Raw genomic sequence first — 57,671 nt, 5'->3', positions numbered from 1 at the left:
AATTCAATGTTAACTACGAAGTCATCAAGGAAATGTTAGAATATCAATCATCCGGATCCAGACCTCATATGGGGCCGGAGACCGAAGACGGGGATGATGAAGCCAGAGGCGGAATGTTTGGAGGCGGTAGTGGCTCTTCTTCCGGTAAAGAATCTAAAGGTGCTGAAAAATCCCGTACACCTGTCCTGGATAACTTTGGAAGGGATTTGACCAAAATGGCGGAAGTAGGCAAGCTCGACCCGATCGTCGGACGTGAGAAAGAGATCGAGCGCGTGGCCCAGATCCTGAGCCGCCGTAAAAAGAATAACCCGATCCTGATCGGTGAGCCAGGCGTTGGTAAAACAGCCATCGCGGAAGGTCTTGCATTGCGGATCGTTCAGAAAAAAGTATCCCGTGTGCTGTTCGGCAAGCGCGTTGTAACGCTCGACCTTGCTTCGCTCGTGGCCGGTACCAAATACCGCGGCCAGTTTGAAGAAAGAATGAAGGCGGTTATGAACGAGCTGGAAAAATCACCGGATGTGATCCTGTTTATCGATGAGCTGCACACGATCGTGGGCGCAGGTGGTGCATCAGGCTCGCTGGACGCTTCGAATATGTTCAAGCCGGCGTTGTCACGTGGGGAAATCCAATGTATCGGAGCTACCACGCTGGACGAGTACCGCCAGTACATCGAGAAAGACGGCGCATTGGCCCGTCGTTTCCAGATGGTAATGGTGGATGCGACTTCGATCGAAGAAACGATCCAGATCCTGACCAACATCAAGGACAAATACGAAGATCACCACCACGTGAATTATACGCCTGAGGCGATCAGCACAGCGGTGAAACTGTCGGAAAGATATATTACCGACCGCTTCCTGCCGGATAAGGCCATCGACGTACTCGATGAAGTAGGTGCTCGCGTGCATATCAGCAACATCACGGTTCCTGAGGATATTCTGATGCTCGAAGAACAAATCGAGAACATCAAACAGGAAAAAAACCGGGTGGTAAAAAGCCAGAAATACGAAGAGGCTGCCCAATTGAGAGATCGTGAGAAAAAACTGATCGATCAGTTGGAAAGAGCTAAACTGGCGTGGGAAGAGGAAACCAAGCAGAAACGCTACACCGTTACAGAACACAATGTAGCTGAGGTGGTTGCGATGATGACGGGTATCCCTGTCACGAACGTATCGATGGACGAAGGCAAGAAATTGCTGAACATGGCGGATGAGCTGAAAGCAAAAGTAATCGGTCAGGACCCGCCGATCGAGAAGCTGGTGAAAGCGATCCAGCGCACACGTGTGGGCTTGAAAGATCCTAAGAAACCAATCGGTTCATTCATTTTCCTTGGACCAACCGGTGTAGGTAAAACTGAGCTAGCGAAAGTATTGTCGACTTACCTGTTCGATAAGGACGACTCGCTGGTACGCATCGATATGAGCGAATACATGGAGAAATTCAGCGTATCGCGCTTGGTGGGAGCGCCTCCGGGATATGTAGGCTACGAAGAAGGTGGCCAGCTGACCGAGAAGATCCGCCGCAAACCGTACAGCGTTGTATTGCTCGACGAGATCGAAAAAGCGCATCCGGATGTATTTAATATCCTGTTGCAAGTGCTCGACGACGGTATTCTGACGGACGGTTTGGGAAGAAGAGTCGATTTCCGTAATACGATCATTATCATGACTTCTAACATCGGAGCACGTGATTTGAAAGATTTTGGAACAGGAATCGGTTTCTCGACCAAAGCAAGAGCGGAAAACCAGGACGACATTATGAAGGGTACTATTCAGAGCGCATTGCGTAAAGCATTCTCTCCGGAGTTCCTGAACCGTCTCGACGATGTGATCGTGTTCAACTCACTGCAACGTGAAGATTTGCACCGCATCATCGACATTTCACTGGGCAAATTGTTCAGCCGTGTGAAAGGTCTGGGTTACGAAATTGAATTGACCATCGCTGCGAAAGACTTCCTGTCCGACAAAGGTTACGATCCGCAATACGGAGCGCGTCCTTTGAACCGTGCGATCCAGAAATACCTGGAAGATCCCGTAGCGGAAGAAATACTGAAAGGCGACCTTCGCGAAGGCGATGTACTGGTGGCCGATCATGAAGAGAAGAGTGAACAACTCGTTATTAGTGTTCGCAAGAAGGAAGAAGAGCTCGCAAACTAGATTTGCAATGCTCGGAAAGCACAAGTAGCTTAAAAGGCAGGTCGGAAGACCTGCCTTTTTTATTTATATTTAGCCATCGAAAATTCGTATAACTAATGGGACCTAACTGGAAAAGCGCTGTGCTGAGCCTAACACTCAGTCTTGCAGCTACTAATACCTGCGTGTTTGCACAAAAATTGCCTTCGGGCCCTCAGGTCCTCACTTTTTTCTCAGACGCCGACGATACAGAGCAGCCGTACGGGCTTTATCTTCCCGCTAATTTCGACGAAAACAAAAAGTATCCGCTCGTGATTATGCTGCACGGCGCAGGCTCCAATCACCGCCTTGCATTACGCCGTGTTTTCGGCAAAAGCAATGCCGAAGGAGAAACGGACGTGGAAGCCACACGCTACTTTCCGAAATGGGAGAATGTCGACTACATCGTAGCCTCGCCGTATGCACGCGGGACGGCCGGTTACCAGGGTATCCCCGAGCAGGATGTGTACGACGTGCTGGCGGATGTGAAAAAGCGCTTTAAAATCGATGAAGACCGTACTTACCTCACTGGCCTATCAATGGGTGGCGGCGGAACGTTGTGGATCGGCCTTACGCGCCCGGACATATGGGCGGCCATTGCGCCCGTGTGCCCCGCGCCGCCTGCGGGTACGTTCGATCTTGCACCTAATGCGACTAACTTTCCGGTCCATTTCTTTCACGGCGACGCCGACCCCGTGGTACCGGTGGCCGGCACCCAGAAATGGGTGAGTCATTTGCAGGATTTGGGGGCAGAAGTGAGTTATAAGGAGTTCGTCGATGTGAAGCACGATAGTTGGGTGAATGCCTATGACAACGAATACATTTTCCAGTGGTTCGACGATTACAAGCGCAACCCGCATCCCGATCATGTTCGGTTTGTGAGCAAGCAGTACCAATACGATAAGGCATTCTGGGTGCAGATCAATAGGTTTGCCTATGGTAAACTAGCTGAGATCGATGCGAAGTTTACCAAAGAGAATGCGTTGGAGATCAAAACGCAAAACCTTGAAAAGTTTACGCTAAACCTGAAAGATCATCCGAAATTCAAGTTGGGCGCTGCATTAGCATTGAAAATCGACGGTGCGAATGTGAATGCGAAGACCGATAGCGTGGTAACCCTTTTCCGCGATTCTCCTAATGGCAAATGGGCTGTGGAAGGCGCGACGATTATGTCCATTTACACAGGCAAGAAAAAAGGTGCCGAAGGACCGATATATGCGGCATTTGCTTCGCGTCACGTGTATGTGTACGGGACGGCCGATAATCCTTCACCCGAAGAACTGAAAAAGCGCGTCGATATGGCAACGCAGGCGGCGAGCTGGTCGCAGTACCGGGGCGAGTTTCTGGGGCGGATCATGTTCTTCCCGCGGGTCCTGGCCGATAAGGAAGTGCGCCCGAGCGATATCGAAAGTTCTAACCTCATATTGTTTGGTACAAAGGAGACCAATGCATTGATCGCGAAACATGCAGATATGCTTCCCGTGCATTTGAAGAAAGGGGACACTACACACGGCTTATTCTATGTTCTGCCAATGGACGGACATTATGTGGCTGTCAGCTCAGGTTTGCCATGGTGGACCGGCGTGAAAGACGAGGGATTCCCATTCGTATCGGTGATGCATCGTAAGCTTCCTGAATTCAAAGACATTATTTTTTTCAAAGATTCGTCTGCCAACCTGCTGATCGATAATTATTTCACACAGGAGTGGAAACTGGACGACGATGCGAAGCGCAAGCTTTCGGCGTCCGGCGCCGTTGATATTACCCCGTAGTTTATTTTTTACTTTTTTGATCATTAACCCAATGGATTACAACGAAAAGATTTCCCGGAAATCGTTCCTCAAAGCCGGCGCATTCATGCTGGCTACTCCCATGCTCTCCAAATTGAGCCTGGACGTAACAGCCTCTTCGCCAATCGGATTACAATTGTACACGCTTCGCAATGAAATATCGAAAGACCTACTGGGCACGCTCAAAAAAGTGTCGGCGATCGGTTATAAGGAAGTGGAGCTCTACGGCTATTCTGACGGCAAATTTTTCGGTAAAACGCCTAAGGAGTTCAAGAAGATCCTCGGAGACCTTGGCTTGAACCCGGTAAGCGGCCATTACGGTGCTGGTGTGGAGAACAAAACAGCCAAAGGCACATTGAGTAATAGCTGGCAGAAAGCTGTCGACGACGCGGCGGAACTGGGACAGAAATACGTGAATTGTGCTTACCTGACCGAGTCGGAGCGCAAGACGATCGACCAGTATAAAAGCTACGTCGACCTGTTCAACAAATCCGGCGAAGTAGCCAAGAAAGCGGGCTTGCAGTTCGGATACCACAACCACGATTTCGAGTTCAAGAAAATCGGCGGCGAGCTGCCTTACGATTACATTGCAGGCAAAACCGATCCGAAGCTTGTGAAGCTCGAACTGGATTTGTACTGGGCTGTAAAGGCGGGCATTGATCCGGTTGCGTTGTTCAAGAAATATCCGGGCCGTTTCCCGCTGTGGCACGTGAAGGATATCGACAAGAAAGACGGTTCATTTGCAGAGGTAGGAACCGGTTCGATCGATTTCAAGAAGATCTTCGATAACCGTAAACTGGCCGGTATGACGCATTTCTTCGTGGAGCAGGACGTGGCGAAGGTACCGCCGGTGCAAGCCATCGAAACCAGCTTCAAGAACGTCGTGAAGATGAAAGTTTAGCATAAAAAAAGACCCGGCCGCATAGCAGCCGGGTCTTCCAAATTATGCAGATAAAAATTTCAGTTTACTAACTGTAATTTAAGTTCGTTCAAACGGCTGCGCAACGAAGCGTCGATCTGGCGGTCGCCCACTGTCAACACATATCCGCCGATCAGAGCATTGTCTACTTTCTCGGCAAGCTGAACCGTTTTTCCGGTTGCTTTGGCAACAATATCGGTAAATTGTTTACGAAGCTCGTCGGTCAGCGGGGTAGGGGTTACCACCGTCGCTTTTTCGATTCCCTTGTAAACATTATAAGCTTTAATGAATTCCACCGCGATTTCGTCGAGGATAGCCTCCCGGTTCTTCTTGGTGATAATATCGAATATCGCGAATGAAACGGGGCTTACGCGCTCTTTGAAAAGGCCTTTCAGAATCCCTGATTTCTTCTCGTGACGCACCACCGGGCTTTTCAATGCAAGCATCAGGCCGCGGTTCTCGTCCGCTGTTTCTTTGAACAGCAGCATATCCTGATAAACCGTGTCCAGAACGTTCTGTTCTTTGGCGAGCTCGATCAGCGATTTTGCATATCTGGATGCTACAATACTTACTGACATCGGAATTAGATTTTAAATGCTGATTAGTTAAGACGTGCAGATGAAGCAAGGTCAGCGATCAGTTTTTCCTGAGCTCCTTTGTCTTCCAATTCACGGTGCAATACTTTTTCAGCGATTTCCAATGAAAGCGTAGCAACTTCTTTCTTGATTTTGCTCACGGCTACCGCTTGTTCGTTGCGGATAGTCTCGCGTGCGCTTTCGATGATTTTCAGACCTTCCGCAGCGGCTTTGTCTTTCGACTCGGCAATCGTTCTGTCGGCAGCGTCTTTCGCGTCACGAAGGATCTGGTCGCGGATTGCATTCGCTTCTGCGATCAGTTTTTCGTTGTCCGACTTCAATTGTGCCATTTCAGCACGGGTTTTTTCTGCGAGGTCCAGCGCGCCCTGGATTTCATTTTCGCGGTCTTTCAGTCCTTTGAGGATAGGTTTCCATGCGAATTTCGACAGGATGAACACTACCAGCAAAAATACTACCAGCATCCAGAAAATAAGGCCTGGGTTTGGAGTAAGCAATGACATAGTTAAATGAGTTTTTGAGTGTAAGAACGATCTGAAATCTTCTCTCTTCTTATTAAAATTTCGTGGAAGCCTAATGCTCCCACGAGAATGTTTTTGCACCGCATCCGGGCCTAGCGCGCCGGGGCAGCGTTCCCCTTTCGGGAAGCTCTATTAAAGCTTGAAAGAGATAAGCAGACAGATTACCGCTGCGAAAAGCGCTACCGCTTCGATAAGAGCCGCGATGATCAACATTGCAGTTTGGATTGCACCAGCAGCTTCTGGTTGACGGGCGATACCTTCAACAGCGCTACCACCGATTTTACCAATACCAAGACCTGCACCGATAGCAGCAAGACCTGCGCCGATAGCAGCACCGAAAACTGCAAGACCTGCACCACCTTGTTCAGCAGCTTGAAGCAAAATTTGAGCGAACATAATTTGTTTGTTTAAAATATAAATTAATAAAAAAGAGATTCAGAATCAGTGGTGTCCGTGATCGTGGCTATGCTCTTCGATAGCGGTACCAATGTACATGGACGACAATAGTGTGAAGATGAATGCCTGGATGAATGCTACCATGATCTCGATGAAGTTCAGGAACAATGCGAACAGGGAGATTACCGGCGCGATCACGAAGCTTTGGAAAATAAAGATCAGACCGAACAAGCTCAGAAGGATAATGTGACCTGCTGTGATGTTAGCGAACAACCGCACCATCAGAGAGAATGGCTTCATAAATACACCTACAATCTCAACCGGGATCATGATCAGCAACAGCGGAGCAGGTACACCCGGAGGGCTCAAAAGGTGTTTGTAGTAGTTACCATTCGCGTTCAGGTGAACGATGATGAATGTAAGCACTGCCAATGTCATGGTTACGGCGATGTTACCGGTAAGGTTAGCCGAGCCCGGAAGCAGACCCATGATGTTGTTGATCAGAATGAAGAAGAACAACGTGAGCAGATAAGGAAGGTATTTTTCGTATTTCGGTCCTACGTTCGGTTTCACCACTTCGTCGCGGATAAAGAGGATAATCACCTCCATCGCCGATGCGAAGCCTTTTGGCGCTTTGCCTTTGCTGTTTTTGTACCAGCCTGCAACGCTTGTGAAAACGAGGATCAGGATCACGGCGCTGATGAGCATCGAAGCTACGTTTTTGGTGATCGAGAAGTCGTAGATTTTACGAGCCTCATCAACCGGTACGATTTGCTCCGATTCGCCGTGTACCAGGTGGTAACCGTTGTATTCGTGGTGCTCGTTGTGGAAGTTGGAAGAAAGAAAAACCTCCAAACCGCGGTCTTCCGAATAAAGAATTACAGGGAGCGGCAGAGAAACACCGTGGGAGAACTCCCATTCGTGAGAATCTGCAATGTGGTGCATGATCATCTCACCGATATTGAACTTCGCTTCGTGCTCTTCAAGCTTATGTTCAATTTTATGCTCTTCCTCATTCACAGCCTGAGCGACCTTGTCAGCCTCGTGCTGAGTTGGTTCGTCGGCGCGGGCCGGGAGGTTAAAAACGCATGTTGCCGCTATAAGGGCGATAGTAAAAAACCGTCTCAGATGGGTATACATAAATGCTTGAAATACTATGCTTTGTCAATCGCGGCGCAAGTTACGATACAAACCATATATTTCAAAGCATGTGTAAAATAAATAGAGTGCAAAAAAGTTGATAACGAATAGGAATGAATCAGTTAGCCCTCTGTATAAAAAAAGGCCAATGAAAATGATGCTCAGAATGATCCGCGCAACGATGCTTGAAATGTAAAATGTGACAAATTTCTCACGCTTGTTCCGCATTCCGAATTCCATCAGCCTATGAACGAGAAATGCGAGCCCGAAAAAGAATACGAGAATGTACCAGATATAAGGATGCAGGAAAGAATCGGCGTGGAATCTTTGAGCCAGGAAAAATACAATTCCCAGCAAAATGGTTGCGATCAGGGTACGTAGCATGCGCGTGCGTCGGCGAGGAGCAATTATTGTTTGGTAAAACTTCTTATTAAAAGGTAGAGCGATGCCGCAATGGACACCAGCGAGAGCACGAGTGTCCACACCGGGACCTTATTTTGCTGCCACTCGTCGAGCTTGTAGCCGCCCCAGGTGAACGCCAGGATAGTACCCAGCATCTGCGTCGCCATTCCCGAGTATTTCAGGAAGCGTGTCGACGTGCTTTTGTCCACGGGCTTTTTCGGATCTTCCATCATGGTAGAATATAAAGGTAAAATTGCTTCAAATTTTGCAAATGGCATTATCTTCGATACGGTTTTATTGAAAATACCGTTTTAGGTTTGCAACCTGACACAAAGACGAACACCCCATAAAGTCAATTTCGTGATCGACCGTTTTACCTCCCATATCCGACGCACATTACCGCTACTTGTCATGATTATCGTCGCGGCTGCCTGTTCGCAGTACAGCTCACGGCCGGGTGCAATCACTTTTCACAACGTAGCAGCGCGGTATAATGCCTATTTCATGGCCGAGCAGGATATGGCGGAAGCGGAGTTCGAAATGCAGAAAGCATATAAGGAAAACTATAACCAATTGCTCCCGATATTGCTTCCGATGGATTCGATCCTCGCTCAGCCGGTGAAGCCCAAGTTACAGGATGCGATCAAAAAGGCGTCGATCGTCGCCGAAAAGCACCAGAACAGTAAGTGGATCGATAATAGCTACATCCTTTTGGGTAAATCGAGGTTGTACCTCGGACAATGGGCCGATGGCCTGGAAGCTTTGCGTTACGTATATGCCAACGGGCGCGACGAGAGCGATAAAAACAACGCCCTGATCCTGCTCATGCGGGCGTATATCGAGCATAAGGACTATTCCAACGCATTGGGCGTGGCCGAATACCTCAGCCAGCAGCCGTTGAGCAAAGCTTCGCAACGTGATTTTTACCTCACCAAGGCTTATCTGCACCAGCAAAACGGAGAATACCTCACTTCCGTAGCGATTCTGGAAGAGACATTTCCGCTTTTAAAAAAATCAACTGAAACTGCACGTATCCATTTTGCAGCGGCCCAGATGTACGACCGCCTCGGGCAGTATGCATTAGCCAACAAGCATTATAGAAGTGTGAATAGGAACAAGCCCAACTACGACCTGGGCTTTTATTCCAATATGAATTCGCTGCAAAATGAGGTGGTATTGGATCCGAAACGTGATGTTACCAACGTAGGCTTTGATAAAATGCTCCGCGATCGTAAAAACGACGACCTGAAAGACCACGTGTATTTCACGATGGGCTTGCTGGCCGAACATAAAAAGCAAATCCCGGAAGCGGTGAAGTACTTGCAAATGGCGGCAGCGGCATCCAAAGGGAATATGCAGCAAAAGGCTTATACCTATCTGCAACTGGCGAGGATAGAATATGAAGCGCTTGAAAATTTTGAAATGTCCAAAGCCTATTACGACAGTGCATTGACCATTCTGCCGCAGGAAGCGCCTGAATACCGCCTCGTAGCCGACAGGAAACGTGCACTCGACAATTTTGTGACACAATACACCATTGTTTCGACTGAGGATAGCCTTCAAAGACTGGCCAAAATGAACCCGGCTCAACTGGATAATAAGATCGACCAGATCATCGAAGCGAAAGAAAAGAAGCGCATCGAAGAGGAGGAGAAGGCACGAAAAGCGCAAATCGCCGCACAGAACGCAAGTATGCAGCAAGGCGGAGGCAATCCGCTGGTCACAGGCGGAGAACGCCGCTTTGAGCTGTTCGACCCTGCATTGGTGAACAAGGGCAAAATAGACTTTAAAAGGGCCTGGGGGAACCGTCCGCTCGAAGACGACTGGCGCCGGAGCAGCCGCCCGTTGCGTACGCTCACAGGAAATAATGCTGCGGCCGGTGCCGACAGTGCTAATGTAGCGCAGGCATCGCAGGAAAACACCGGTTTGAAAAAAGGTACGCCTGAATGGGACCAGGTGCATGCATTACTGAAAAAGGACGTTCCGCTTTCGGATACGGCATTCGCGGTATCTCAGAAGAAGAAAGAAGATGCGCTGTATAACCTGGGCAAGATCTATCGGTTTGATCTTAAAGAATCCAACCGCGCGATCGCCGCATTTGAACGTGTGTTGTCCGAGTATCCCAAAACGCAATACAAGGACGAAATCTATTACCTGCTTTTCCTGAGTAATGAAGAGAATGCGGCTCAGAAGGAATCCTGGAAATCCAAGTTGTTAAGTGAATACCCAACGTCCACGTATGCCCGCCTGGTCAACAAAACGACCGACACGGGAGGCACATCCGGGAATGCGACGAAGGAGTACGAAGCCATGTACAAGCTCTACGCGGATGGCAACTACACCAAAGCGCTGGAAGATATCGAGAAAAACCTGCCGTCCTACAAAGGAAGTTCCTTGGAGGACAAATTCGCGTTGCTGCGCGTATTTCTGATCGGGAAAGTAAGAGGGAAGGAAGCCTATGGGCAGGCTATTACCGAGTTCATGCGGTTGTATCCCACCAGCATTTATCTGCCCCGTCTGAAAGAAATGCAGGAATTCAATTCCCTGTCCATGGGCAAGAGATAATAGGCTGAAATCGTATATTTGCCTTTCCAGTAACCTATCACCCCACATCTATGATTGAATTGCAACCCGGAAAGTATCGGCGCACCATTGTCCGCCTTTGGCGGTTCGTTGGCCTGGGACTGGGTCTGATCATATTCTACATCGTTGCCGTCAGTTTTAATTTTTTGTGGTTGTTCGGCGGTATGCCGGACCTCAAAACGCTCGAAAACCCGAAGAGCGAGCTCGCATCAGAACTCATCAGCGAAGACGGCAAGTCGCTCGGTAAATACTTCTTCGAAAACCGGACGCCGATTGATATCGCGCAGATTTCCCCTAACCTTATCGATGCGCTTGTAGCAACGGAGGATGCGCGTTTCGTAAATCACTCCGGCATTGACCCGCGCAGCTTGTTAAGGGTATTCAAAGGGGTCGTTTCGGGAAGTTCCAGCTCCGGGGGTGGTAGTACGCTCACGCAGCAGGTAGCCAAGAACCTTTTCAATACCCGCTCGGAAGAATATGAGGGGCTGCTCGGTAAAATACCGGTAGTCCGCATTGTGATAGCCAAAACAAAGGAGTGGGTGCTCGCTGTGGTATTGGAGCGGAAGTATACCAAGCAGGAGATCATGCAAATGTACCTCAACACGGTTTCGTTTGGTAATAACACCTATGGCATCAAAGTCGCTTCCAAAACTTATTTCGATAAGGAGCCATGGGACCTGAACGTGACCGAAGCCGCATTGCTGGTGGGGATGCTGCAAAACCCGACGTTGTTTAACCCACTGCGTTTTCCTACGAATGCGTTGAACCGGAGAAACACGGTTCTGGCGCAGATGTATAAATATGATTACATCCGTGAAGAGGATTTTGAGAAATTCAAAGACAAGTCGCTGGGACTGAATTTTACCGTTGACAGCCATAACACCGGCTTGGCGCCCTATTTCAGGGAGTCGATGCGCGGGTATCTCAAAAGTTGGGTGAAGCTCTATAATGAAGAGAACGATACCGACCTGGACTTGTATACAAGTGGGTTGCGCATTTACACGACCATCGATTCGCGCATGCAGCGTTATCAGGAGGCGGCATTGACCGAGCACATGAAAGCGCAGCAAAAGCTGTTCGACGAGCACTGGAAAGGCCGCAATCCATGGACTTTCGACAATGGCAAGGAAATTCCCGGCTTCATCACTACCGCCGCAAAGCGTTCTCCGCATTTCATTTCCCTCAAAAGGGACCTGGGCGAGGAGGAAGCGTGGAAGATCATGAAGAAACCTTACAAAATGAAGGTTTTTACCTGGAATGGCGAGAAGGAAGTGACGATGAGCCCCCTGGATTCCATTGCCTATTACAAGCGCTTCCTGCGTGCGGGTATGATGTCCATGGACCCGCGTAACGGGCACGTGAAGGCTTGGGTAGGAGGTATTAATTTCAAGTATTTCAAATATGACCACGTCAAGCAGGGGTCGCGGCAGCCGGGTTCTACTTTCAAGCCGTTCGTGTATGTTTCGGCATTGGATAAGAACTTCCTTACGCCTTGCGACCATGTGACCGATCAGCCGATTTACTTCGGACTTTCCGATGGCGTGCCAGGTGGATGGTCGCCGAAAAACTCTAATAACAAATATTCTTACCAGTCGCTGTCGCTGCGGCAGGCATTGGGAAAATCGGTGAATACGGTGAGCGCGTACCTGATGAAAATGGTACGCCCCAAAGCGGTGGTAGAATATGCGCATAAACTGGGTATCACTTCCAAATTGCAGGAGGTACCTTCGCTCTGCTTGGGTATCAGTGATGTTTCGGTGTATGAAATGGTGGGCGCCTATTGCGCATTCGCGAACGGCGGGCACAGGACGGAGCCGATGACGATCCTGCGCATTGAAGACCGCTATGGCAACGTGTTGCAAGAGTTTTTCCAGAAACAGAACCAGGAGATTAGTGCAAACATGGCTTATAATATGCTGTATTTGATGCGAGGTGCAGTCGAAGATCCGGGAGGAACCGCGGGCCGGTTGCGGCAGTACGGCGTCACCGAAGGGAATGAGATCGCGGCCAAAACCGGTACTACTTCGAACTACTCGGACGGTTGGTTTATGGGCATGACGCAAAACCTGGTGTCGGGTATCTGGGTGGGTGGCGAAGATCGCAGCATTCACTTCCGTACCATTGCTTACGGACAAGGCGGCCGCATCGCGATGCCGGCCTGGGGATTGTTTATGCAAAAGGTGTATGCTGATCCTACCCTGGTTCAGTACCGTAAAATACCATTTACCAAACCTGAAAACTACGTGCGCGAATGCGGCGGCGTAGCAACCGACAGTACCGATACTTACATTCCGCCGTCACGATCCGACGACGAAGGCGTTCTGTTCTGACCCACTTAATCTTTTGCCCGTGAATATCCTCGTTGCCCCTGACAAGTTTCGCGGTTCGCTGGAAGCTGCGGAAGTATGCGATGCCGTTACTAACGGCATTCAAAAGGCATATCCCAATGCAAAAGTAACGGCGATACCGCTGGCTGATGGCGGTGAAGGGACTTCGAAAATACTAACCCGGCAGGCGAAAGGCTCCGACGTGACGGTAACCGTGATGGATCCGTTGAACCGGCTGATCAAAGCCACCTACGGACTTTCAGAAGATCATCAGGTTGCATTTATCGAAATGGCTGCTGCTTCGGGTCTCGGACTTCTGAAAACGGAGGAGCGTAATCCGCTACGGACAAGCACATTTGGCACAGGCCAGCTTGTTGTAGATGCATTGGACCGAGGTGTAAAAAAAATTATCCTCGGCATTGGTGGGAGCGCAACTACCGATGGCGGCATCGGGATGGCCGAAGCGCTCGGGTATGCTTTCAAAGACTCCGAGGGGCATACATTGCTGCCCAACGGCGAATCGCTGTCGAAAATCGCGTCGATCGACACGCATAATGCTGATCCCCGGCTTGCGTTGGTGTCAGTAATAGTCGCTTGCGATGTGACGAACCCTTTGTTTGGGAAAGAAGGCGCTGCATTTGTTTACGGTCCGCAAAAAGGAGCCGATCCCGAAATGGTTGTGCAGCTCGATCATGGACTGGAAAACCTCGCACAGGTAGCCACGCGCGCATTCAGGCGGGACGTGAGCCAGGTGCCGGGCGCGGGCGCTGCGGGCGGTCTCGGTGCGGGTTGCATGTGGTTTTTGAACGCCGAACTGAAAGACGGTATCAGTATAGTAATGGAGCAATGCAACATCGCTTCGCTGGTGGCCCATGCGGATTTGGTAATCACGGGAGAGGGGAAAGTCGATGAGCAGACACTTGCCGGGAAAGTGGTAAAAGGGTTGGCTGGATTATGTAAAAGTCATCATGTGCCGCTCGCGGTCGTTTGCGGCACTTTGCAGATTACCCCGGAACAGGCCCGTGCAGTGGGTATCACCTACGCGGCGTCGGTCTTGAACCGGCCTATGGACCTGAATGCCGCCCAAAGTGAGGCATTCCAGCTCGTGAGCAACGCAACTTTTCAATTGATGCGGTTGTTTTTCTTCAACAGGGGCGCCGTTTAGTCCTAAATCTCAATCAATGTCTGAATTCAATTATAAAGAAGAACTCGCCAAAATTCCTCTCGATCCCGGTGTGTACCGGTATTTCGACGAAACCGGTGAGGTAATATATGTAGGAAAAGCAAAAAGCCTGCGAAACCGGGTTTCGAGCTATTTTTTGAAGAATAACCAACACGACCGTAAAACCAAACGGCTCGTGAGCCAGATCCGTCGGATCGAATTTACCATCGTTTTGAGCGAATGGGATGCATTGTTGCTGGAAAACCAGCTGATCAAGCAGTTGCAGCCTAAGTTCAACATCCTGCTGAAAGACGATAAAACCTACCCGTTCATTTGCGTTACCGACGAGCCATTTCCACGCGTGTTCCCGACTCGGAATATGGACCGTACCAAAGGTACTTTTTACGGTCCGTTCGCCAATTTGCGCTCAATGCACACGCTGCTCGACATGTTCAAAGCATTGTACCAGATCCGCTCATGCCAGCTGCCACTGACGAAGCCGAATATTGAAGCCAAAAAATTCAAAGTTTGTCTGGAATACCACATTGGTAACTGCAAAGGGCCTTGTGAGGGATTGCAGGCAGAAGACGAATACAATGCGGAGATCGAGCAGGTACATAACATATTAAAAGGTAACCTATCGTTGCCGCAGCAGTATTTCAAGGAAAAAATGCTGGAAGCAGCCGAGCAAATGGCGTTTGAAAAAGCGCATGCGTGGAAGACCAAGATCGAGCATTTGTCTAATTTCCAGAGTAAAGCAACCGTCATTAATCCCCGCATTGGCAATATCGATGTGCTCACAATCGTGTCCGACGAGGAAGCTGCCTACCTGAATTTTATGAAAATAAAAGAAGGCTACATGGTGGCGACGCAGACGCTGGAAGTGAAGAAAAAGCTTGACGAAAGCGATATGGAGATCCTCGCGATGATGATCGTGGAAATGCGGTCTACCTACGGTTCGGAGGCGAAAGAACTGGTTTCAAACCTGAAACCGGACCTGGATATGCGGCTTGAAGTGACGGTTCCCCAAATCGGCGACAAGAAGAAGCTGCTGGATATGTCGATGAAAAATGTGATGTATTTCAGAAGGGAGAGAACCGAGCGCCGCGAGGTGGAAGCATCTGCTACAACCTCTAAAAAGGACCGGGTATTGATCCGTTTGAAAGCCGATTTGCAGATCAAAACGCTGCCAAGACATATCGAATGCTTCGATAACTCCAACATCCAGGGTACCAATCCGGTGGCATCGATGGTGTGTTTCAAGGATGGTAAGGCATCGAAAAAGGATTACCGTCATTTCAATATCAAAACAGTAATAGGCCCGAACGACTTCGCTTCCATGAACGAGATTGTTTCCCGCCGGTACCTGCGCCTGATAGCCGAAGAGCAGCCATTGCCTGATCTGATCGTGATTGACGGCGGCAAGGGGCAGCTGGGTGCGGCTTGCGATGCCTTGAAAAGCCTGGGTATTTACGGGCAGGTACCTATTATCGGTATTGCCAAAAGGTTGGAAGAAATCTATTTCCCGGAAGATCCGCTTCCACTATACATTGATAAGCGATCCGAATCGCTGAAACTGATCCAGCAAATCCGCGACGAAGCGCACCGGTTCGCGATCACTTTCCACCGCGACAAACGCAGTAAGGCCAGCCTGGTGAGCGAGCTGGAAGGTGTTGTGGGCGTCGGAAAAGTAACTGCAACGAAGCTTTTGAAGCATTTCGGCTCCGTGCGCGCGATACGCGAGAGCTCTGTCGAAACGCTGACGGACCTCATCGGCCTCGATCGGGCAAAAAAGGTCAGGGCCTACTTCGACACCATGGCCGGGGATTAAAGCCCGATATTTTTACCCACAATATAGCCGGTCGTCCAGGCATTCTGGAAGTTGAAACCGCCGGTAATGCCGTCGACGTCCATCACTTCGCCAGCAAAGAAAAGGCCAGGCAGGGAGCGGCTTTGCAATGTTTCGGGATCGATATCGGCTAATGCAATGCCGCCGCAGGTCACAAACTCTTCTTTAAAAGTGGTTTTGCCTTTCACTTCATACTGGCTGTTGGTGAGGAGCTCAGTCATGCGGTTCAGTACCTTATGGCTGGCATCGCCCCAGCGCAGTGTGTCGGGGATTTCGGCCTTTTCGGTGAATGCTTTCCAAAGCCGCGAGGGTAAGCTGAACTTGGCGTGTGAGGCGATTTGCTGCTTGGCGGTATTTGTTTTTTCGGCCAATAGAAAGTCGCGGACTTCTTGCTCCTTCAAATCCGGCAGCCAGTTGATCCGGAATGTAAAATGATAATCCTTTTCGGCGAGGTCACGTGCGCCCCAGGCCGAAAGTTTTAGCACCGCTGGCCCACTGAACCCCCAATGCGTAATCAGCAGCGGCCCGCGCCACTCATGTTTGGTCCCCGCTATTTTGACCAATGCATCCTTCACGGCAACCCCGGCCAGCGGCAGCAGGTAATTATCGGGCGTATTGAATGTAAAAAGCGAAGGTAGAGGCGGTACGATCCCGTGCTGGTGCTCCTCCAACCAGTCGAAACTTTCCGCTCTTGGATAGCCTCCGGTTGCAATTAATAACCGATCGGTTAGAATGGGTTCTCCATTGATGATCTTCAAATGGAATGCATCCCCCGTTTTTGCAAAGGAATCTACATGCACGCTCGTCCTGATTTCAATATTCAGGTTCCGGGCCGTTTTAATGAGGCATTCAATAATGGTATGGGACGAATCCGAGATGGGAAACATGCGCCCGTCGGCTTCGGTTTTGAGTTTGACGCCCCGTTTCTCAAACCACGCCACGGTTGCATCTGCATCGAAATGCGGCAAGAGTTTGCGAAGTAGCTTTTCGCCTCGCGGATAATTTTTGATGAAATGGCGCAGTTCGTGAGGCCGGTGCGTGACATTGCACCTGCCGCCGCCCGAAATGCGGACCTTGTTGAGGACCGTTCTGCTCTTTTCAAGAATGGTAATGCGAGCGTCCGGAAACGTCTCTGCCGCGGTAATCGCCGCCATAAAACCCGAAGCGCCGCCGCCCACAATGGTAATCGTCATAATGCCTGATTTGTCCTACAAAAATGACATGCAAGTTTTAAAAACTGCAATTTCTTTTTCTATCTTTCAAAATAGCTTCAAAAATTTCAACTAAAACCATTTTAAACTATACATGCAAAAAGTACTTGTGATCGGATTGGGAAAAGTAGGCTCACTCGTCGCCACTTTGCTGAGCAAACGCTTCCAGGTTACCGGGGGTGACAAAGCGCTGCCGCCCGTGCAACTACCCTTTGAAATAGTGACCGGCGACGTTACTGACGGCGCATTCCTGGACAAGGCATTGGCAGGCTTCGACGCCGTGGTATCCTGCATGCCCTACAACCTCAACCTTCCCATCGCCCAACGAGCGCATAAGGCAGGTATCCATTATTTCGACCTCACGGAGGATGTGCCCACGACATCGGCGATCCGTGAAATGGCGAAAGATAGCCGGAGCGTACTTGCGCCGCAATGCGGTCTTGCACCCGGTTTCATTGGCATTGTAGGAATGGACCTGGCCAAGCGTTTTACCAAAATCCGGGATATAGAACTGCGGGTAGGCGCATTGCCACGCTACCCGAACGGGCAGATGGGTTACTCCTTCACATGGTCGCCCGCAGGGGTGGTGAACGAGTACCTGAACGACGCCGAAGTAATCCACAACGGTGTCCGTAAGATGGTACCCTCGCTCGAAGGCATTGAAATGATCAATATTGAAGGGCAGGAATTCGAGGCTTTCAGTACTTCCGGCGGGCTCGCTACCATGTGCGAAACCCTGGAAGGAAAAGTGGATACATTGAATTACAAAACCATTCGTTACCCTGGGCATTGCAACCTGATGCGGTTCGTGCTGTACGAGCTGTGCCTGAAAGACAAACGCGCCCTGGTTGAGGAAATCCTGACGGAGGCAAAGCCGCCCGTGCAGCAGGACGTGGTGTATGTGTATGCCGTAGTGGAAGGTTGGAAGGGCAGCCATCTCGAAAGAGAAGAATTTTATCAAGCCTATCACCCCATTCAGATAGACGGGCAGCATTGGCGGGCCATTTCGTGGACTACGGCAGCATCCATTGCTTCGGTAGTGGAAATGGTGGCCGATGGCGTGCTCCCGGGAACAGGGTTTATCCGGCAGGAAGACATTGCCCTGGACGCGTTTTTCAAGACAATGAATGGACAGTTTTTTAAGAATGTAGGCTGAGGAAGTATGAAAGGAATCGATGTAATTCTTGAAAAACTGGGCATTGCGGATGTCAATCACGGCGTAACTACCGGGCAAGCGAGCTGGGAAAGCGGCGGTGCGTTGCTGGAATCGTTTTCTCCGGTAGATGGCCGGAGAATAGGGGCGGTAAGGCAAGCCGCGCATGCAGATTATGGCCGTGTAGTGGAAACCGCTTCGCTTGCATTCAAAACCTGGCGGAGCATACCAGCACCCAAGCGCGGCGAAATTGTGAGGCAGATGGGTGTGAAACTCCGTGAATACAAGCAGGAACTGGGCACGCTCGTCAGCTATGAAACGGGTAAGAGTTTGCAGGAAGGGCTAGGAGAGGTCCAGGAGATGATCGATATCTGTGACTTCGCGACGGGGCTCTCCCGCCAGTTGTATGGCCTTACCATGCATAGCGAGCGCCCGCAGCACCGTATGTACGAGCAGTGGCATCCGTTGGGCGTCGTAGGCATTATTTCAGCATTCAATTTCCCGGTGGCCGTATGGTCGTGGAACTCGATGATCGCGTGGGTGTGCGGAAATGTGTGCGTGTGGAAGCCTTCGGAAAAGACACCTCTGACGGCTATTGCCTGCCAGCATATTATTCAGGATGTTTTAAAAGACAATCATGTGCCGGAGGGCGTTTCCTGTATTGTCTCCGGCGGGCGCGATGTGGGCGAGTGGCTTGCGCAGGATCCGCGGGTTGCGTTGGTATCTGCTACGGGCAGCATTCCGATGGGGCGCTCGGTAGGAGAGGCGGTCGCGCGCAGGTTAGGCAAAAGCCTGCTCGAACTGGGCGGCAACAATGCGATCATCGTAACGCCCACAGCCGATTTGAAAGTAGCTATCCCTGCCATTGTTTTCGGGGCAGTTGGCACAGCGGGCCAGCGGTGCACATCAACACGTCGCCTGATCGTGCACGACTCGATATTTGAGGAGGTAAAGAGCCGTTTGGCAAAGGCATATGGCCAATTGAAAATCGGGAATCCGCTGGATCCAGGTATTCATGTAGGGCCTTTGATCGATCAACAGGCCGTGAGGCAATACCAGAATGCCGCAGAACAGATCAAACAAGCCGGAGGCTCATTTGTGGTAGCGCCGGGCATCCCGGAAGGAGATCCGTATACTTCGGGCTGTTACGTTACGCCGTGCATTGCGGAGGTGGAAAACCATTGGGCGATCGTCCAGCACGAGACATTCGCGCCGATCCTGTACCTGATCCGTTATCATGATGCCGAGGAGGCCATCGCGTTGCAGAATGATGTGCCGCAAGGCCTTTCTTCTGCCATTTTTACGAACGATTTGCGTGATGCCGAACAGTTCCTGTCCTTCGGGGGCTCCGATTGCGGCATTGCCAACGTGAACATCGGCACCTCAGGCGCAGAGATAGGAGGAGCGTTTGGTGGTGAAAAAGAGACCGGTGGAGGGCGTGAATCGGGTTCGGATGCCTGGAAAGCATATATGCGACGTCAAACTAATACGATTAATTACGGCACCGCGTTGCCCCTCGCACAGGGAATAAAGTTTGAGATTGAGTGAACAAAATGCCTAACTTTGTACAATTCGGTTGCACATTATACTTTCAGATTTAATTTTCAAGAATGAAATACCAGCTTACATCAGAACAGATATCATCCAAAGTTGCAGGGGAAACAGTCATTCTTAACCACAACAAAGGTGCTTATTACGGTCTGGATGAAGTAGGTGTGCTGATCTGGGATACATTGGAAAAAGGACCGCAAACGATCGAAGCATTATGCGACGCGGTGGTCAGCGAGTATGACGTCGACGCCGACACTTGCAAACGTGATATCGACGGGTTGTTGAAGGATTTGATTTCTGAGAGACTGGTTGAAATAATCAAATAGATTTTGGGCAAAATCGGTAAGCTGATAGGGAAATGGCGGAGCTTGTCCGGGTCGGAGAAATGGATATTCCTGCGGGCCGCATGGTGCCTGCTGTGGATCAAGGCCGGGCTTCTTTTGCTTTCTTTTTCATTGTTCAGAAAGTGGTACCATTGGCTCAGCCGCCCGAGCCGTGTCCGCGAGACCGCTCGCGAAACCATGGAGCGGACTGTTTGGGCGGTAGATACGGCCGCCAATTTGCTGCCATTCGAGCTTTTGTGTCTGCCGCGCGCCCTGGCTACCAAATACCTGCTTCGCAATTCACCCGCATTGACCCTGGAAATAGGGATAGAGATCAACCCTGCTAAGCAATTTGAGGCGCATGCCTGGGTAGAGCAAAACGGCAATATCATCATCGGGCGCTGGCCTGATACTGTTTCCTACAAGCGGCTCTGGGTTTGGGAATGATTTAATTAGTACTTTACACACATGCACCATTACACAGCCTTCGGGCTCCATATCCATTCAGAAATTTCCCTGCCCGAACTGGCCGAAGGTAATCAGCACTCTACACCTGATGTTTATATCCGGCAGGGTGCCGTAGAGTTGCCTTCCATGCGCCCGACTACCATTTACAGACGGGGAATCAGGGCGTTTTTTGGCCGGAATGAGAATGCGATGTTTCTGGATTGGGCTGGTGTAGCGTCTTTCAAGGCTTCCGGCGGTAATGAGCTGATTGTTTCCCCTGTGGCTTCGGAGGCTAGTATTATCAGTCTTTTCACGGTCAGTGAAGCATTAGGCCTTATTTTGTTTCAACGAGAATATTTCCTGCTTCACGCCAGTGCAGTAGAGATAGGCGATGAGGCCTGGTGCTTTATGGGTATGCCCGGGGCCGGCAAGTCAAGTACGGCTGCGGCGTTTATCAAAGCGGGTTGCAGGTTGCTGAGCGACGATCTTACAGCGATTACATTTGATGAAGGCGGAAAACCGGCGATTATTCCGGCCTATCCACAGCTCAAAATTTGGGAAAAGACAGTCAATGGTTTACAATATGCCGAATCTGACCTCGAACCGGTCAGCGAGGGCGTCAGAAAATTTGCTTACCATCCTCGCGAGCAGTTCCCGACCAGGCCTGTTCCTTTAAAAAGGGTATTTTTTCTGCATAAGGCCAGGAATAAGCCGGCTGTTCAACAGATGAGCTTGGCCGAAATTCCCGGTGAAATGCTGCGCAACTTTCCCCTGGCAACAGAGCTGATGAGTGGTGATAATCTTAAAAGGCACTTTTTTCAAAGCATTCAATGTGCCAAATCGGCCGGGTTGCTTCGAAAAAGGAGACCCGAAGGTTTCGATAACCTGGAAAAATGGGTAGAAGCGAGTATCCGTGAACAACTAATTGCGGAATAGGATGCAACGGCCCAAAGTTTCCCGAGAACTGGCATATCTGATCGAGGCGGCGGTTTTGCCGTCGGGGCATCAGTCGTTCGAAATTGAGGACAAGCCATTTGATCCACAAAGATTTTCGGCGTTGGTTAGCTGGCATCAGATCAGACCGCTCGCCTTTGAATATGTGCAGGCGAAGTCATTGACGTTGCCCGATAATGTGCTCAAAATGCTGCGGGAATTTACGCTCGGACAAGCTGTCACAAACATGGCTTTCCTCGGGATTTGCGTCCGGTTGTACAACCGGCTGATCGACAATGAGGTGCGCGCTTTTCCCATGAAAGGTGCGTTGTGGGCCTGGATGCTTTATGACAAGCCCGTATTGCGGGAATTCGGAGACATCGATTATTTTATTGGTAAGGAAGACGTTTCCAAAAGCCTTAATATCCTGCTTGGTGAGGGTTTCGCTGCTGATAACTACCGCCATTACCTGTTGAAAGAGAAGGCGGTTGTGGAAGATTACCTGGATACCGATTATCAGCTCCCGCTCACACCTGTGCAGGAGCATGTATTGCAGTCATTGGAAATACAATGGAACTGCACCTACCCACGCTATTGCTACAATTTCACCTGGGACGAGCTTGCCGGAAACCTCGTCGAGTTTAATATGATGGGAAAACCCGTGCTGGTGCCGGGAATGGAGATCCAACTGATCATGATGGTGATTCACCACGGCGGTGTCGAGCAATGGGACAAGCTTAAATACATGGCAGATCTGTTGAGATTGCTGGACAAGTCGGCGGATTCAATGGATTGGACTTATATTAACAAAGTCGCCAGGGAGAAGGGCTTTCATAAGCTATTTGCAGAGTCACTGGGCGCGGCCGGTTACCTCTGCGGCAGAGATTATGCCAAATATGCAGGCGCTGGAAGCAGCTATCCTTCGGAAGGCTTTTTAAAGGATATACTGACTCATTGGGAGAATGAACGGCCATCGTTGAAGACTAAAACCTGGCGTATTTTTCTCTACAATATAAAATACCGCGACAAATGGTCGGATAAACTTTCCATTGTCGCGGCACATATTAAATATCTTACGTATTGGAAGCTGTTATGGCATAAGATCAGCTGGTACAGAAATGGCCCCTCAGGTGAGACTAACCGTGATCGTGCCGTCAATGCTGTGTCCGGGCGCCAGGATATTTAAGCCTTCGCCTGTATTGAATGCATCCACATTGGCTGTCAATGCTTCGATAGCAACGCAGTCGCGCGCCGGCGGCGTATACACGACGAGGTAGTTAAATTTCCCTTCACCGGCTTCCTGCTCAATCCGCAGAGTCACGTTTTGGTTTTTCGAGATCAGCTCCGTAACGGCATGTGAACCGCTGGCTTCTACAATAAAAGCATTGTCAAACTCTTTCCGATGCAGCAATGCAGGCATTGCCATGTCAAACGGCTCAGTACCGATCGGGATCAGGTTCTCATTAAAAGTGACCAGGCGTTTTGATGGAATATTGATTTTCCATGCTTCTACATCTTCATTCCCCAGCATCCAGTAAGGGTGCCAACCGAACATCGCAGGGCAAGGCGATTGCCCATTGTTTCTGGCTTCGTATTTCAGCTCGAAACGGCCATCCGCATGCAAAGTGTATCGAACCGAGAAATGTACCTGGAACGGGTAGCCTTCCGCGTTATCGATGGTGTAGGAAAGCTGAATCGATGCATTGTCCTCGTGAATGACCTGCTCGTCGAGGTGAAAGTGGTTTTTGCGTACCAATCCGTGGATGGCATTCACCCCGCCGTCTTCGTTCTTGCGCAGCTGGTATTCTTTACCCAAAAATTTGTATTTGCCATCCGGAATGCGGCTCGCGAACGGGAACAGGAGTTCGCTGGCACTTTTGGTGTCAGCTACAAGGGCCGCTGGGGTAGGAGGTGTTTTCAGAACGGAGAACAGCGTCAGGCCTTTGCGTAAGGAGAGCTGCCGAACGATTCCACCCAGCTCGGGAATGACTACACAGCGGTTTTCAGTGGTTGTTTCGTGTATCACATATTCGGTAAGGTCGCCGAACTGTTGTTTGAAAATTTCAAAGGGCATATGCTTTGAAGGTTTAGGGTCAAACGATTTAGTATATGTTGTAAAAATAATAGCCGGACAGGTTGAATTGTCCGGCTATCTGTGTTTTTATTCACTCAAAAGTGCCTATTCGTTGTCGGCGCTTTTTTCGGCTTCCGCCATTTCTTCTTCTTTACGGTCTTTTTCGAGCGTCTGTTTCACCACTTCTTCGTGGATCGCAGCTTCTTCGTTCGAACGACGGTTGATATAAGCCTGGTAGCTTGTTTCCTTTTCGTAAGGACGTTTGCCGATCAACTTTTCGAGGTCGGCCTGGAACAGGATTTCTTTTTCAAGAAGCTCTTTCGCCAGTACTTCCAATGCGTCGCGTTTTTCAATCAGCAAGTTCTTCACGAACTGGTATGCCTGATCCACCAGTTTTCTTACTTCTTCGTCAATCGCTTGCGACGTCGATTCGGAGTAAGGTTTGGTGAATGCGTAGTCGGTCTGTTTCGAATCGTAGAACGAAATGTTACCGATGCGCTCGTTCATACCGTACATGGTTACCATGCTATACGCCACTTTCGTTACGCGTTCAAGGTCACTCAATGCGCCGGTAGAGATCTTTCCGAACACTACATCTTCCGCAGCGCGGCCGCCCAATGTCATACACATTTCATCGAACAGCTGCTCGGTACGGTACAGATACTGCTCACGCGGGAGATATTGTGCGTAACCCAATGCCGCCACACCACGTGGTACGATCGACACTTTCACCAAAGGATCGGCGTGTTCGAGGAACCAACCTGCCACCGCGTGACCCGCCTCGTGGTAGGCCACGATTTGTTTCTCTTCCGGTGAAATCAGTTTGTTTTTCTTTTCCAAACCACCGATTACACGGTCCATTGCATCCTGGAAGTCCTGCATGGTTACTTCCTCGCGGTTGCGGCGGGCGGCGATCAACGCAGCTTCGTTACACACGTTCGCGATTTCAGCACCGGCAAAGCCAGGGGTTTGAGACGAAAGTTTCTGGATATTAACGTCGGTAGCCAGTTTCAATGGCTTCAAATGCACTTTGAAAATCGCTTCACGGCCGATTACGTCGGGTTTGTCAACAGAAATCTGGCGGTCGAAACGTCCAGGACGCAGCAATGCGGGGTCGAGGACATCCGGGCGGTTCGTTGCTGCTACGATGATGATACCGGAGTCGGTCGCGAAACCGTCCATTTCTACGAGCAGGGAGTTCAATGTATTCTCACGCTCGTCGTTGGAACCGGGCATTGCACCACGGCCGCGTGAACGACCTACTGCGTCGATCTCATCGATAAAGATGATACACGGCGCTTTTTCTTTCGCTTGTTTGAAAAGGTCACGCACACGCGCTGCACCCACACCCACGAACATTTCCACGAAATCGGAACCTGAAAGTGAGAAGAACGGCACGCCGGCTTCCCCTGCTACGGCTTTCGCAAGCAAGGTTTTACCCGTTCCCGGAGGGCCTACAAGCAATGCACCTTTCGGGATTTTAGCACCCAGTTTCTTGAATTTGTCAGGGCTTTGGAGGTATTCTACAATCTCCTTAATCTCTTCTTTTGCTTCATCAAGGCCCGCCACATCGTTAAATGTGATCTTAACCTTGTTCTCTGCATCGAAAAGCGTTGCACGAGAGCGGCCGATATTAAAAATCTGGCCACCTGGACCTACACCACCTGACATTCTGCCGAGGATGAAGTACATTACCAGGATCATAACAATGAAAAAGCCCCAGGTTCCTAGGAAGCTGGTCCAGTCGTTGCGGGTATCCACCACAAAAGGCACCTTGTCGTCGTCGGGAGTACCCTCCTGCATTTTATCGAAATCCTTTTTAAAGGTCTCAGCAGATGTTACCTGGAATTGGTAGTGGGAAGCACTTTCCCCGCCGAAATAGTTATTTTCCTTCGCAACAACCCGGTATTTGTCGAGTTTGAGCGCCTCGGGTTTGAGCGTTACTTCCACCGATTTGTCATTCACAATGGTAACGCGCTCCACTTCCTTGTCAGCCATCATTTTTTCGAAACGCTTCTGAGTGGTTTCGCGGATTGTCGATGTGCGGTTAAGGTACGTGATTCCGAGTATAGTAGCGATCAGAGCGGCTATTATCCAACCTTGATATCCCTTCTGAGGACTTTTAGGGTTGAGTGGCCCCCTTTTGTTATCGTTTTCAGACATTCGTTCGTTTTAATTAAGAGGAAATATATTAAACAACAATCCCGGCGGGGCTAATGTTCGCCCGGCGGGCCTTTATACCATGGAGTCTTCCAGGTATGTCACCTCTGCATCTCCCCAAAGTTCTTCCAGATCGTAATGTTTGCGGCGTTCTTTGTTGAAAATATGTGCGACCACGTCGACATAGTCAATCAAAATCCATTCTCCATTCGCCTTTCCTTCTTTTTGCCAGGGTTCTGTTTTGGATATTTTATAAACTTCATCTTCGACCGAGCTGGCCAAAGCATCTATTTGAGTGTCGGAGTTCCCCGAGCAAATCACGAAAAAGTCAGTGATTGAATTTTTTACTTTTCTGAGGTCTAATATGGCAATGTCCAAACCCTTCTTTTCTGTCATGCCCTTCACAACCAGTTCGGTGAGATCTTTTGAGGATAGTTCTTTATTTTTGCGTTCTTTCATGCGTTGTTATTTCCTTTTCTAAAACCCTAAAGTAAAACAAAAAAATTGTACAACTCTACACAGGACACGCTAATAATTGGTAAAAAAGTTATATACCTGCCAACTTGTCATTCCACCAACGACATAGCGGCTGAAATAGTACATGCGGGGCTGTTTGAGGAAGGAACGGTTGTCATTACCGATAATCAGGTGAAAGGAAGAGGCCAGCGCGGGACGGTCTGGAATGCCAATGCAGGCGAAAATCTTACATTTTCTGTCATACTCAAACCCACGTTCCTGCGCATTCAGGACCAATTTCTGGTCAGCCAGATCACAGCGCTCGGGATACGCGCATACCTGGGCAGCTACGTGCCTGACACGAAGGTGAAATGGCCGAATGACATTTATGTGAACAACCGTAAGGCGGTAGGTGTACTGATCGAGAATTCGCTGCAGGGAAATCGGTTTGCAACCTCAATTGTCGGTATTGGTGTGAACATCAATCAGTTGTCGTTTGCGAATGACCACGTGACTTCACTTGGTCGTGAAACCGGGCACGCTTACTCGCTAGCGGAAGAGTTTCACAAGGTGCTGAAATTCCTCGATGCCTGGTATGTCAGGCTGCGTTCAGGCTCACAGAACGAGCTGATCCGTGCCGAATATCTGAGTCATTTGTATGGCTATCAGCAAGATGTGAAATTTTTGTACAAAGGAAATATAACAAGCGGCTCGGTAACCAATGTGACCGAACTGGGGAAGTTGCGGGTCAAATTAGCTACCGAGCCGGAAGAACTGGAATTCGGTTTGAAGGAAATCGAATGGGTCAGGGATTGATCAACCCCATTTGCCGATTACAGCCATTACCACTGCACAAATGCCCAATCCGAGGGATTCACGGGCCAGCTCGATGTTGAGGCTCCGCATGGCAGTTTCACCGAAGAAAATACCCTCGAACTCCGGCGGCCATTGCAGGATTGCACCGATCAGGTAGCCAGCCGCAAGCACGTAAAATACCCATGAAGGCCAAAGCTCCCGGATGCTCATGAAGCAGCCGAGGGCGGCGAAGCTGTAAATGGCGATCCAAACGCCCGAATCGGGGTCGTTGAGCTGCAAATAGGCAAAGATCACGAAAAGGATCCCGAAAAATATCTTTAAAAGTCTCATGACAAAGTGGGTTAAGAAATACGATAATTAAAGACTGCTTTAAAAAGGCGTCACCGCTCACTTATTAACCGTCGGTGCTACCCTTTTAACATATCTTTTACTGACAAAATTGCGCTAATGCGTTCGCAGCATCGCTATATCCCAGGTTCAGAGCCTGTTTCAGGCTGGTGCATCCGAGATCTTTTTCGCCGTCGTTGTACTGTGCAAGGCCCAGGCCGTAAAAGGCCTTTCCGTATTGTCCGTCGAGTTTCACCGTTTGCCGGAAAGCCAATGTCGCTTTTTTGAAATCTTTTGTGCGGTAGTATGTATTACCGAGATTGTACCAGGCTTGCTTGTTGTTGTCATCGAGCTGGGTTGCTTTTTCGAAGTCTTTAATAGCCTCCGGTGTCTTGTCCATCAGCACGAGCAGCTGTCCGCGGTTCAGGAAAACGTCGGCAGTATCAGGAGCGAGTTCGGCGGATTTGTTGTAGTCGGCAAATGCTGAATCCAGCTTGTTTTCATCCGTATAGAGCAACGCGCGGTTGAAGTAAGGACGATAGGAGGCGGGTTGGAGCTTAATGGCCTGACCGAAGTCAAGCAATGCGTTGGGATATTCTTTCAGCTCATAATAAGCCACGCCGCGGAGGTTGAACGCGTCGGCACTGGAAGTGTTTTTTTCGATCGCTTTGTTGATGAATTCAATGGCTTCGCGCGTCTTGCCCTGTTGCATGAGCTCTTTGCCTTTTTGGAGAAATGCGTCGGAAGATTGAGAGCAGGAGTAGAGGAAAATCAGAAAAAATAAAAAAAATAATCGAGGCATACTGGTTCATTTCTAGTTGATTCGCACAAAAGTAAGCGGAAACGTTACACGAATGTTTTCTTTTTGTGAATAAAATGTCCTTATCTTTGCACCCGGCAAATCGGAACTACCAGCTCCTTCCGAATCCCCCAGGTCCTGACGGAAGCAAGGGTAGGTGGTCGATGCGGTGAGATTCTCGGTTTGCCTTTTTTTATTTCTTCGCCTCAGGTTTTTCCGTCTTTCTTTCTTTTTGCTTTTGTTCAGGGTTTTCTACTTTTGTGGAATATTCTAACCAATAAATTTTCAATATGAAATTTTTCATTGATACTGCGAACCTGAACGAAATTCGGGAAGCGCAGGCACTTGGTGTTTTGGACGGTGTGACCACCAACCCATCTTTGATGGCGAAAGAAGGAATTACAGGTAAGGATAATATAATGCGTCACTACAAGGCTATCTGCGATATCGTGGATGGTGATGTAAGTGCGGAAGTAATCTCGGTTGATTTCGAAGGAATGGTTCGCGAAGGCGAGGAACTTGTTGAAATCGACGAGAAAATCGTGGTGAAAATCCCGATGATCAAAGAAGGTATCAAAGCGCTGAAATATTTCTCTTCAAAAGGTATTCGTACCAACTGTACGCTGATTTTCTCGGCAGGACAGGCGCTGGTAGCGGCGAAAGCAGGTGCTACCTACGTTTCTCCTTTCGTAGGCCGCCTGGACGATATCTCCACTGACGGTATCGGCCTCATCGAGCAAATCCTGACTATTTACAGAAACTACGGTTTCGATACGCAAGTACTTGCAGCGTCAGTTCGTCACCCAATGCACATTATCCAATGCGCAGAGGTAGGTTCCGATGTTATGACAGGCCCATTGAGCGCTATCGAAGCATTGCTGAAACACCCATTGACTGATATCGGTCTTGAGAAATTCCTTTCTGACTACAAAAAAGGAAACGCTTAATTGACGTGTCACACTGAGCGGAGTCGAAGTGCTTGTGCGATGTTCAAATGCGTCGTACATTCATCCTTCGACTCCGCTCAGGATGACATTGACAATACCACACTATCCATTTTGAGCGTTCTCTGCTCAATCCAATCATTACTTTTAGCACAACCATGACCACCGATTCGACGGAGCCAATAATCAGACTGGAAAGGGCAGATATTTATCAGGGTGAGAGGCCTGTTTTGAACGACGTTCATTTTGAGATCAATAAGGGCGAGTTTGTTTACCTCATCGGTCGTACCGGTAGCGGTAAAAGTTCGCTTTTGAAAACACTATACGCCGATTTATGGCTGCATACCGGTTCTGCCAAGGTGGCCGGTTACGAGCTGCACAATATCAAAAGGGCCGATATTCCTTTCCTTCGCCGCCGGATAGGCATTGTTTTTCAGGATTTTCAATTGCTTTCCGACCGTTCCGTCGAGGACAACCTCGCGTTCGTGCTACGCGCGACGGGCTGGGAAGACAAAGGCAAAATCTCGAAACGCATTGCCGAAGTACTCATGCAGGTAGGCCTTGGAACCGCCCAGAAAAGAATGCCGCACCAGCTTTCGGGCGGTGAGCAGCAGCGCGTGGTAATTGCCCGCGCCATGCTCAACGAACCCCAAATCCTGATCGCCGATGAGCCAACCGGTAACCTCGACCCCGAGGTAGGCGACCAAATCATGCAGGTTTTCCGCACGATCAACAACGCCGGTACCGCGATATTAATGGCGACCCACAACCACGAATTCCTGAGACGCTTCCCAGCCCGCGTGATCAAATGTGAGAATGGCGGCATTACGGTAAGCGAATAGAGCTATTAAGCCAAACAAAAAGGGCGTCTGAATAACTCAGGCGCCCTTTTTGTATTTCTATGCTTATTATTTCGCTTTCATATCTATTACCGGGATAATCATCTCTTCGAGCGACACGCCGCCGTGCTGGAAAGTGTCGCGGTAGAGGTTCACATATTGGTTGTAATTGTTCGGATAAGCGAAGAAGTAATCCTCTTTTGTGAACACATAAGACGTCGAAACGTGTGGCTTTGGCAGGAAAATGCGTTCCGGTTTGCGGCATACCATCAAATGGTTGTCGTCGAAGCCCAAATTTTTACCGTGTTTGTAACGGAGGTTTGTATTCGTTTCGCGGTAGCCGATGATTTTCACCGGTTTCTGCACACGGATCATACCGTGGTCGGTGGTGAGGATCAGGCGGCCCTTTTTCTCGGCCACTTTACGAATGAAATCGAGCAGCGGTGAATGCTGGAACCACGAGCGGGTAATGGAGCGGTAAGCCGCCTCGTCCGGCGCGAGCTCCTTGATCATCTGCACATCCGTACGGGCGTGGGAAAGCATATCCACAAAGTTGTAGACAATCACATTCAGCTGGTTGGTCAGCAGGTTGTTGAACGTATCTACAAGCGCTTTCCCCTGGTTGGTATTCAATATCTTGTTATAAGAAAACTTGATATTCAAGTGGTTCATTTCCAGTTGCTTTTGAAGGAAGTCCTGCTCGTGGTTGTTCAAGCCTTCTTCACCTTCCGGGGTATTTTCATCGCTTACCCACCATTGCGGATGTTTGCGTTCCATTTCGCTCGGCATAAGCCCTGAGAAGATCGCATTACGCGCGTACCCCGTTGTGGTTGGCAGAATGGAGTAGTACGACGACTCTTCTTCGATATTGAAAAACTCCTGCAAAATGGGCTGGATCATTTTCCACTGGTCATAGCGGAAGTTGTCGATTAAAAGGAAAAACACAGGGTCACTCGATCCTTTCAAATGCGGGAATACCTTCTGTTTCATCAACTGGTGCGACAGGATCGGCTTATCGGAACGCGGATCGTTGAGCCACTCTTCATACTCATCTTCAATGAATTTGCAGAAATTGGCATTCGCCTCGCTTTTCTGCATACTGAAAACTTCGGCCATTCCCTGGTCGTCGGAGCTTTCGAGTTCCAGCTCCCAGTAAATGAGTTTTTTGTAAATATCCGCCCATTCCTCGTGGCCGATGCGGTCCTGGTATTGCATGGCGAGGCTGCGGAACTCCTGCTGATAGCTGAGCGTCGTCTTTTCTGTTACGAGGCGTTTGTTATCGAGTATCTTTTTAACCGAAAGTAGTATCTGATTGGGATTCAGTGGTTTGATGAGATAATCGTCAATTTTGGAGCCGATGGCATCCTCCATAATATGCTCCTCCTCACTTTTCGTAATCATCACCACCGGCAGGTTAGGCTGCTGTTGTTTGATCTGCGCAAGGGTTTCAAGGCCGGTCATACCCGGCATCATTTCGTCGAGGAAAACAATATCAAACCGATCGTTCTCAATCCGGTCCAGCGCATCCGCACCGCTGTTCACGGGGGTCACGTTGTAACCTTTATTGGTGAGGAACATGATATGCGGTTTGAGAAGATCTATTTCGTCATCGGCCCAAAGGATGTTATATTGCATAAGGCTCTTTTTTCAAGTGGTAATTAGTTTAAAACAATAAAAGGCTAACGCATCGGAAGAAGCTGGTCGTATACGTAAAACGGTTTTAACGTTTTTTAAGAAATATACGGCTAATCCTTATACGTTAACCTTCCTTGTAAAAAATGTATTCCACAAAGGCCGGTTATTGCAAAAATTTTCGGGTGACCCTGTCGAGGTCGTCGGGCGTATCCACGCCATGCGAATCATCGGAAGTTACTACCGCCTTGATCGCATAGCCGTTTTCGAGCCAGCGCAATTGTTCCAGCGCCTCGGCTTTTTCCAGAGAGGACACGGGAAGCTTCGTTATTTCGGCCAAAACGTCGGTGCGGTATGCGTAAATGCCGATGTGTTTGTAAAAAACATGCGATTTCAGAAAATCTTCCTGGCTCTGGGCATTACGCAGGTATGGGATCGTTTGCCGGCTGAAATACATGACTTCATTTCGCTTGTTCAGAACCGCCTTGGGTACATTCACGTTGAATAGAATGTCGTCGTTGTCGATCACTTTGACTAATGTCGCCAGCTCGGTTTCCCCATTCAGCACAGAGGCGAGGTGATCTATCGGCTCGGGGCTGATAAACGGCTCGTCGCCCTGAATGTTGATGACATAGTCGTATCGGCCGTCGGTTTTGCCCAATGCTTCGAAGCAGCGGTCGGTACCGCTCTGGTGATCTGGCGAGGTCATTACTGCGGTTCCACCGAATCCGCGGACGTGATTCAGTATTCTTTCATCGTCCGTCGCTACAATAACCTGATCGAGTTCAGTAGCTTTGGATGCCTGTTCGTAGACCCGCTGGATCATGCTTTTTCCGCCAATATCCACCAAAGCTTTGGCAGGGAAGCGGGTAGAAGCGTAGCGGGCCGGTATTATTCCTAGAATGCGCACGAGGTCGTTGTCAGTTAAATTGGAATTCAAAATAAAGGTAAAAAATTGCAAAATCTTTTTTCGTTCCGGTTTTCGGAAAACATCTGGCGGGTAATGCCCGATGCTGATGCGGACAGTTCGCTGTGGGCCATAGAGTTACGTAATCCGGAGAGCCGGGAAGTGTCGTTTGCCGTGATCGACTCCGAAAATTTGGCCGTGAAATGGCAGAGACAGGTGGAAGGTACCGATTGGTGGACATCTCTGACTGCTTTTTCGGATAATCGCATTTTTTTACACAATTACCGTTATCCGGAGGTTCCGGAACCGACAGACCTCCTTGCAATGAATGGGGATACAGGATTTCTGTCTTGGATTTTGCCTAACCATTTACTTGTGAAAAATGCAGGAGGTGGTTTGCTCGAAGTGGCTACCAAGCAAGGCGATTCATTCAAACATCTGCATTGTGATGCACTGACCGGTGAGCTGTTGCCGTTGAATATAGAAATTTCCGAATCCTACCACGAAATAATTTTAGCCGAGCCCGTTCGTTACATCGAAGGGAATATGTACTTCGGACAGCTTGCGCAATTTATTAGCAACGCAACGGGCGGTCACAACCCGACAGCCATTGATTATTTGGAGAAAAGACCCTATATAATCTTTTCTTATTATATTTACGAGCAGGATAAAACAGTGCAATACCTCCTCATAGTGACCGATAATAAGCAACAGGTTTTACACGAGAAACTATCGGAAGAGCGGGAAGGAACAGGCCGCTCGACAATGATGCTGAAAGCGTCCACACTGGTTTATCTGAAAAATAGCAACGAGTTTTCGAGTTTAACGCTTTCATAATAAATGAAATACATTTTTTGCCTGGCCCTTTTGGCGGGATTGATGACAGGTTTGACGAGTGCCCGGGCTAAGGGATTGAATGCTGTTGACTCTGTGGGGGTTGAAAAGGTAGGAGGGAAGATCTTCATTATACATAAGGTTAACCAGGGCCAGACGATGTTCGCCGTCGTAAGGCAGTACGGAACGACCATCCATGCTCTTCGCGAAGCAAACCCTGGGATGAGCGACCAAATCCAGTCGGGGCAGACCATCCGGGTTCCTTACACGCCTAAGGTCACTAAGAAAGACGCCAAAAAGGACGATAAAAAAGAAGAGAAAAAGGAATTGGTGAAAGCCGAGGTGAAGGAAACCAAACCCGTTGCAGATACTCCCTCAGTAGCTACCAGCACTTCCGCACCGTCGGCATCTTCGGCCGCCGCTCTTCCCGCAAATGGCATTCATAAAGTAGAGCCCGGCCAGACATTGTACCGCGTGGCTGTGAAATACGGCGTGCTGATGGCTGATTTGCGTAAATGGAACAATCTGACAGACGATAACCTCAAAGATGGCCAGGAACTGATCGTCAGCGAAAAAGGCGCTGAAAAAGCAGCTGCACCTGCCGCAACACCACCTCCGGCCAAGGTTGCTACGACAGTAGTAAAAGACTCGGTGAAAGCCAAAACGGCGGTTCCGGAGAAAGTGGTGAAGCCTGTGGAAGAGGTAGCTCCGCCGAAAGTGGTGAAAAGCAAGAAAAAGTCGGAGTCGGGCCTGGCGGAGGTGATTGAAACCGACGAAAGCACGAGCAAATTCCTGGGCTTGCACCGTACCGCGCCGATAGGCTCGCTGGTGGAGGTTCTGAATGAATACAATCAGGAGAAAATCATCGTACGCATTATTGGCCGCATTCCCGACACCAGCGTAAACGACGACATTGTGATCAAGCTGTCGTCACGCGCATTTGAAAAAGTTTCTCCTAATAGCAAACGATTCAGGGCCGTTGTGAGTTACCTGGAATAATTACGGAAGACATTTATGAAACACGCACCACAGTTTCGTTCCAAAAGAGAGGAAGAGCGGGAAGCGCTTAAACATACTACGGGATACAAGGTATGGAGTGTGATGTTCACGCTTTTGTATCCGTTTATCGCCATTTTTACATTCCTTTTTTCGGGGATTGTGATGATTTTCTCAGGTATCTCCCGTGTGCTGGCTTACCTGTTCGGAGGTAGCCATGCCCGACGTTAGCCAAACTGCCTACCCGCCATCCTTTGTGGCCGAGTTGCTCGATGCGAAGGTGGCGCAATATAATCAGCCGGATTTCATCCCTTTTGACCCGATCAGTATTCCGCACCGGTTTTCGGTGAAGCAGGATATTGAAATAATGGGCTTCTGGGCCGCGGTACTTGCCTGGGGGCAGCGCAAAACCATTATCAATAAATGCCTGGAACTGGCTGCGTTAATGGATAATGCGCCCTACGACTTTGTGCGTAACCATCACGATAGCGATCTGAAACCATTCCTGCATTTCAAACACCGTACTTTCAACGCTACTGATACGCTGTATTTCCTGCATTTCTTTCAGGAATACTACAAAGTCCACGACTCGCTGGAATTTGCATTCAGCAGCCATATGACGCCGGGCGATATTACCATCGAAAGTGCACTCACAGGCTTCCACGACTTCTTCACCAAATCAGAAAATTTCCCTGCACGGACGCGTAAGCACATTGCTACGCCTGCACGCAAGTCCTCGTGCAAGCGCTTGAATATGTTTCTGCGCTGGATGGTCCGCAAGGACGACCATGGCGTCGACTTTGGCATCTGGAACACCATCCGTCCTTCCCAACTCGTGTGCCCGTGCGACGTTCACGTCGACCGCGTAGCGCGTATCCTGGGCCTGATCAAACGACCTGTTACCGACTGGCAGACTGCTACCGAGCTTACTGCATCGCTGCGACTGCTCGACCCGAATGATCCTGTGAAGTATGATTTTGCTTTGTTTGGGTTGGGGATTGAGGGGTTTGCGAGTTGAAAAGGATTTTGTTGGCTTCCATATAATTATTACTCAAACCAAAGTATTTTGTCAATTTATCGTGGGTGCTTTGTAATTAATTCAAAGCAAAAAAAGCGCTAAATCCGCCAAGTAACGCCCTTCTTCCGCTTGCACAACCAATTCTAAATTCAAAGCTTTCCTTTCAAACTTGTGCTGTCGAAAACGATTTGAAAATCATTTCCATTCAATTTAAACATGCACGCTTATGAAAAACAGTTACAAAATGGTAATTGCGTTGTTCGCAGGAGCCTTTCACTTGCCTTATGCAAATGCTCAGACACATTATGGAGAGGGAGTGGGTACAGTTGGGGGAGGTCACGTATTCATTGGTACATATGCCGGTAAATCCAATGGAGTTAATGGGTTGTATAATACTTATATCGGCTATGGATCGGGAACAAAAAGTATTGATGGTTTTGGGAATGTTTATTTGGGGAGTTTTAGCGGAGAAAAGGCTGAGAATAGTATTGCGAATACCTTTATTGGAGGATCAGCTGGACAGAATCATGTCAACGGAGAAGGTAACGTTTATATGGGCTATCAGGCAGGAATGTTCACTTCTGGTAGTCTTAATGTGGGAATTGGGCGTTGGGTCGGTCAGAAAACAAAAGGCACGCAAAATTGTTTTTTGGGAAATGAAAGCGGATTGAAGAATGAAGCCGGAAGCTACAACGTCTTTATGGGAGCTAAGACCGGAACCAGTAATGAAACAGGAAACTTTAATACCTTCCTTGGTCACGGGGCTGGCCTAAGTAATACCAACGGGGAAAAGAATACCTATTTGGGTTACGCTTCGGGAGGTAATGCCGGTTTGATTAATGCAACCGCCGTCGGGGCAGCCGCACTGGTTACGGGCAGTCATTACCTGGTTTTAGGAAATAATGCCAATGTCGGTATCGGCTATTCTGCTCCGTTTTACCAATTACAGCTAAGCAAACACAACGCGGGGAAGGCAGGATCTTCGACTTGGGCGGTATTGTCGGATTCTAGACTGAAGAGAAATATATCCGAATTCAAAGAAGGACTTGACGTTTTAAAACAAATCAAACCCGTCTGGTTCCAGTACAATGGCAAAGCTGGTATTGAAACAGGCGACAAGAAGTTCGTCGGCATCATCGCGCAGGAAATGCAGAAGATCGCGCCTTATACGGTGGGTACCTTCACGCACCAGGATTCATTAGGCAACAAAACCGACTATCTGGATTACGACGCGAATGCGGTTACCTATATACTGATCAATTCCGTGAAGGAGCAGCAACGCATTATCGAAGATAAAGAGGCAAAGATCCAGGCCTTGGAAAGTCGGCTGGAAAAATTGGAGCGGTTAATGAGCGCTTCTCCGGGAACTTTTAACAAGCAACCGGATGGGGGAGTTTTGGAGCAAAACGTGCCCAATGGATTCTCCAATAAGACCTCCATTAAATATTTTATTCCACAATCCGTAAAAACGGCGGTGATCGACGTCTATACTATTGCGGGGTTAAAGGTTAGTTCGCATCCGATATCGGAGCGAGGAGCCGGTGAATTGGTCCTTTCGGCAGATAAATATCGGAGCGGAGTGCATGTCTATGATCTGATCATGGATGGCAAGAGCTTTGGGGCGAAGAAGATGGTAATAGAGTAGCCAATTGGCCGGTAAAAAAGGCGGTCTGGTCGTTAGCACAATGCTTTGGATGAACATGTCCATTGCGGCTCACATTTGTACCCATTACAAGCGAGCGCTTGTGATGGGTACAAATTTCCACTCTAAATAATCGTGTTATGTTCAAAAATTACAAGAGAACCGCTCTGGCGGTTGTGGGCTGTTGCGTGTCGCAGTGCGCTCTGGCGCAGACGCATTTCGGGGTAGGCGCTGGAATGCAGGGGCAATTCCATTCGCATTTCGGTGCGAATGCGGGGAAGGTGAGTACAGGGCCGTTCAATACATTTGTCGGGCAGGAGAGTGGAGCCGGTAATACAACAGGAAATGGAAACAGCTTTGTGGGTTTCAAGTCCGGGACAGGCAATCTTACCGGAATCGACAATGCGTTTTTCGGTTCCCAGGCGGGTTACGCCAATAGTACCGGGTCTCAAAATACATTTATAGGTAAGGATGCGGGCCTGAGTAATGTGGGCGGTTTTAACAATACATATCTGGGTTTTCAATCAGGAGCAGGGAATATGACAGGTAATGGTAACTGTGCGGTCGGATTTCAGGCATATTTTCAAGGCACGGGTGGAAATTATAATTCCTTCCTAGGAGGCAATGCTGGGGAGAGTAACACGGGCAGCGACAATGTAGCAATCGGGTTTTCGTCCGGTTATCAAAATGCCGGGAATTTCAACGTGTTCGCTGGCAATTATGCGGGGTTCAGCAACACGGTGGGTAATGAGAATACCTATTTGGGCGACAATGCGGGATATCATGGTTCAATCGCGCAGTCGAACACGTATGTCGGATCGAAGTCCGGTTTTTTTAATTTGAATGGAATCGAGAATGTCTTCATAGGTGCCAAAGCCGGTTATAACAATGCTTCTGGACAGAATGTTTTCGTAGGCTACCATGCCGGGGAATGGAATGTAGGCGGGCAAATGAATACCTACCTAGGCCATGAAGCAGGCGGAAGCATGAATCTGGTTAATGCAACAGCCCTTGGAGCCTCCGCAAAAGTTACTGCCAGCAACAGCCTGGTACTGGGCCGTAAAGCCAATGTGGGTATCGGCGTTTCAGCTCCAACATTCCAACTCCACCTCAGTACAGATGCCGCGGCAAAAGCCGGCTCGCCCGACTGGATCGTCGCTTCCGACTGTCGCCTCAAAAAGAACGTCACCAACTTCACCGATGGTCTCGACGTGCTCAAAAAGATCCGCCCCGTCTGGTTTCAATACAACGGTCAGGCGGGTATTGAAACCGGTGATAGGAAGTTTGTGGGAGTTATCGCGCAGGAGATGCAGAAGATAGTACCTTATACCATCGGTTCTTTTATACATCAGGATTCGTTAGGCAATGAAACCGAATACCTGGATTATGACGCTAATGCTGTGACTTATATTCTGATCAATGCGGTAAAAGAGCAGCAACGAGTGATTGAGGGGAAGGAAGCGAGAATTGCAGCACTGGAAAAGAGCCAGCGGGGCCTTTTGGAACGCTTAGAGGCGCTGGAACACAGCCGTTCTGCATCAGCGGCAGATTTTCAAAAAACAGAACAAAACGCCGACACCCCTTACCTCGAACAGAATGCACCTAACGGCTTTTCCCGGAACACATCCATTAAGTACCATATTCCTGAATCCGCAAAGATGGCGGTGCTTAATGTGTATAATGCCGGGGGCGCAAAAATCCATGCGCGGGTTATTGCAGGGCGCGGAAACGGGGAAGTGGTCCTTTCTGCAAGTGATTTGGAATGCGGTGTTTTAGTATATGAACTGGTGGTCGATGGCAAGAGCACTGGGGGGAAGAAGATGCTAATCGAATGACCCCACTCAACTTAAACACAACACTATTATGGACAAATGTTACAAACTAGCGTTGGCGATAGGAATTCTCAGCGCTACGCAGGTAGATGCACAAACGCACTACGGAATGGGCGCCGGCACGCAAGGTGCTGCACATGCGTTTTTTGGGACAAACGCAGGAATGGTAAACTTAGGCAGTAACAATTCATTCCTGGGACACGAGTCTGGTTTCAGCAATGTAGATGGCGCAGCCAATACCTTCGTCGGCAGTTTCGCGGGATACAAAACCATTGACGGGAATTCCAATGTTTTTATCGGCGACGGAGCTGGTTTGGAAAATGTTTCCGGAAATATGAACACGTATATCGGGGCGGACGCCGGATTACTAAATAAGGACGGAGGAGGAAACGTTGCCATTGGTCATCAAGCCCAATACTTCGGCAAGACGGGCCTCGGCAATTGCTCCATTGGATATCACGCAGGTCGGATGGCAATTGGCGACCATAATGTGTTACTGGGCTCGGAAGCAGGCCATAGTAATGCGGGATCCAGTAACACTTTCTTGGGGTACCGGGCAGGCTACTTAGCCGGTATCGGCGAGCTAAACACATTTGTGGGTTCAGAAACGGGCGTAAACAACACAACCGGCCATCACAACGCTTTTTTGGGAGAAAACTCCGGGTATAACAATAAGGAGGGTTTCTCCAATACTTTTGTAGGATCTGAGTCGGGCTATTCGAGCCAAACTGGTGTCGGAAATGTTTTTTTGGGAAACAAATCCGGCTATTCCAACACAAACGGCCACCAGAATGTTTTCCTCGGATATGGTGCGGGATTTCATAACACAATCGGCCAGCGGAATACCTATTTGGGCTACGGTGCCACTGGCAACCCGGTGGTGGAGAATGCGACGGCAATCGGTTCAGAAGCAAAAGTCACTGCGAGCAACAGCATTGTACTGGGTCATAAAGCCAATGTCGGCATCGGCACCTCCGCACCATCCTTTCAACTCCATCTCAGCACCGACGCCGCAGCCAAGGCCGGCTCGCCCAACTGGATAGTGGCCTCCGACCACCGCCTCAAAAAGAACGTCACCAACTTTACCGACGGCCTCAATCTGCTCAAACAAATCCATCCCGTTTGGTTTCAGTACAACGGCAAAGCGGGCATCGAAACCGGCGATAAAAAGTTCGTAGGTATCATCGCGCAGGAAATGCAGAAAATAGCGCCTTACACGATTGGCGCATTCACGCATCAGGATTCATTAGGCAATAAGACAGAATACCTGGGTTATGATGCGAACGCGGTTACTTATATTCTTATCAATGCTGTGAAGGAAGTTGTCGAGCAAAAGGATGCAGAGCTAAAAGTGGTGAATGAGCAGGTCTCGGAACTGTCAAAACGGTTGGAACAGTTGGAACGAATCATTGCAGATAACGCCGTAAAATCCTTGACCGGTAGCACGGCCTGTATGGAACAAAAGGAGGACGGAGTGGTTCTCGAACAAAATGCTCCGAATGGCTTTTCTGGAAGTTCGGCCATCAAATACTTTATTCCAAAATCTGTGAAGGAGGCAACTGTCAATGTGTATTCAGCGAATGGTACCAAGGTGAATTCCTATTCTGTGAATGAGAGAGGGGAAGGAAAGTTGACGATCTCTGCTTCCGACTTTGAGAACGGTGTTTTTCTTTACGACCTCGTGACTGATGGGAAAAGCAATGGTGTTAGGAAAATGGTGGTTGAGAAGTAGAACTGGAAATGTGTTCCAAGGCAGGCGACTTAGTAATGCGGGTGTTCCCAAAGAGTGCCCGCATTTGCTTTTGCAAGCGGTTGAAAAAAATGCCTGTCCGACAAATAACCTCGATCTCCCACTGCTTCATTCGATTCGCAAATTTCGATTCCTGCATATCAGTTTTGTACCTGTTGCAGAATCAATCGAGGTAAATCCTCACTCATCTAAACAAGGTATTGATTATGAAGGAATGGTACAGAATGGCAGGAGCGCTGATGATGGGCGCGTGTGTGACAATGCAAGTGAATGCGCAGACACATTATGGAATGGGGGCGGGAACAGTAGGAACAAGACACGCATTCTTTGGTACTGATGCAGGAAAGATTAATACTGGGGCCGACAATACGATGCTGGGGCACGAGGCTGGTACCTCTAATACTGGGGGCAATGACAACACGTTTGTTGGTTCCAGATCGGGTCAATTTAGTACAGGGGCCGGAAATACTTTTGTAGGTTCTCAGGCGGGTGTTAATCATCTCACTGGTGTCAACAATACGTATCTGGGTGTCGCTGCGGGTGGCTCAGCTGGCATGTCATATAATACCTACATCGGGGCATATGCCGGTACCTCAAACGGCGTTGGGCAAGGGAATGTCTATATTGGTAACTGGGCTGGACAGTATTCTTTTGACGCATCGAATAATGTCGTTATGGGGAATACGTCGTTCAAAGAGGGGTCAGGTAATGACAACTGCATCATAGGACGTATGTCGGGTTACGATAGTGATGGCAATTTGAATGTATTTTTGGGAGCAATGAGTGGACGACTTAACAAAGGAAACGAAAACTCTTTTTTGGGCAATGAAGCCGGCTACTCGAATAAGGAAGGTTTTTTTAATACGTTTTTAGGTTCCCAATCCGGCTATTCGAGCCAAACCGGTGTGGGGAATGTCTTTCTGGGAAATAAATCAGGCTATTCCAATACAAATGGCCACCAGAATGTTTTTCTCGGCTATGGTGCCGGTTATCATAACACGACGGGGCAACGGAATACCTACCTCGGATATGGCGCTACCGGAAACGCGACATTGGAAAATGCAACCGCAATAGGTTCAGAAGCAAAGGTCACAGCCAATAATAGCATCGTCCTCGGTAAAAATGCCAATGTCGGCATTGGTGTATCGGCTCCATCCTTCCAACTCCACCTCAGCACCGATGCCGCAGCCAAGGCCGGATCGCCGGATTGGATCGTAGCCTCGGACAGTCGCCTCAAAAAGAACATCACCGACTTTACCGACGGCCTTCACCTGCTCAAACAAATCAAACCGGTCTGGTTTCAGTACAATGGCCAAGCGGGCATCGAAACCGGCGATAAAAAGTTCGTAGGTATCATCGCGCAGGAAATGCAGAAAATAGCGCCTTATACGATTGGTACATTTACGCATCAGGATTCGTTGGGCAAAAAAACCGAGTACCTGGATTACGATGCGAATGCGGTCACTTACATTCTGATCAATTCCGTAAAAGAACAGCAGCGAGTCATTGAGCAAAAGGACGCGGAATTGAAAGAAACGAATGCGCAGGTAGTCGAATTATCAAAGCGGCTCGAACTATTGGAGCGGATCGTGGCTTCGAATACCGCGAAACCTTTGAATGGGAGCGCTGCACGGATTGAGCCGAATGCGAATGGGGTGGTTCTTGAGCAAAATGTACCGAACGGGTTTTCCGAAAGTTCGGCGATCAAATACTTCGTTCCTCAATCGGTTAAGGAGGCGAGAGTCGATGTGTATGCTGTAAATGGTGCGAAGGTAAATTCTTATCCGGTGAAGGAGCGGGGAGAAGGACAGCTGACGATTTCGGCAGGAGACTTTCAAAACGGCGTTTTTTTGTATGATTTGGTTACGGATGGAAAGAGCAACGGTGTGAAGAAAATGGTGGTTCAGAAGTAAGGTATCCTTAGTTGCTAGAAAGCAAAAGCGGGCCTCTGCAAAGAAGCCCGCTTTTGACATTATTACCGGAAAGCAATTTTACAACGCGGCATTCTCGAACTGGACGGATTCAATCGAGAACAATGGCTTGTTGCCGGCTTCTGCATTTTTAAATACAAAATAAACCTTGTGCAACTTGCCATCGGCTGGCGCTTTTACAGGGATATTGATCGTTTCAGATTTTTCCACTTTGCCTTCACCAATTTTCGCTCCGGCCACACCATCAAGGCGGACTTCCAGGGTTCCTCCAGCAGATTGCCCGGATTTGCTTCCTACGGCAACAGCCAGTTTGGAAATCTCGCTGAGGTCGATGTCGTCAAATGCGATGAAGCCGCCATCTTTCATCCCGATCACCATTTCGTTGCCATTATCACCCTTGTATTTGAAGGTATTTTTGGTGGTGTCCGCCATGTTGGCCATTACCGTCGAAGGGCGCAGCGCTATGGTTTTAGAGCCGGTTAATGGGCCCATGTTGCCGTTTCCTTTGTCGGTGTAGCTGGCAGTGAAGATATATGACCCCTGCTTTTTCTTGGCTTCGGTTACATAAGAGCTCTTCAACGGCTTTTTGGCGACAGCTTTTTGGTTATTAAGGTCCAGGATATACTTCACCATTTCCTCGATTTCCTCAGGCTTGTGCTGCGGGTGGCCGGGCATTGCCTGCTCACCCCAAACACCGCTTCCGCCTTTGAGTACTTTGTCGGTCAGCGTTTTCAAGGAGTTTCGCTCGCTGGCATATTTCTTCGCAACCTCGCGATAAGCGGGGCCAATCGACTTTTTATCAATCGAATGGCAGGCTTTGCAATCGCTCAGCTCGATCATACGCTTGCCGGTTTCGAAGCCGGTGTTAGCCTGATGACCTTGTGCGAGTTGCGTTTTATCAAAACCTTCGAGGTAGTTGATGGTCAACGTGACCTCATCTTCGGGGATCTTTTTATCCGCGAGGCTTCCATCTTCCTTATCCGAAACGGAAACTTCGTAGTTCACAGGCTTGTCGTTCCAGTAGAAAGTCTTGTTGCCTTTGATGGCCACATTCACTTTCGGAATCGCATTACCCACGCGTACGATCACGTCCGAGGTGTTGGAGTTGCCGGCATTGTCGGTCACTTTCAAAGTGGCGGTATATTCACCTGGTTTAGCGTACGTAAAGCTTGGGTTAGCCATTGTACTTTTTGGCAGACCTTTGCCAAATGACCATTCGTACTTGATCGGGTCGCCGTCATAATCCAGTGAGCCTTTGGAAGAGAAATTGACTTTCAAAGGAGTCGCGCCTGTTGTGTTGGTAGCGCTCGCAACAGCCACAGGCACGCGATTACCCGCATTAAAGGTAACGTGCGAGAGGCTGGCCTCGTCGTTTTGCGCGAACCAGTTGGGGCCGTATTCCAATGTGTACAATGAGCCGTCTTTGGCAAATTGCATGTCGATCGGGTGGCTGAACTTAGTGCTGGGCATGAAGCGCTCGATGCTTAGCAGATCACCTTTTTCGTTCATCGTCACGATATTGATGTAATCGCGGATCCAGTCATATGCGAAGAATTTGCCATTGTAATAGGAAGGGAATTTAACCTTGCTATCCTGGAAATCGGCAGCATAATATACCGGACCGGCCATGGCATTCCGTCCGCCCTTGCCGACAATTGCGCCGAATTCGGGCGAATCGGCATACGGATAGTAAATGAATGCAGGCTGAGCAGGCGGTAGCTCCTGTAAACCGGTGTTGTGCGGTGAGTTATTGATCGGTTTCAACGGATCGAACGGTTTGCCGGAAGTGCTGTCGGCAAAGTTGTAGTCGATGTATGGCCTGTTGTTACCGATAAAGAGCGGATAGCCGAAATAGCCCGCCTTTCTGGCCTGGTTGACCTCGTCGTATCCTCTTGGGCCACGTTTCGGATCGTCATTTGAAGCATCCGGACCTACATCACCCCAGTACAAATAGCCTGTGTGCTGATCCACTGAAATGCGGTAAGGGTTACGGGTACCCATCACGTAGATCTCAGGGCGGGTCTTATCCGTTCCGGGAGGGAACAAGTTGCCTTCAGGAATATCGTACAGGTTGGTACCACCTGGCATATTTGCACGGCGATCGCCGTAACGAGGCTTAATGCGCAATACTTTTCCTCTCAGTGAATTGGTGTTGGACGAGGTGTGCTGACCGTCCCAGCCCTCACGTCCCGGACGCTCATCGATAGGGCCGTATCCGCTGGATTGGAAAGGGTTTACATCGTCTCCGGTGGAGAGGTAGAGGTTCCCTTTCGCATCCCAGGCAATGGAACCACCGGTATGGCAGCAGTCAGTGCGCTTCACGGGCACAGTGAGCATTACTTCTTCTGTGCTAAGTAGCACCGTGTCTTTCACATCGTCGTATTTAAACCTCGACAAATGCTGGGCAGTATCCGCCTCCGTCGATGGCGGCGAATAGTACATGTAAATCAGTTTGTTGGTTTTGAAGTTCGGGTCGATATTCAGGCCCATTAACCCATATTCCTGCTTGGTATAAACGGGTACTTCACCAACGAGTTTAATCTTGCCGGTTTTAGGATTGTAAAGCTTCACTTTTCCCTTTCTTTCGGTGAAAAGCACACGCTGGTCATCGAGAACGACCAGTTCTGTCGGCTCGTCGAGTTTGGAAGCGAGTACTTTTTTAGTGAAACGGTTTTCTTCGGGACGGGATTTGGCATAATCCAGTTTCGATGCCATTGCCCAGTTGAGGCCCCCGGTCAGGTGTTTTACAAAAACGGGATTGATATAAGTGGCATCTTCATGCCCGAAGTTGGTATAGAATGCGCGGCCTCCGTCGAACTCGTGGTACCACGACATCGGATGGTTATCGCCCATTTTGCCATCCTTGTAAGTCTTCTCATCGATTTTTACCAGGACATTTACCTTCTCATTGAAGTTTTTGAAGTCGTAAAATTCGTCCTTGATCTTCCATTTTTTTGGAAAGCCATCCATCGACGGGTGTTGGTCACTTACAACAAACGCTTCGCCTTCTTGCACGTTGGGGTTACCCGGGTGGCTCAGGAATTGCGCGCCGGCGAGCTTGTTGTACCATTGCCAGTCATATTCGGTGTCGGTTGCGGCGTGGATGCCCACATAACCGCCGCCCGCCTGGATGTAGCGCTCAAATGCATCCTGCTGCTTGTCGTTCAGTACATTACCGGTGGTGTTTAGGAATATAACGGCGCTGTATTTTTGCAGGTTTTTGTTGGTAAACACGCTTGCATTTTCGGTAGTATCTACCGCGAAGCCAGTTTCTTTACCTAGTTTCAAGATGGCAGTTTTACCAGCGGGGATAGAAGAGTGCCGGAACCCGGCGGTTTTCGAGAACACCAGCACGCGCTTTTCCGGCGTCACTGTCTGGGCCGTAGCCATCAGACTGCAACATGCCAGGGCCGTCACACCGGCGATCCTGAAACGTTTCAAAACTTTTCGAAAAGGGGATTCATTCATTAGATTGGTTGGTATTGGTTAACGTAGAAAAAACCTACCTTCCATAAGGAAGATAGGTTTTCAATATACTTGTAAGATCGACAATTATAGACCCAGCACCTTGCGGTTAAATGCCTCATCAGCACCGGTTCCGGCGAAATCATCGAATGCTTTCGTAGTCACCTCGATGATGTGGCTTTCGATGAACGGTGCACCTTCGGCCGCACCTTGTACAGGCGATTTGATACAGCATTCCCATTCCAGAACCGCCCAGCTGTCGTAGTCGTATTGAGACAGTTTCGAGAAAATCGCGCCGAAATCCACCTGGCCATCACCGAGTGAGCGGAAACGTCCTGCGCGGTCAGCCCAGCCTGCGAAGCCGCTGTAAACGCCCTGCTTACCGCTAGGGTTGAATTCCGCATCTTTTACATGGAATGCCTTAATGCGGTCATGATACAGATCGATGAATTGGAGGTAATCCAACTGCTGCAACACGAAATGGCTTGGGTCGTAGTTGATATTTGCACGGGTGTGACCACCGAGGTAGTCCACGAACATTTCGAAGGTAGAACCATCGAAAACATCTTCGCCTGGGTGCAATTCGTACGCCACATCCACGCCGTTTTCGTCATAGACATCCAGAATAGGCTTCCAGCGGGCAGCCAATTCTTTGAATGCGGTTTCAACCAGGCCAGCGGGACGCTGAGGCCATGGGTACAGGAAAGGCCATGCCAATGCTCCGGTAAATGAGGCGCTGGCTTTCAGGCCCAGTCTACGGCTTGCCTGCGCCACATATTTCAAATGCTGGGTAGCCCATTCGGCGCGCGCCTTCGGATTCTTACGAACCTCAGGCACTGCGAAATTGTCATACATCTCGTCGTAAACCGGGTGGGAAGCCACCAACTGGCCGATAATGTGCGAAGCCAATTCTGTAATTTCAAGCCCTTTGTCGGCCAATCTGCCTTTCAGCTCGTCCGCATAAGTCTGCGACTCGGCAGCTTGTTTCACATCGATCACACGCGGGTCCCAGGTAGGGAGCTGCAAGCCTTTGTAACCAAGGCCTGCCATGTAATCGGCGATGGTATCCAGTGAGTTGAACGGCGCTTCGTCGCCAAGGAATTGGGCGAGGAAGATACCGGGGCCTTTTATTGTTTTCATAAATGTTATGTTTTAGCGATCGAATGTGTGAATAGTCAGGTGTGGTCAAGTGTAGTCAGGTGTGGTCAGGTGTAGCCGGGTAGTCATGAATACTATGCAATTAAAACAATACCTGACAATGCCTGACAATACTTGACAACACCTGACAATAAGTGACCGTCCACACATTCGCTCATTCAAAATTAAATTTTAACCCAAGCCTCAGCCCTATTACTTTCCAGGATCTTCTCGCAAATCAATAGCTCGCGATAGCCGTCGGCGAAGGTCGGGAATGTTGGGTTTTCAGGTTGCTTACCTGCTTCGATAGCGGCGTAAACTTCCTTGAACATTTGTTTTGAGGTATCCGGGAAGCCTTCGTTGTGGCCGCCTGGGAATGTGATGGTCGAGCGTACGTCCGCGTTCACGAGCGACGGGTCGCGCATGAGAACTTCGTTCGCCTTGTCGCGGTTACCGATCCACATTTCGTTCGGAGACTCAGAACACCAGCTGAATGTCTTTTTAGAACCGGAGATTTCCAGCGACATGCGGTTTTTACGACCAGCCGAAACCTGCGATACGGTGATTACCCCTTTGTTTCCATTGTCGAATCGCAGCAATACGTTTGCGTGGTCTTCTGTATTGATAGGTACATCGGCGTAGTCTTCCGGTTGCAGCAATTTGCCCGAGTAAGTCTCAACGGCTTTCAAAGGCTTCTTGCGGGTTTTGTGAACGGTGTTGAAGTCCGCCAGAACAGCTACGGTTTTCAGGCCGGTAATGTATTCCAGAATGTCCATCAGGTGGGAGCCGATGTCCGCGATCGCGCGTGAATCGCCGGATTTGTCCGGTTCAAGGCGCCAGTTATAGTCGGTTTCGTAGAAGAGCCAGTCTTGCAGGTACGAACCGATGAATGAATAAATCTCGCCCAGTTCGCCTTTTTCGCTCATCGATTTCATCTGACGCGCCAGTGGATAGTAACGCAGGTTGAAGTGAACTGCATTCACCAGACCGGTTTTCGCAGCCAGTTCAACGAGTTCTTCCGCTTCTGCGAGGTCTTTCGCCAATGGTTTTTCACAAATCACGTGTTTGCCGGCCAGCAATGCCGCTTTCGACTGTGAGTAGTGCAGGAAGTTAGGCGTACAAATATGGACAGCCTGAATGTCAACCTGTTTCAACAGTTCATCGAACGTGTAGGAACGTGCAATGCCAAGCGCGTCAGCTTTTTCCTTGGCCAGTTCTGCGGTCACTTCGCAAAGTGCGGCAACTTCTACATTAGGAAGACGTCTTAGTGCTTCAATATGTGCGGGGCCAATGAAGCCTGTTCCTACAACGCCAACTTTGATTTTGTTCATAAATGGGTATGGAATGATTGGTGAAAAACAGTCCGCTCTCGCGGGTTAAATTGAGATGTACAGTAATTGAATTGCGTATTCAGGATCAGAAATCGGTCCATTTCGTCTCCGTCTTGTTGGAAGCAATGACGGCGTCGATGAACTTCATACCCCTCAAACCATCCTGAGCCGAAGGGAAATCGTACACAGGATCGGCCTTTTTACCTTCCCAGTAAGCCCTCACGTGAATGGCGAAGTTGCGGTAGAGGTTGGCGAAGGCTTCGAAATAGCCCTCGGGGTGGCCGGCGGGGATGCGGGTATGCACCTGTGCGGCTTTGGACAGGTTGCCCACGCCCGTGCGGATAATGCGTGTGCCCTGGTTGGTTTTGTGAATCAGCGTATTAGGCTCCATCTGCTTCCATTGCAATCCGCCCGTTTCGCCGTAGACACGGATATTGAGGTCATTTTCCTCCCCATTGGCGATCTGGCTGTTTTGCAGGATACCTTTGGCGCCGTTATTAAAGCGGAGTAGAATATTGGCATCATCATCCAGCAAACGGCCTTCCACAAATATTGTAAGGTCGGCGCAAATCTGGGTGATTTTGAGCCCGGTGATATATTCGGCCAGGTTTTCGGCGTGTGTGCCGATGTCGCCCAGACCTCCGGCCGCTCCCGAACGCTTCGGATCGGTGCGCCAGGCGGCCTGTTTGTTGCCGGTCACTTCCACCAATGTAGCCAGCCAGCCCTGCGGATATTCCACAATGACCTTCCTTACTTCTCCAATGGCACCCGAGGCGATCATCTGGCGCGCCTCCTTTACCATAGGGTATCCGGTGTAGTTATGCGTGAGGCAGAAGACCAGACCGGTTTTTTCAACCACGGCCACGATCTCTTCGGCTTCTTCGGTATTGAGTGTAATCGGTTTATCACAAACGACATGGAAGCCGTTTTCCAGCGCAAGCCTGGTAGGCGCGGCGTGTACGTGGTTCGGTGTAACGATGGCAACAAAATCCATGCGTTCTCCTTCCGGAAGCTGTTTTTCTTTCAGGATCATCTCCTCAAAGTCGTTATAAACCCTGTTTTCAGGCAGATATAGCGCTTTTCCGGTTTCCTTAGACTTGGCAGGATCGGAGCTGAAAACTCCGCAAACCAGCTCAATTTCTCCATCCATGATCGCTGCACGGCGATGGACCCCACCAATAAATGCATCCAGGGATCCGCCTACCATGCCCATTCTGATCTTTCTTGACATTCCAGTTGGTTTAAGGTTTTTGAAATAGATTATACAGATAAGAAAGAGCCTTCGAAGAGACTCTTACTTCCTACAAATATAAATTTAAGACATAAAAAACATTGCTTAGGAATAGTGAAAAGCAGTAGAATTCCCCGGAGTTTGTTTTTTTTGTGAAAATCTTTGAATAAAATCAGTATCCCGAAATCAATCATCTAATTCAAATAATCAAACCCATTTAGTCACATGTCCCAATCAGTTAACAGCGGAAGGCTCTTCAATGCAAGTTGTTTTGCGCTCATAACCACTGCATTCTCATTCAGTATCCGTGCAGGGATTCTGCCCCAGCTGGGCACCGAGTTCAACCTCACCGCCGAGCAACTGGGCTTTATCAACTCGATGTGGTTCTTCGGGTTTCCGCTCGCGATGATCATCGGAGGGCTCGTGTACCACACCATCGGCCCGAAAACGATCATGCAGGTGGCATTCGTTTGTCACGCGATTGGTATTATTATGACGATTTATTCTGGTGGCTACACAGGCCTTCTGATCTCCACATTCCTCATCGGGGTAGGTAATGGCTGTACCGAGGCTGCTTGTAACCCTATGATCGCAGATTCTTATGAAGGTTTGCAGATGAGCAAAATGCTCAACCGCTTCCACATGTGGTTTCCAGGCGGTATCGTAGTGGGTTCGTTGATCTCGAAATTCATGACCGACTCCAACATGGGCTGGCAGGCGCAAATCTGGGTTATTTTGATCCCTACTATCATTTATGCATTCCTTTTCTGGGGACAGGCGTTTCCTAAGCCGCATGTTGACGGTGTGACGTCAATCGGCGAAAACGTGAAAGCGATGTTTACGCCATTGTTCCTATTCATTTTCGTTTGTATGGCATTCACTGCTATCAGCGAATTCGGTCCGCAGCAATGGACAGGCTTGATCATGAGCAAGAGCGGTGCAAGTCCGATGTTGATCCTTGCATTGGTAACCGGCTTGATGGCGATTACGCGGTTCTTCGCACACCCGATCGTAGCAGCATTAGGCCAAACGGGTATCCTTTGGGGTTCTTCAATCCTCGCGGCAGCTGGTATTTACCTGTTCAGCACGGTTACTGGGCCTGCGGCTTATGCGGCGGCTGTGATCTTCGCAATGGGCGTGGCGTTGTTCTGGCCAACCATGATCGGTTTCGTGGCTCAAAACGTGCCTTTGAGCGGTGCATTGGGCATGTCGATCGTCGGTGGTATCGGAATGTTCTCGACGGCGATCTGGCAGCCGGTAATTGGTAAATGGCTGGATGATGCCAAAGCCGAGAAAATGGCGGCAGGTCTTACCGGCGACGAAATGGAGCTGGCGGCAGGTCAGGCGACGCTGAGCACGATGGTGATGTTCCCCGCATTGCTGATCGTTGCATTCGGTATCCTGTATTTCTGGATGAAAGGACGCAAAACAGTAGCTACTTCTTCGGCAGCGGTTCACTGATAGCTTGAAAATATCATACAAAAAGGGCGCTGATGAGGCGCCCTTTTTGTATGAGTAGTATTTCAGAGGCACTAGCGCAGCTTCACGATCGTCACGCCCGCGCCTCCGCGGTCTGCATGCTCGTCGTACATGCCCGCTACCTGCTTGTATCCGCGCAGGTGGTTGCGCACGAGCGTACGCAGGATGCCGTCGCCCTTGCCGTGTACAATGCGCAGTTCGTCATACCCTAGCATAATCGCATTGTCCATAAACTGATCCACCATTCCCAATGCCTCCTCGCCGCGTTTACCGCGCATATCGAGGTTGAAACTGAAATTGAGCATCCGCTCATTCATATCCACACCTTTGGAAGTTGTTTTCAGCCCTTTTTCACCGGTCGCCGCGCGATAGGTTTTACGCGAAACTTTTTCCAGGCGGTTCAACTTGACATTCGATTTCAGGTCGCCGATGCGGATCTCAGCGTCTTTGCCCTTGATCGAAAGTACTTCACCAATAGCGGTTTGCCCGCTGATGCGGACATAGCTGCCTGGCGTAATATCGCCGCCTTCCGGTTCGTATTCCTCTTCTACGGGCTGCGTTTCGGTTACTTCCGCCAGTTTCAGGTTGTTTTTACCAAAATTTTCAAGCGTAGTCCGTACCGTCTTGGTTTTTTCCTTTTCAGCCTTATTTTCCTTGATTTCCCGGATAGTATTCTCGATGAGCTGATTCGCATCCGCAAGCAAGTTTTTAGCCTTTTGCTTGGCCTCATTGACGATCTTCTTCTCGTTGTTATCGAGCTTTTCCTTCAATGCCGTATAATCGGCCACCTGCTTCGTTAGCTTCCGCTCTTTGATGCCTATCTCGATATTTTTTTCCGCAAATACGCGCCGTTCGATATCGAGTTCTTTCAGCAATTTTTCAAAATTGACCTGCTGCGTGCCCAGCTTTTCTTTTGCCCGCGCCACTACCGCTTTCGGTAACCCGATTTTGGAAGCAATCTCAAATGCAAACGAACTACCCGGCCGGCCAATTTCCAGTTGATAAAGCGGTTCAAGATGCTCGCCATCGAAACGCATGGCCCCGTTCACAAGACCCTCGGTTTTATCCGCTAGTACTTTCAGATTGGTATAATGCGTGTTAATCATTCCGAAAGCGCCCGATTTAGTCAGGTTTTCGAGAATAGCTTCTGCGATGGCGCCGCCCAGGCCCGGCTCGGTACCGGTACCGAACTCGTCGATCAGGAACAGCGTCCTTTTGTTGGCCATCGAAAGGAAATGCCGCATGTTGGTCAAATGCGAACTGTATGTACTCAGGTCGTTTTCCAGCGACTGCTCATCCCCGATATCGATGAAGATATTCTGGAAAAAGCCCATCGAGGAGCCTTCTAACATAGGTACAAGCAAGCCGCATTGGAACATATACTGGATCAGCCCCACGGTTTTCAGCGCGACCGACTTACCACCCGCATTAGGCCCTGAAACGATGAGGATGCGTTGCTTTTCCTGCAATTCGATATTCAGCGGGATTACCTTCTTGCCTTGCTTCTGGAACGACAAATGCAGCAACGGATGCCTTGCCTCACGCCAATCGATAAACTGGCGGTTTTCAAACGGTGGGTTAATGGCGCCCATTTCACCGGCTAGTCGGGCTTTCGCACGCAGGAAATCCATTAAACCCAGGAAGCCGTAGGCCTTTTGCAAATCGGGTACGAACGGGCGGATATAGGCCGTTAGTTCGAGGAGAATGCGGTTGATCTCCCGGCGCTCTTCATATTCGAGCTCGCGGATTTCATTGTTGGATTCAAAAACATCGGTAGGTTCGATGAAAACGGTTTGGCCTGTGGCTGATTCGTCGTGGATAAACCCGCGCAGCTTCCGCTTATGTTCGGCGGCCACGGGAATAACCATACGACCGTTACGGACGGTCAATGAGACGTCATCACTTATCCAGCCATTGCTCCGGGCCGATTTCAAGATCGTATCCAGCTTTTTACGGATACCGGCCTGCTCGGAGATCAATCGCTTGCGAATGCGCGACAGTTCGGACGAGGCCGAATCGCGGATCTGACCACGATCGTCGATAATGCGGTCGATCACGTCGGTAACTGCCTTCTCTACCTTGATTGTTTTGGCATATTCACCCAGAATGGGGAATGCATCGGCTTCCTGGCTTTCGAAAAAGCGTAGGCAAAGGCGGATTGTAAGCAATGATACTTTTAAATCCGAAAACTCAGGCTGCGTCAGCAGCATGCCTTCTATGGAAGCCCGTTTCAAATAGGGCGTGGCATCGATGTAATTTTGAGAAGGGAAATTCTCGCCCAGTTCGAGTATACGCTGCATTTCGGCGGTCTGGCTCACGAGCTTCTCGACCATGCCGAAGTTTTCAGAAAACCGGATCTTCTCGACATAGTTCTGACCCAGAGAGCTGATACAAAGCTCTTTCAATCGTTCCCTCAGCTTGTCGAATCCCAGTTTTTGTTCTAATGTATTGGGGTAAAGCATTTTGTTATGTTGGTCGCCGGCCGTTTTGGAGTGGCCGGTTTGGGATATTGTTGATGTTAAATTTTGACCGCTGACGGCCGACCGCTGACCGCCGATTGGTTTTTCTGTTTTTTGATTGCTATTGAATCAGATCTACGCTAGCACTAGGTGCGGTCGACAACCATCAAGCAGTCGGCGGTCGGTCGTCAGCGGTCAGCGGTCGGCGGTCAGAAAATATTTCGAATCTCCTCTTTCAAAACCTTCAACGCGTGCGTCGATGGCTGGACTTCCTTCTCGATCACGTGCGAAAAAACTTTCTTGGCGAGGTCTGCTGCCGGGGCATCGGCGCTGACTTCTGCCGCAGCCTGGTTCACAATCGCCACAGTTTCGTTCATCGCATTTACGATTTGTTCCCAGACATGGGTACTTACGTAAAGCTGTTGTGCCACGTTGTGGTTGTATTCCTCCCGGATTTCGTGCAGGATGATCTGTTGGAGTTCCAGCGCACTTATCGCCGAAGGTACCAACCGAAGTAACAGGTTATTAGGGGTAATACGTTCCAGAAACAGGCACATACGCTCGTATGCCTGCAAGCGTAGGGGCAATGTGATCTCGATATTTTTACTGCGGATATCCCAGCGCTGTTTCTCAAATATCTTGTTGGCGACGGTCGTAATAGTGAGGTAAATGCCGAATGTCACGATGACGCCGAGTACCAGAATTGTCAATATCCAGATATATTCCATGGTGTGAAATTGTAATTTTATGCCAAAATGAGGCACAAAATTAAAGGATTAGCTGCATTTGGCAGATATTTATTTCAAAACGCGAATGGAACAGTGGTAGTTTGCGTTAACTGGTTTATCGCAATCAAGAATAACAAGCAGGAATGGATAACCCGATTCAATTGACCGAAGCAGCAAGGCTGGAAATCAGGACGACACTGGAAGCCAATAAAATTCCGGATACCTACGGACTCCGGGTAGGGTTAAGAGGGGGTGCGTGCAGCGGATCTTTTCTGCTGGGGTTCGACACAGCCACAGAGCATGACCAGACATACCTTATCGAGGGAATTAAGGTACTGATAGACAAGCGCCATCTGATGTACGTGATCGGCGTGTCGGTGGACTTTGAAGAGGGGGCGAACGGCAGCGGTTATACGGTTTCCGCCGCTGAAAAACTCAAATAAGTATTTTGATCAATCTTCAACGGTTACATGCTTCCAGTTCTCTCCCGAACGAATCCGATTGAGCTGTGTGTGCGTAATCCCGAACTGTTTCGCGATCATTTTTAAACGGTTATTATCGTTTTTCAAAAGCTTCTTGATGATCCGCACTTTGCTTTCCGTCAGCTTGTAATTTTTGGTACGCCGAGGGATTACCCGGTTGATGAACGCAGGGTTTTCACGGTTATGGTCGATCATTTCCGCTTTTGTAACCCATTTCAGGTTTTCGTAGTGATTGTTCTGCTTATCGAAATCGAGGTGGATCACGAAGTTATGATCGGCATCCGGCTTTTCCGCAAAATGCTCAGCAACAAGTTTATGTACATAGCGGTTGATGGTTTTGCCACCTGCTACACGGATATTCAATGATCTATATCCTTGAATGACTGAGCCTTTGATTACGACACCTTCTTTGGGGTTGTTTTGGAAACTTTTCAACCTGCCGTAGTTGGATACTTCGTAATGGGGAGCGTTCTCGATCTCGTCGAATATAATTCTTGCCCACTTTTCGTTCCAGAAGCTCCGGCTTACATTTGATTCATTCATTTTGATAAAAGCTGTTATTATAGTTTCTTAACGTTGTACGGTTGACCATGCGTCCTGGCCCCTTGCGGGAATCGGGAACGATCTTTTGGTGTTTCAAAAGTGTGTGTGGCTGTTGCAGATACTGCTTTGCAGCCCTTATTGTTTATTAAATTGATTTGGCATGAAACGTACACTCATCATAGGAGCGACTTCCAATCCTTCCAGATACGCTTACCTGGCAGCACAGAAACTCAGACACAATGGTCATCCCATTTTACTCATCGGACGCAGGAAAGGTTTTGCATTAGGAGAGGAAATCAACACAGACAAAACTGACTGGAAAGACGTAGATACCGTCACATTATATATCAATCCGAGCCACCAACCTGAATACTACGATTACATCATTTCTCTAAATCCTAAACGCGTTATCTTCAACCCTGGTACAGAGAATCCTGAATTTAAGGATATTTTAATCGATAAAAATATCATACCAATAGAGGGGTGCACGCTGGTAATGCTGTCGACCGGACAATTCTAGTCCGGCGAGTTACCACCTGATCAGCGCTGATGCCCAAGTGAATCCGCTTCCGAATGCCGCAAGGCAAACCAGGTCGCCTTCTTTCACTTTCCCGGTCTCCCAAGCTTCTGTCAGGGCGATGGGAATGGAGGCTGCCGTGGTGTTTCCGAAACGTTGTAAGTTGTTGATTACCTGTGATTCTGAGAGGCCCAGCTGCTGGCGCACGTAGTCGCTGATACGGATATTTGCCTGGTGCGGGACGAGCAGATCGATATCGCCGGCGGTATATCCATTGGCCTCCAAAGCCTCCTGAATTACTTCGCCGAAGCGCACAATCGCGTGTTTGAAAACGGCATTGCCATTCATATATACATTGTGCCCGCCTGCTTCGATCACCTCCTGGCTTACCGGACGACCTTCGCGGCTGCTGCCCGGATCTTTTACAAATAGCTCCTCGGCAAACCTGCCGTCGGCATGAAGGTGTGTAGATAATATACAGTGTTGGGGATCATCCGTGGCGGAAACCACCGCGGCTCCGGCCCCATCCCCAAAAATTACCGCAGTATTACGTCCTGCGGTGCTCTTGTCGATCCACGATGACTGTATTTCCGAGCCTACTACTAATGCGGTTTTGTACATACCCGATTTGATGAACTGATCGGCGATGGAAAGTGCATACACAAACCCCGAACACTGCTCACGGATATCGATCACCGGCTTACCATCCATACCCAGTTCGCGCTGCATCAGAAAAGCCGAGCCCGGGAAAAAATAGTCGGGGGTGATGGTAGCGTACACGATCACATCTATGTCGTTCGGCGTAAGTCCGGCCCGTTCCAGCGCCTGCCGGGATGCAGCGGCAGCCATGCTGTAATTGGTATCTTTCCCGTATTCGAAATACCGACGCTCCTGAATGCCGGTCCGCTCGCGGATCCATTCATCGGAAGTTTCCATCCATTGGGTAAGGTCGTCGTTGGTGATGATATTGTCTGGAACGTAAAAGCCTAAGCCTGTAATGCGGGAGAATGCCATGCTAGTGGGGACGGTTCAAAACTGCTGAGGGTTAAAGGCAGAAAAGAACGGGATTTAATGCTAAAATGATAATAATAAGCAACATACGTTGCCGGAAAGACTACAAAAATGCAAAAAAAAGTCTTCGGTACCAATTCAGGCCTGCTTTTTCGTGATGTTCGCGGCGAGGGAAAGAAGCACGTAAACGACGAGTATCGCGGGAACGGCGAGGAATTTCAGCGTAGCGAGCAACAGTACCGTAACACCGATCAGAATGAAACGCGCCTCGTTGCCCTGCCACCCGAAATTCTTGAATTTGAGCGCGATCAACGGAAGCTCCATTACCAATGCGTACGACATGACGGCGCTCAATATGAGCAGGTTATTGGTGTTGATGATGATATGCTTCCAGAATTCACTTTCCGTATGGACAATCAACGGCAAAGAGGCGATCAGCATCGCGTTCGCAGGTGTAGGCACGCCTATGAAGGAATCGGACTGGCGCGGATCGTTGTTGAATTTCGCGAGGCGGATTGCCGAGAAAATCGCGATGATAAATGCGGCGTAGGCTTTCCAGATCCCGAACAAATCGGGAATGCTTTGCATCAGCAGCTGGTACATGATAATTGAAGGCAGCACTCCAAATGTAACCACGTCGGCCAATGAATCGAGGTCGCGTCCGATGGGGGAGGTGACTTTTAGGAGACGGGCGATAAAGCCATCCAGAAAATCGAATATCAATGCGACGCCGATGAGTACGCAAGATAGCAGCAGGTTGTTGTGGAATGCTTCCACCACGCCAATGCAGCCGCAAAGCAAATTACCGCAGGTGAGTGCATTGGGGATATTGCGACGGATCATAGGGCGCTATTTGAAGA

At 49.3% G+C, this 57,671-nt stretch carries 51 protein-coding genes (2 of these 51 running past the window's edge); 28 read left to right on the top strand and 23 right to left on the bottom strand.

Translation table 11 applies throughout. The features are described from left to right. The 3 genes from CLV60_RS14080 to CLV60_RS14070 all read left to right on the top strand — a co-directional run. Positions 1 to 2,156 carry the 3' portion of an ATP-dependent Clp protease ATP-binding subunit gene (locus CLV60_RS14080; protein WP_106596004.1) on the top strand. Its footprint begins 385 nt before the window's first position, so only the last 2,156 of its 2,541 coding nucleotides appear in the window; the start codon falls outside the window, past its left edge; it ends in the stop codon at positions 2,154 to 2,156. A gap of 95 nt (positions 2,157 to 2,251) precedes the next feature. After that, complete coding sequence (locus tag CLV60_RS14075) at positions 2,252 to 3,943, top strand: carboxylesterase family protein (RefSeq protein ID WP_106596003.1); 1,692 nt, start codon at positions 2,252 to 2,254, stop codon at positions 3,941 to 3,943. 31 nt (positions 3,944 to 3,974) lie between these two features. Next, positions 3,975 to 4,862 carry a sugar phosphate isomerase/epimerase family protein gene (locus tag CLV60_RS14070; RefSeq protein WP_106596002.1) on the top strand — a complete coding sequence of 296 codons (888 nt, stop codon included), beginning with the start codon at positions 3,975 to 3,977 and terminating at the stop codon, positions 4,860 to 4,862. A 59-nt stretch (positions 4,863 to 4,921) separates the two neighbouring features. Here CLV60_RS14070 and atpH read toward each other — a convergent pair whose 3' ends face one another. The 4 genes from atpH to atpB form a co-directional block, all read right to left on the bottom strand. Continuing rightward, positions 4,922 to 5,458, bottom strand: coding sequence for an ATP synthase F1 subunit delta (atpH, locus tag CLV60_RS14065; protein WP_106596001.1), 537 nt, complete (start codon positions 5,456 to 5,458; stop codon positions 4,922 to 4,924). A 23-nt stretch (positions 5,459 to 5,481) separates the two neighbouring features. Then, entirely contained in the window at positions 5,482 to 5,976 is a 495-nt protein-coding gene (gene atpF, locus CLV60_RS14060) for a F0F1 ATP synthase subunit B (RefSeq protein ID WP_229210967.1), read from the bottom strand. Between the two features lie 150 nt (positions 5,977 to 6,126). Next, positions 6,127 to 6,390: an ATP synthase F0 subunit C gene (gene atpE / locus CLV60_RS14055; protein WP_090150806.1), complete on the bottom strand. Its 264-nt coding sequence runs from the start codon at positions 6,388 to 6,390 to the stop codon at positions 6,127 to 6,129. Between the two features lie 45 nt (positions 6,391 to 6,435). Next, the gene (atpB, locus tag CLV60_RS14050) at positions 6,436 to 7,530 is read right to left on the bottom strand and encodes a F0F1 ATP synthase subunit A (protein WP_106596000.1); all 1,095 of its coding nucleotides are present in this window, start codon (positions 7,528 to 7,530) and stop codon (positions 6,436 to 6,438) included. Positions 7,531 to 7,776: 246 nt separating this feature from the next. Between atpB and CLV60_RS34855 the strand changes: the two genes are divergently transcribed. Beyond that, positions 7,777 to 7,911: a hypothetical protein gene (locus CLV60_RS34855; RefSeq protein WP_262510559.1), complete on the top strand. Its 135-nt coding sequence runs from the start codon at positions 7,777 to 7,779 to the stop codon at positions 7,909 to 7,911. A 26-nt stretch (positions 7,912 to 7,937) separates the two neighbouring features. Here the strand turns inward: CLV60_RS34855 and CLV60_RS14040 are convergent, their stop codons facing one another. Then, entirely contained in the window at positions 7,938 to 8,165 is a 228-nt protein-coding gene (locus CLV60_RS14040; RefSeq protein ID WP_106596224.1) for an AtpZ/AtpI family protein, read from the bottom strand. A gap of 178 nt (positions 8,166 to 8,343) precedes the next feature. On the opposite strand from CLV60_RS14040, the gene porW reads away from it, so the two are divergent. From porW to uvrC, 4 genes are read left to right on the top strand one after another with little or no spacing between them, the layout of a single operon-like run. Then, entirely contained in the window at positions 8,344 to 10,497 is a 2,154-nt protein-coding gene (porW, locus tag CLV60_RS14035; protein WP_229210966.1) for a type IX secretion system periplasmic lipoprotein PorW/SprE, read from the top strand. A 50-nt stretch (positions 10,498 to 10,547) separates the two neighbouring features. After that, positions 10,548 to 12,845: a transglycosylase domain-containing protein gene (locus tag CLV60_RS14030; protein WP_106595997.1), complete on the top strand. Its 2,298-nt coding sequence runs from the start codon at positions 10,548 to 10,550 to the stop codon at positions 12,843 to 12,845. A gap of 19 nt (positions 12,846 to 12,864) precedes the next feature. After that, positions 12,865 to 14,007, top strand: a complete 1,143-nt coding sequence (locus tag CLV60_RS14025) for a glycerate kinase (protein ID WP_106596223.1) — start codon at positions 12,865 to 12,867, stop codon at positions 14,005 to 14,007. Positions 14,008 to 14,023: 16 nt separating this feature from the next. After that, complete coding sequence (uvrC, locus tag CLV60_RS14020; protein WP_106595996.1) at positions 14,024 to 15,835, top strand: excinuclease ABC subunit UvrC; 1,812 nt, start codon at positions 14,024 to 14,026, stop codon at positions 15,833 to 15,835. On the opposite strand, the gene CLV60_RS14015 is transcribed toward uvrC, so the two are convergent. Further along, complete coding sequence (locus CLV60_RS14015) at positions 15,832 to 17,046, bottom strand: BaiN/RdsA family NAD(P)/FAD-dependent oxidoreductase (RefSeq protein ID WP_106595995.1); 1,215 nt, start codon at positions 17,044 to 17,046, stop codon at positions 15,832 to 15,834. The genes uvrC and CLV60_RS14015 overlap by 4 nt on opposite strands. Positions 17,047 to 17,158: 112 nt before the next feature. Here CLV60_RS14015 and CLV60_RS14010 point away from each other — a divergent pair, with 112 nt between their 5' ends. From CLV60_RS14010 to CLV60_RS13985, 6 genes are all read left to right on the top strand, one after another. Beyond that, on the top strand, positions 17,159 to 18,220 hold the full coding sequence (locus CLV60_RS14010) for a saccharopine dehydrogenase family protein (protein ID WP_106595994.1): 1,062 nt from the start codon (positions 17,159 to 17,161) through the stop codon (positions 18,218 to 18,220). A gap of 6 nt (positions 18,221 to 18,226) precedes the next feature. Continuing rightward, positions 18,227 to 19,765, top strand: coding sequence for an L-piperidine-6-carboxylate dehydrogenase (gene amaB, locus CLV60_RS14005; RefSeq protein WP_106595993.1), 1,539 nt, complete (start codon positions 18,227 to 18,229; stop codon positions 19,763 to 19,765). Between the two features lie 62 nt (positions 19,766 to 19,827). Next, positions 19,828 to 20,094, top strand: coding sequence for a PqqD family protein (locus CLV60_RS14000; protein ID WP_106595992.1), 267 nt, complete (start codon positions 19,828 to 19,830; stop codon positions 20,092 to 20,094). A 3-nt stretch (positions 20,095 to 20,097) separates the two neighbouring features. Beyond that, a complete protein-coding gene (locus CLV60_RS13995) occupies positions 20,098 to 20,538 on the top strand; it encodes a lasso peptide biosynthesis B2 protein (RefSeq protein WP_106595991.1) in 441 nt (146 codons plus the stop codon). Between the two features lie 21 nt (positions 20,539 to 20,559). Continuing rightward, complete coding sequence (locus tag CLV60_RS13990; protein WP_106595990.1) at positions 20,560 to 21,474, top strand: serine kinase; 915 nt, start codon at positions 20,560 to 20,562, stop codon at positions 21,472 to 21,474. A 1-nt stretch (position 21,475) separates the two neighbouring features. Beyond that, a complete protein-coding gene (locus CLV60_RS13985; protein WP_106595989.1) occupies positions 21,476 to 22,657 on the top strand; it encodes a nucleotidyltransferase domain-containing protein in 1,182 nt (393 codons plus the stop codon). Here the strand turns inward: CLV60_RS13985 and CLV60_RS13980 are convergent. From CLV60_RS13980 to rsfS, 3 genes are all read right to left on the bottom strand, one after another. Further along, entirely contained in the window at positions 22,598 to 23,545 is a 948-nt protein-coding gene (locus CLV60_RS13980) for an aldose 1-epimerase (RefSeq protein ID WP_106595988.1), read from the bottom strand. The genes CLV60_RS13985 and CLV60_RS13980 overlap by 60 nt on opposite strands. A gap of 105 nt (positions 23,546 to 23,650) precedes the next feature. After that, complete coding sequence (gene ftsH, locus CLV60_RS13975; protein ID WP_106595987.1) at positions 23,651 to 25,708, bottom strand: ATP-dependent zinc metalloprotease FtsH; 2,058 nt, start codon at positions 25,706 to 25,708, stop codon at positions 23,651 to 23,653. Positions 25,709 to 25,780: 72 nt separating this feature from the next. Continuing rightward, on the bottom strand, positions 25,781 to 26,164 hold the full coding sequence (rsfS, locus tag CLV60_RS13970; protein ID WP_019942432.1) for a ribosome silencing factor: 384 nt from the start codon (positions 26,162 to 26,164) through the stop codon (positions 25,781 to 25,783). Between the two features lie 45 nt (positions 26,165 to 26,209). Here rsfS and CLV60_RS13965 point away from each other — a divergent pair, with 45 nt between their 5' ends. Continuing rightward, on the top strand, positions 26,210 to 26,977 hold the full coding sequence (locus CLV60_RS13965; RefSeq protein WP_106595986.1) for a biotin--[acetyl-CoA-carboxylase] ligase: 768 nt from the start codon (positions 26,210 to 26,212) through the stop codon (positions 26,975 to 26,977). Here CLV60_RS13965 and CLV60_RS13960 read toward each other — a convergent pair whose 3' ends face one another. Next, the gene (locus CLV60_RS13960; RefSeq protein WP_106595985.1) at positions 26,978 to 27,307 is read right to left on the bottom strand and encodes a transmembrane 220 family protein; all 330 of its coding nucleotides are present in this window, start codon (positions 27,305 to 27,307) and stop codon (positions 26,978 to 26,980) included. Positions 27,308 to 27,404: 97 nt separating this feature from the next. After that, positions 27,405 to 28,106, bottom strand: a complete 702-nt coding sequence (locus CLV60_RS13955; RefSeq protein WP_106595984.1) for a tetratricopeptide repeat protein — start codon at positions 28,104 to 28,106, stop codon at positions 27,405 to 27,407. A 287-nt stretch (positions 28,107 to 28,393) separates the two neighbouring features. Here CLV60_RS13955 and fsa point away from each other — a divergent pair, with 287 nt between their 5' ends. Together fsa and CLV60_RS13945 are read left to right on the top strand one after the other, a co-directional pair. After that, positions 28,394 to 29,050 carry a fructose-6-phosphate aldolase gene (fsa, locus tag CLV60_RS13950; protein ID WP_106595983.1) on the top strand — a complete coding sequence of 219 codons (657 nt, stop codon included), beginning with the start codon at positions 28,394 to 28,396 and terminating at the stop codon, positions 29,048 to 29,050. Positions 29,051 to 29,205: 155 nt separating this feature from the next. Further along, the gene (locus CLV60_RS13945) at positions 29,206 to 29,889 is read left to right on the top strand and encodes a cell division ATP-binding protein FtsE (protein WP_106595982.1); all 684 of its coding nucleotides are present in this window, start codon (positions 29,206 to 29,208) and stop codon (positions 29,887 to 29,889) included. 66 nt (positions 29,890 to 29,955) lie between these two features. Here the strand turns inward: CLV60_RS13945 and porX are convergent, their stop codons facing one another. Then, positions 29,956 to 31,521, bottom strand: a complete 1,566-nt coding sequence (gene porX / locus CLV60_RS13940) for a T9SS response regulator signal transducer PorX (RefSeq protein WP_106595981.1) — start codon at positions 31,519 to 31,521, stop codon at positions 29,956 to 29,958. A 163-nt stretch (positions 31,522 to 31,684) separates the two neighbouring features. Continuing rightward, positions 31,685 to 32,428, bottom strand: a complete 744-nt coding sequence (kdsB, locus tag CLV60_RS13935; protein WP_106596222.1) for a 3-deoxy-manno-octulosonate cytidylyltransferase — start codon at positions 32,426 to 32,428, stop codon at positions 31,685 to 31,687. Between the two features lie 45 nt (positions 32,429 to 32,473). Between kdsB and CLV60_RS13930 the strand changes: the two genes are divergently transcribed. The 8 genes from CLV60_RS13930 to CLV60_RS13895 all read left to right on the top strand — a co-directional run bounded on the left by CLV60_RS13930 (position 32,474) and on the right by CLV60_RS13895 (position 42,410). Beyond that, positions 32,474 to 33,262 carry a DUF4905 domain-containing protein gene (locus CLV60_RS13930; protein WP_106595980.1) on the top strand — a complete coding sequence of 263 codons (789 nt, stop codon included), beginning with the start codon at positions 32,474 to 32,476 and terminating at the stop codon, positions 33,260 to 33,262. A gap of 3 nt (positions 33,263 to 33,265) precedes the next feature. Further along, positions 33,266 to 34,258 (top strand): septal ring lytic transglycosylase RlpA family protein, encoded by a 993-nt coding sequence (locus CLV60_RS13925; protein WP_106595979.1) that lies wholly within the window; start codon positions 33,266 to 33,268, stop codon positions 34,256 to 34,258. A 15-nt stretch (positions 34,259 to 34,273) separates the two neighbouring features. After that, on the top strand, positions 34,274 to 34,486 hold the full coding sequence (locus CLV60_RS13920) for a hypothetical protein (protein WP_106595978.1): 213 nt from the start codon (positions 34,274 to 34,276) through the stop codon (positions 34,484 to 34,486). Continuing rightward, positions 34,473 to 35,273, top strand: coding sequence for a TIGR02757 family protein (locus CLV60_RS13915; RefSeq protein WP_106595977.1), 801 nt, complete (start codon positions 34,473 to 34,475; stop codon positions 35,271 to 35,273). The genes CLV60_RS13920 and CLV60_RS13915 overlap by 14 nt, the downstream gene beginning before the upstream one ends. 226 nt (positions 35,274 to 35,499) lie before the next feature. Then, the gene (locus tag CLV60_RS13910; RefSeq protein WP_106595976.1) at positions 35,500 to 36,918 is read left to right on the top strand and encodes a tail fiber domain-containing protein; all 1,419 of its coding nucleotides are present in this window, start codon (positions 35,500 to 35,502) and stop codon (positions 36,916 to 36,918) included. A 137-nt stretch (positions 36,919 to 37,055) separates the two neighbouring features. Continuing rightward, entirely contained in the window at positions 37,056 to 38,750 is a 1,695-nt protein-coding gene (locus tag CLV60_RS13905) for a tail fiber domain-containing protein (RefSeq protein WP_106595975.1), read from the top strand. Positions 38,751 to 38,778: 28 nt separating this feature from the next. After that, positions 38,779 to 40,479 carry a tail fiber domain-containing protein gene (locus CLV60_RS13900; RefSeq protein WP_106595974.1) on the top strand — a complete coding sequence of 567 codons (1,701 nt, stop codon included), beginning with the start codon at positions 38,779 to 38,781 and terminating at the stop codon, positions 40,477 to 40,479. 224 nt (positions 40,480 to 40,703) lie between these two features. Continuing rightward, a complete protein-coding gene (locus CLV60_RS13895) occupies positions 40,704 to 42,410 on the top strand; it encodes a tail fiber domain-containing protein (protein ID WP_106595973.1) in 1,707 nt (568 codons plus the stop codon). Positions 42,411 to 42,488: 78 nt separating this feature from the next. Here CLV60_RS13895 and CLV60_RS13890 read toward each other — a convergent pair whose 3' ends face one another. The 4 genes from CLV60_RS13890 to CLV60_RS13875 form a co-directional block, all read right to left on the bottom strand. Then, complete coding sequence (locus tag CLV60_RS13890; protein ID WP_106595972.1) at positions 42,489 to 45,896, bottom strand: ThuA domain-containing protein; 3,408 nt, start codon at positions 45,894 to 45,896, stop codon at positions 42,489 to 42,491. Positions 45,897 to 45,980: 84 nt separating this feature from the next. Beyond that, a complete protein-coding gene (locus CLV60_RS13885) occupies positions 45,981 to 47,033 on the bottom strand; it encodes a sugar phosphate isomerase/epimerase family protein (protein ID WP_106595971.1) in 1,053 nt (350 codons plus the stop codon). A 182-nt stretch (positions 47,034 to 47,215) separates the two neighbouring features. Next, positions 47,216 to 48,361, bottom strand: coding sequence for a Gfo/Idh/MocA family protein (locus tag CLV60_RS13880; RefSeq protein WP_106595970.1), 1,146 nt, complete (start codon positions 48,359 to 48,361; stop codon positions 47,216 to 47,218). An 85-nt stretch (positions 48,362 to 48,446) separates the two neighbouring features. Beyond that, a complete protein-coding gene (locus CLV60_RS13875) occupies positions 48,447 to 49,574 on the bottom strand; it encodes a Gfo/Idh/MocA family protein (protein ID WP_106595969.1) in 1,128 nt (375 codons plus the stop codon). Between the two features lie 243 nt (positions 49,575 to 49,817). On the opposite strand from CLV60_RS13875, the gene CLV60_RS13870 reads away from it, so the two are divergent. Continuing rightward, positions 49,818 to 51,053, top strand: a complete 1,236-nt coding sequence (locus CLV60_RS13870) for an MFS transporter (protein WP_106595968.1) — start codon at positions 49,818 to 49,820, stop codon at positions 51,051 to 51,053. Positions 51,054 to 51,124: 71 nt separating this feature from the next. Here CLV60_RS13870 and CLV60_RS13865 read toward each other — a convergent pair whose 3' ends face one another. Both CLV60_RS13865 and CLV60_RS13860 read right to left on the bottom strand, forming a co-directional pair. Continuing rightward, positions 51,125 to 53,533 (bottom strand): endonuclease MutS2, encoded by a 2,409-nt coding sequence (locus CLV60_RS13865; protein WP_106595967.1) that lies wholly within the window; start codon positions 53,531 to 53,533, stop codon positions 51,125 to 51,127. A 206-nt stretch (positions 53,534 to 53,739) separates the two neighbouring features. Beyond that, positions 53,740 to 54,258 carry a DUF7935 family protein gene (locus CLV60_RS13860; protein ID WP_106595966.1) on the bottom strand — a complete coding sequence of 173 codons (519 nt, stop codon included), beginning with the start codon at positions 54,256 to 54,258 and terminating at the stop codon, positions 53,740 to 53,742. Positions 54,259 to 54,401: 143 nt separating this feature from the next. On the opposite strand from CLV60_RS13860, the gene CLV60_RS13855 reads away from it, so the two are divergent. Further along, the gene (locus tag CLV60_RS13855) at positions 54,402 to 54,701 is read left to right on the top strand and encodes a HesB/IscA family protein (protein ID WP_090373522.1); all 300 of its coding nucleotides are present in this window, start codon (positions 54,402 to 54,404) and stop codon (positions 54,699 to 54,701) included. A 9-nt stretch (positions 54,702 to 54,710) separates the two neighbouring features. Here CLV60_RS13855 and CLV60_RS13850 read toward each other — a convergent pair whose 3' ends face one another. Further along, entirely contained in the window at positions 54,711 to 55,283 is a 573-nt protein-coding gene (locus tag CLV60_RS13850) for an NUMOD4 domain-containing protein (protein ID WP_106595965.1), read from the bottom strand. Positions 55,284 to 55,443: 160 nt separating this feature from the next. On the opposite strand from CLV60_RS13850, the gene CLV60_RS13845 reads away from it, so the two are divergent. After that, positions 55,444 to 55,803 (top strand): CoA-binding protein, encoded by a 360-nt coding sequence (locus CLV60_RS13845; RefSeq protein WP_106595964.1) that lies wholly within the window; start codon positions 55,444 to 55,446, stop codon positions 55,801 to 55,803. Between the two features lie 9 nt (positions 55,804 to 55,812). Here the strand turns inward: CLV60_RS13845 and CLV60_RS13840 are convergent, their stop codons facing one another. The 3 genes from CLV60_RS13840 to CLV60_RS13830 form a co-directional block, all read right to left on the bottom strand. After that, positions 55,813 to 56,814 carry a 3-oxoacyl-ACP synthase III family protein gene (locus CLV60_RS13840; RefSeq protein ID WP_106595963.1) on the bottom strand — a complete coding sequence of 334 codons (1,002 nt, stop codon included), beginning with the start codon at positions 56,812 to 56,814 and terminating at the stop codon, positions 55,813 to 55,815. 135 nt (positions 56,815 to 56,949) lie between these two features. Further along, entirely contained in the window at positions 56,950 to 57,654 is a 705-nt protein-coding gene (gene pssA, locus CLV60_RS13835) for a CDP-diacylglycerol--serine O-phosphatidyltransferase (RefSeq protein WP_106595962.1), read from the bottom strand. 6 nt (positions 57,655 to 57,660) lie between these two features. Beyond that, on the bottom strand, positions 57,661 to 57,671 hold the 3' portion of the coding sequence (locus CLV60_RS13830) for an MBL fold metallo-hydrolase (RefSeq protein WP_106595961.1). The gene runs 628 nt beyond the window's last position; the window shows 11 of its 639 coding nt (coding positions 629-639); the start codon falls outside the window, past its right edge; the stop codon is at positions 57,661 to 57,663.

The organism is Dyadobacter jiangsuensis (assembly GCF_003014695.1).
Classification (GTDB): Bacteria; Bacteroidota; Bacteroidia; order Cytophagales; family Spirosomataceae; genus Dyadobacter; species Dyadobacter jiangsuensis.
The sequence above is the reverse complement of the archived record's forward strand: the minus strand, read 5'-3'. Positions and strand labels throughout refer to the sequence as shown.

What these genes read in the sequence shown, in the direction of transcription:
- atpF (WP_229210967.1), bottom strand. Translation starts at nt 5,976, where the DNA reads ATGTCATTGCTTACTCCAAACCCAGGCCTTATTTTCTGGATGCTGGTA.
- CLV60_RS13980 (WP_106595988.1), bottom strand. Translation starts at nt 23,545, where the DNA reads ATGCCCTTTGAAATTTTCAAACAACAGTTCGGCGACCTTACCGAATAT.
- CLV60_RS13885 (WP_106595971.1), bottom strand. Translation starts at nt 47,033, where the DNA reads ATGAAAACAATAAAAGGCCCCGGTATCTTCCTCGCCCAATTCCTTGGC.
- CLV60_RS14030 (WP_106595997.1), top strand. Translation starts at nt 10,548, where the DNA reads ATGATTGAATTGCAACCCGGAAAGTATCGGCGCACCATTGTCCGCCTT.
- CLV60_RS13985 (WP_106595989.1), top strand. Translation starts at nt 21,476, where the DNA reads ATGCAACGGCCCAAAGTTTCCCGAGAACTGGCATATCTGATCGAGGCG.
- CLV60_RS13860 (WP_106595966.1), bottom strand. Translation starts at nt 54,258, where the DNA reads ATGGAATATATCTGGATATTGACAATTCTGGTACTCGGCGTCATCGTG.
- CLV60_RS14010 (WP_106595994.1), top strand. Translation starts at nt 17,159, where the DNA reads ATGCAAAAAGTACTTGTGATCGGATTGGGAAAAGTAGGCTCACTCGTC.
- CLV60_RS14075 (WP_106596003.1), top strand. Translation starts at nt 2,252, where the DNA reads ATGGGACCTAACTGGAAAAGCGCTGTGCTGAGCCTAACACTCAGTCTT.
- CLV60_RS13990 (WP_106595990.1), top strand. Translation starts at nt 20,560, where the DNA reads ATGCACCATTACACAGCCTTCGGGCTCCATATCCATTCAGAAATTTCC.
- CLV60_RS34855 (WP_262510559.1), top strand. Translation starts at nt 7,777, where the DNA reads ATGAACGAGAAATGCGAGCCCGAAAAAGAATACGAGAATGTACCAGAT.
- CLV60_RS14040 (WP_106596224.1), bottom strand. Translation starts at nt 8,165, where the DNA reads ATGATGGAAGATCCGAAAAAGCCCGTGGACAAAAGCACGTCGACACGC.
- atpE (WP_090150806.1), bottom strand. Translation starts at nt 6,390, where the DNA reads ATGTTCGCTCAAATTTTGCTTCAAGCTGCTGAACAAGGTGGTGCAGGT.
- CLV60_RS14070 (WP_106596002.1), top strand. Translation starts at nt 3,975, where the DNA reads ATGGATTACAACGAAAAGATTTCCCGGAAATCGTTCCTCAAAGCCGGC.
- porX (WP_106595981.1), bottom strand. Translation starts at nt 31,521, where the DNA reads ATGCAATATAACATCCTTTGGGCCGATGACGAAATAGATCTTCTCAAA.
- CLV60_RS13960 (WP_106595985.1), bottom strand. Translation starts at nt 27,307, where the DNA reads ATGAGACTTTTAAAGATATTTTTCGGGATCCTTTTCGTGATCTTTGCC.
- CLV60_RS13840 (WP_106595963.1), bottom strand. Translation starts at nt 56,814, where the DNA reads ATGGCATTCTCCCGCATTACAGGCTTAGGCTTTTACGTTCCAGACAAT.
- CLV60_RS13955 (WP_106595984.1), bottom strand. Translation starts at nt 28,106, where the DNA reads ATGCCTCGATTATTTTTTTTATTTTTTCTGATTTTCCTCTACTCCTGC.
- CLV60_RS13905 (WP_106595975.1), top strand. Translation starts at nt 37,056, where the DNA reads ATGTTCAAAAATTACAAGAGAACCGCTCTGGCGGTTGTGGGCTGTTGC.
- CLV60_RS13925 (WP_106595979.1), top strand. Translation starts at nt 33,266, where the DNA reads ATGAAATACATTTTTTGCCTGGCCCTTTTGGCGGGATTGATGACAGGT.
- CLV60_RS13855 (WP_090373522.1), top strand. Translation starts at nt 54,402, where the DNA reads ATGGATAACCCGATTCAATTGACCGAAGCAGCAAGGCTGGAAATCAGG.
- CLV60_RS13945 (WP_106595982.1), top strand. Translation starts at nt 29,206, where the DNA reads ATGACCACCGATTCGACGGAGCCAATAATCAGACTGGAAAGGGCAGAT.
- CLV60_RS13895 (WP_106595973.1), top strand. Translation starts at nt 40,704, where the DNA reads ATGAAGGAATGGTACAGAATGGCAGGAGCGCTGATGATGGGCGCGTGT.
- atpB (WP_106596000.1), bottom strand. Translation starts at nt 7,530, where the DNA reads ATGTATACCCATCTGAGACGGTTTTTTACTATCGCCCTTATAGCGGCA.
- CLV60_RS13875 (WP_106595969.1), bottom strand. Translation starts at nt 49,574, where the DNA reads ATGGGCATGGTAGGCGGATCCCTGGATGCATTTATTGGTGGGGTCCAT.
- amaB (WP_106595993.1), top strand. Translation starts at nt 18,227, where the DNA reads ATGAAAGGAATCGATGTAATTCTTGAAAAACTGGGCATTGCGGATGTC.
- atpH (WP_106596001.1), bottom strand. Translation starts at nt 5,458, where the DNA reads ATGTCAGTAAGTATTGTAGCATCCAGATATGCAAAATCGCTGATCGAG.
- CLV60_RS13850 (WP_106595965.1), bottom strand. Translation starts at nt 55,283, where the DNA reads ATGAATGAATCAAATGTAAGCCGGAGCTTCTGGAACGAAAAGTGGGCA.
- CLV60_RS13910 (WP_106595976.1), top strand. Translation starts at nt 35,500, where the DNA reads ATGAAAAACAGTTACAAAATGGTAATTGCGTTGTTCGCAGGAGCCTTT.
- porW (WP_229210966.1), top strand. Translation starts at nt 8,344, where the DNA reads ATGATTATCGTCGCGGCTGCCTGTTCGCAGTACAGCTCACGGCCGGGT.
- ftsH (WP_106595987.1), bottom strand. Translation starts at nt 25,708, where the DNA reads ATGTCTGAAAACGATAACAAAAGGGGGCCACTCAACCCTAAAAGTCCT.
- CLV60_RS13915 (WP_106595977.1), top strand. Translation starts at nt 34,473, where the DNA reads ATGCCCGACGTTAGCCAAACTGCCTACCCGCCATCCTTTGTGGCCGAG.
- pssA (WP_106595962.1), bottom strand. Translation starts at nt 57,654, where the DNA reads ATGATCCGTCGCAATATCCCCAATGCACTCACCTGCGGTAATTTGCTT.
- CLV60_RS14000 (WP_106595992.1), top strand. Translation starts at nt 19,828, where the DNA reads ATGAAATACCAGCTTACATCAGAACAGATATCATCCAAAGTTGCAGGG.
- CLV60_RS13845 (WP_106595964.1), top strand. Translation starts at nt 55,444, where the DNA reads ATGAAACGTACACTCATCATAGGAGCGACTTCCAATCCTTCCAGATAC.
- CLV60_RS13900 (WP_106595974.1), top strand. Translation starts at nt 38,779, where the DNA reads ATGGACAAATGTTACAAACTAGCGTTGGCGATAGGAATTCTCAGCGCT.
- CLV60_RS13890 (WP_106595972.1), bottom strand. Translation starts at nt 45,896, where the DNA reads ATGAATGAATCCCCTTTTCGAAAAGTTTTGAAACGTTTCAGGATCGCC.
- CLV60_RS13880 (WP_106595970.1), bottom strand. Translation starts at nt 48,361, where the DNA reads ATGAACAAAATCAAAGTTGGCGTTGTAGGAACAGGCTTCATTGGCCCC.
- CLV60_RS13870 (WP_106595968.1), top strand. Translation starts at nt 49,818, where the DNA reads ATGTCCCAATCAGTTAACAGCGGAAGGCTCTTCAATGCAAGTTGTTTT.
- CLV60_RS13865 (WP_106595967.1), bottom strand. Translation starts at nt 53,533, where the DNA reads ATGCTTTACCCCAATACATTAGAACAAAAACTGGGATTCGACAAGCTG.
- uvrC (WP_106595996.1), top strand. Translation starts at nt 14,024, where the DNA reads ATGTCTGAATTCAATTATAAAGAAGAACTCGCCAAAATTCCTCTCGAT.
- fsa (WP_106595983.1), top strand. Translation starts at nt 28,394, where the DNA reads ATGAAATTTTTCATTGATACTGCGAACCTGAACGAAATTCGGGAAGCG.
- CLV60_RS13920 (WP_106595978.1), top strand. Translation starts at nt 34,274, where the DNA reads ATGAAACACGCACCACAGTTTCGTTCCAAAAGAGAGGAAGAGCGGGAA.
- rsfS (WP_019942432.1), bottom strand. Translation starts at nt 26,164, where the DNA reads ATGAAAGAACGCAAAAATAAAGAACTATCCTCAAAAGATCTCACCGAA.
- CLV60_RS14015 (WP_106595995.1), bottom strand. Translation starts at nt 17,046, where the DNA reads ATGACGATTACCATTGTGGGCGGCGGCGCTTCGGGTTTTATGGCGGCG.